The 57550-nt window shown below is 58.9% G+C and carries 54 protein-coding genes, 2 tRNA genes and 2 pseudogenes (2 of these 58 cut by a window edge); 35 read left to right on the plus strand and 23 right to left on the minus strand.

Annotation, left to right across the window (positions count from 1 at the left end):
* A protein-coding gene (locus BLU11_RS02305) for an IS256 family transposase (protein ID WP_090271862.1) crosses the window boundary here: on the minus strand, positions 1-98 show its 5' end (the start). It extends 1162 nt beyond the left edge of the window; only the first 98 of its 1260 coding nucleotides appear in the window; its start codon is at positions 96-98; its stop codon lies off the left edge, out of view.
* Between the two features lie 84 nt (positions 99-182).
* Here BLU11_RS02305 and BLU11_RS02310 point away from each other — a divergent pair, with 84 nt between their 5' ends.
* Positions 183-719, plus strand: coding sequence for a hypothetical protein (locus tag BLU11_RS02310; RefSeq protein WP_231702256.1), 537 nt, complete (start codon positions 183-185; stop codon positions 717-719).
* 44 nt (positions 720-763) lie between these two features.
* Here BLU11_RS02310 and dapD read toward each other — a convergent pair whose 3' ends face one another.
* The 5 genes from dapD to map are packed head-to-tail and all read right to left on the minus strand — an operon-like array spanning position 764 to position 6900.
* Positions 764-1798, minus strand: coding sequence for a 2,3,4,5-tetrahydropyridine-2,6-dicarboxylate N-succinyltransferase (dapD, locus tag BLU11_RS02315; protein WP_090271864.1), 1035 nt, complete (start codon positions 1796-1798; stop codon positions 764-766).
* Positions 1799-1821: 23 nt separating this feature from the next.
* Positions 1822-2163: an ArsC family reductase gene (locus BLU11_RS02320; RefSeq protein ID WP_090271865.1), complete on the minus strand. Its 342-nt coding sequence runs from the start codon at positions 2161-2163 to the stop codon at positions 1822-1824.
* Positions 2164-2165: 2 nt separating this feature from the next.
* Positions 2166-3362: a succinyldiaminopimelate transaminase gene (gene dapC / locus BLU11_RS02325; protein WP_090271866.1), complete on the minus strand. Its 1197-nt coding sequence runs from the start codon at positions 3360-3362 to the stop codon at positions 2166-2168.
* 13 nt (positions 3363-3375) lie between these two features.
* Complete coding sequence (locus tag BLU11_RS02330) at positions 3376-6069, minus strand: [protein-PII] uridylyltransferase (RefSeq protein ID WP_231702257.1); 2694 nt, start codon at positions 6067-6069, stop codon at positions 3376-3378.
* Between the two features lie 42 nt (positions 6070-6111).
* Positions 6112-6900, minus strand: a complete 789-nt coding sequence (map, locus tag BLU11_RS02335; RefSeq protein WP_090271868.1) for a type I methionyl aminopeptidase — start codon at positions 6898-6900, stop codon at positions 6112-6114.
* A 307-nt stretch (positions 6901-7207) separates the two neighbouring features.
* On the opposite strand from map, the gene rpsB reads away from it, so the two are divergent.
* From rpsB to rnhB, 15 genes are all read left to right on the plus strand, one after another.
* Positions 7208-7948 carry a 30S ribosomal protein S2 gene (gene rpsB / locus BLU11_RS02340; RefSeq protein ID WP_090271869.1) on the plus strand — a complete coding sequence of 247 codons (741 nt, stop codon included), beginning with the start codon at positions 7208-7210 and terminating at the stop codon, positions 7946-7948.
* A gap of 149 nt (positions 7949-8097) precedes the next feature.
* A complete protein-coding gene (tsf, locus tag BLU11_RS02345; RefSeq protein ID WP_090271870.1) occupies positions 8098-8967 on the plus strand; it encodes a translation elongation factor Ts in 870 nt (289 codons plus the stop codon).
* Positions 8968-9147: 180 nt separating this feature from the next.
* A complete protein-coding gene (pyrH, locus tag BLU11_RS02350; protein WP_090271871.1) occupies positions 9148-9882 on the plus strand; it encodes a UMP kinase in 735 nt (244 codons plus the stop codon).
* A gap of 3 nt (positions 9883-9885) precedes the next feature.
* A complete protein-coding gene (frr, locus tag BLU11_RS02355) occupies positions 9886-10443 on the plus strand; it encodes a ribosome recycling factor (RefSeq protein WP_090271872.1) in 558 nt (185 codons plus the stop codon).
* A 55-nt stretch (positions 10444-10498) separates the two neighbouring features.
* Positions 10499-11242, plus strand: a complete 744-nt coding sequence (uppS, locus tag BLU11_RS02360) for a polyprenyl diphosphate synthase (protein ID WP_090271873.1) — start codon at positions 10499-10501, stop codon at positions 11240-11242.
* Positions 11242-12057 carry a phosphatidate cytidylyltransferase gene (locus BLU11_RS02365; protein WP_090271874.1) on the plus strand — a complete coding sequence of 272 codons (816 nt, stop codon included), beginning with the start codon at positions 11242-11244 and terminating at the stop codon, positions 12055-12057. The genes uppS and BLU11_RS02365 overlap by 1 nt, the downstream gene beginning before the upstream one ends.
* On the plus strand, positions 12054-13238 hold the full coding sequence (gene ispC / locus BLU11_RS02370) for a 1-deoxy-D-xylulose-5-phosphate reductoisomerase (RefSeq protein ID WP_090271875.1): 1185 nt from the start codon (positions 12054-12056) through the stop codon (positions 13236-13238). Before BLU11_RS02365 ends, ispC begins: the two co-directional genes overlap by 4 nt.
* Positions 13239-13269: 31 nt before the next feature.
* A complete protein-coding gene (gene rseP, locus BLU11_RS02375; RefSeq protein ID WP_090271876.1) occupies positions 13270-14631 on the plus strand; it encodes a sigma E protease regulator RseP in 1362 nt (453 codons plus the stop codon).
* A gap of 107 nt (positions 14632-14738) precedes the next feature.
* Complete coding sequence (bamA, locus tag BLU11_RS02380) at positions 14739-17060, plus strand: outer membrane protein assembly factor BamA (RefSeq protein WP_090271877.1); 2322 nt, start codon at positions 14739-14741, stop codon at positions 17058-17060.
* 38 nt (positions 17061-17098) lie between these two features.
* Complete coding sequence (locus tag BLU11_RS02385; protein ID WP_090271878.1) at positions 17099-17605, plus strand: OmpH family outer membrane protein; 507 nt, start codon at positions 17099-17101, stop codon at positions 17603-17605.
* Positions 17606-17610: 5 nt separating this feature from the next.
* Complete coding sequence (gene lpxD / locus BLU11_RS02390) at positions 17611-18672, plus strand: UDP-3-O-(3-hydroxymyristoyl)glucosamine N-acyltransferase (RefSeq protein ID WP_090271879.1); 1062 nt, start codon at positions 17611-17613, stop codon at positions 18670-18672.
* 56 nt (positions 18673-18728) lie between these two features.
* Positions 18729-19169: a 3-hydroxyacyl-ACP dehydratase FabZ gene (gene fabZ / locus BLU11_RS02395; RefSeq protein ID WP_090271880.1), complete on the plus strand. Its 441-nt coding sequence runs from the start codon at positions 18729-18731 to the stop codon at positions 19167-19169.
* Positions 19166-19942, plus strand: a complete 777-nt coding sequence (gene lpxA / locus BLU11_RS02400) for an acyl-ACP--UDP-N-acetylglucosamine O-acyltransferase (RefSeq protein ID WP_090271881.1) — start codon at positions 19166-19168, stop codon at positions 19940-19942. Before fabZ ends, lpxA begins: the two co-directional genes overlap by 4 nt.
* 3 nt (positions 19943-19945) lie before the next feature.
* Positions 19946-21127 carry a lipid-A-disaccharide synthase gene (gene lpxB, locus BLU11_RS02405; protein ID WP_090271882.1) on the plus strand — a complete coding sequence of 394 codons (1182 nt, stop codon included), beginning with the start codon at positions 19946-19948 and terminating at the stop codon, positions 21125-21127.
* Positions 21128-21132: 5 nt separating this feature from the next.
* The gene (gene rnhB / locus BLU11_RS02410) at positions 21133-21783 is read left to right on the plus strand and encodes a ribonuclease HII (RefSeq protein WP_407920243.1); all 651 of its coding nucleotides are present in this window, start codon (positions 21133-21135) and stop codon (positions 21781-21783) included.
* Positions 21784-21791: 8 nt separating this feature from the next.
* Here the strand turns inward: rnhB and BLU11_RS02415 are convergent, their stop codons facing one another.
* The 12 genes from BLU11_RS02415 to BLU11_RS02470 form a co-directional block, all read right to left on the minus strand.
* Positions 21792-22754, minus strand: a complete 963-nt coding sequence (locus tag BLU11_RS02415) for a Nudix family hydrolase (protein WP_090271884.1) — start codon at positions 22752-22754, stop codon at positions 21792-21794.
* Between the two features lie 18 nt (positions 22755-22772).
* Positions 22773-22961 (minus strand): DNA gyrase inhibitor YacG, encoded by a 189-nt coding sequence (yacG, locus tag BLU11_RS02420; RefSeq protein WP_090271885.1) that lies wholly within the window; start codon positions 22959-22961, stop codon positions 22773-22775.
* Positions 22958-23581, minus strand: coding sequence for a dephospho-CoA kinase (gene coaE, locus BLU11_RS02425; protein ID WP_090271886.1), 624 nt, complete (start codon positions 23579-23581; stop codon positions 22958-22960). The genes yacG and coaE overlap by 4 nt, the downstream gene beginning before the upstream one ends.
* A 52-nt stretch (positions 23582-23633) precedes the next feature.
* Entirely contained in the window at positions 23634-24506 is an 873-nt protein-coding gene (locus tag BLU11_RS02430) for a prepilin peptidase (RefSeq protein ID WP_090271887.1), read from the minus strand.
* A gap of 3 nt (positions 24507-24509) precedes the next feature.
* A complete protein-coding gene (locus tag BLU11_RS02435) occupies positions 24510-25775 on the minus strand; it encodes a type II secretion system F family protein (RefSeq protein ID WP_090271888.1) in 1266 nt (421 codons plus the stop codon).
* A gap of 3 nt (positions 25776-25778) precedes the next feature.
* The gene (pilB, locus tag BLU11_RS02440; RefSeq protein ID WP_090271889.1) at positions 25779-27485 is read right to left on the minus strand and encodes a type IV-A pilus assembly ATPase PilB; all 1707 of its coding nucleotides are present in this window, start codon (positions 27483-27485) and stop codon (positions 25779-25781) included.
* Between the two features lie 243 nt (positions 27486-27728).
* The gene (locus BLU11_RS02445) at positions 27729-28508 is read right to left on the minus strand and encodes a DUF4394 domain-containing protein (RefSeq protein ID WP_090271890.1); all 780 of its coding nucleotides are present in this window, start codon (positions 28506-28508) and stop codon (positions 27729-27731) included.
* A gap of 121 nt (positions 28509-28629) precedes the next feature.
* The gene (locus BLU11_RS02450) at positions 28630-29364 is read right to left on the minus strand and encodes an anti-sigma factor (protein ID WP_090271891.1); all 735 of its coding nucleotides are present in this window, start codon (positions 29362-29364) and stop codon (positions 28630-28632) included.
* The gene (locus BLU11_RS02455) at positions 29361-29921 is read right to left on the minus strand and encodes a sigma-70 family RNA polymerase sigma factor (RefSeq protein ID WP_090271892.1); all 561 of its coding nucleotides are present in this window, start codon (positions 29919-29921) and stop codon (positions 29361-29363) included. The genes BLU11_RS02450 and BLU11_RS02455 overlap by 4 nt, the downstream gene beginning before the upstream one ends.
* A gap of 118 nt (positions 29922-30039) precedes the next feature.
* A complete protein-coding gene (locus BLU11_RS02460) occupies positions 30040-31065 on the minus strand; it encodes an alpha/beta fold hydrolase (protein ID WP_090271893.1) in 1026 nt (341 codons plus the stop codon).
* Between the two features lie 114 nt (positions 31066-31179).
* Positions 31180-32514 (minus strand): substrate-binding domain-containing protein, encoded by a 1335-nt coding sequence (locus BLU11_RS02465; RefSeq protein WP_090271894.1) that lies wholly within the window; start codon positions 32512-32514, stop codon positions 31180-31182.
* A 135-nt stretch (positions 32515-32649) separates the two neighbouring features.
* Positions 32650-33165, minus strand: a complete 516-nt coding sequence (locus BLU11_RS02470; protein ID WP_090271895.1) for an RNA methyltransferase — start codon at positions 33163-33165, stop codon at positions 32650-32652.
* Positions 33166-33255: 90 nt separating this feature from the next.
* On the opposite strand from BLU11_RS02470, the gene BLU11_RS02475 reads away from it, so the two are divergent.
* Positions 33256-33504 carry an RNA recognition motif domain-containing protein gene (locus tag BLU11_RS02475; protein ID WP_090271896.1) on the plus strand — a complete coding sequence of 83 codons (249 nt, stop codon included), beginning with the start codon at positions 33256-33258 and terminating at the stop codon, positions 33502-33504.
* Between the two features lie 99 nt (positions 33505-33603).
* A complete protein-coding gene (locus tag BLU11_RS02480) occupies positions 33604-34044 on the plus strand; it encodes a YtoQ family protein (protein WP_090271897.1) in 441 nt (146 codons plus the stop codon).
* Positions 34045-34880: 836 nt separating this feature from the next.
* Here the strand turns inward: BLU11_RS02480 and fdxA are convergent.
* Both fdxA and mutS read right to left on the minus strand, forming a co-directional pair.
* Positions 34881-35204 carry a ferredoxin FdxA gene (gene fdxA / locus BLU11_RS02485; RefSeq protein ID WP_090271898.1) on the minus strand — a complete coding sequence of 108 codons (324 nt, stop codon included), beginning with the start codon at positions 35202-35204 and terminating at the stop codon, positions 34881-34883.
* A 145-nt stretch (positions 35205-35349) separates the two neighbouring features.
* On the minus strand, positions 35350-37926 hold the full coding sequence (mutS, locus tag BLU11_RS02490; protein WP_231702258.1) for a DNA mismatch repair protein MutS: 2577 nt from the start codon (positions 37924-37926) through the stop codon (positions 35350-35352).
* A 110-nt stretch (positions 37927-38036) separates the two neighbouring features.
* Here mutS and BLU11_RS02495 point away from each other — a divergent pair, with 110 nt between their 5' ends.
* The 9 genes and pseudogenes from BLU11_RS02495 (at position 38037) to BLU11_RS02535 (ending at position 47473) form a co-directional block, all read left to right on the plus strand.
* Positions 38037-38555, plus strand: a complete 519-nt coding sequence (locus tag BLU11_RS02495; protein WP_090271899.1) for a CinA family protein — start codon at positions 38037-38039, stop codon at positions 38553-38555.
* 147 nt (positions 38556-38702) lie between these two features.
* On the plus strand, positions 38703-39740 hold the full coding sequence (recA, locus tag BLU11_RS02500) for a recombinase RecA (protein WP_090271900.1): 1038 nt from the start codon (positions 38703-38705) through the stop codon (positions 39738-39740).
* Between the two features lie 16 nt (positions 39741-39756).
* A complete protein-coding gene (locus tag BLU11_RS02505) occupies positions 39757-40203 on the plus strand; it encodes a regulatory protein RecX (protein ID WP_231702259.1) in 447 nt (148 codons plus the stop codon).
* Positions 40204-40350: 147 nt separating this feature from the next.
* Positions 40351-41395, plus strand: a pseudogene (locus tag BLU11_RS02510) (AraC family transcriptional regulator).
* A 133-nt stretch (positions 41396-41528) separates the two neighbouring features.
* Positions 41529-42296 (plus strand): 3-hydroxyacyl-CoA dehydrogenase, encoded by a 768-nt coding sequence (locus BLU11_RS02515; RefSeq protein ID WP_090271901.1) that lies wholly within the window; start codon positions 41529-41531, stop codon positions 42294-42296.
* A gap of 10 nt (positions 42297-42306) precedes the next feature.
* On the plus strand, positions 42307-43494 hold the full coding sequence (locus BLU11_RS02520) for an acetyl-CoA C-acyltransferase (RefSeq protein ID WP_090271902.1): 1188 nt from the start codon (positions 42307-42309) through the stop codon (positions 43492-43494).
* Between the two features lie 10 nt (positions 43495-43504).
* Complete coding sequence (locus BLU11_RS02525; RefSeq protein ID WP_090271903.1) at positions 43505-44641, plus strand: acyl-CoA dehydrogenase; 1137 nt, start codon at positions 43505-43507, stop codon at positions 44639-44641.
* A 105-nt stretch (positions 44642-44746) separates the two neighbouring features.
* Positions 44747-46370, plus strand: a pseudogene (locus BLU11_RS02530) (long-chain fatty acid--CoA ligase).
* 17 nt (positions 46371-46387) lie between these two features.
* Positions 46388-47473, plus strand: coding sequence for a CaiB/BaiF CoA transferase family protein (locus BLU11_RS02535; protein ID WP_090271904.1), 1086 nt, complete (start codon positions 46388-46390; stop codon positions 47471-47473).
* 2 nt (positions 47474-47475) lie between these two features.
* Here the strand turns inward: BLU11_RS02535 and BLU11_RS02540 are convergent, their stop codons facing one another.
* The 3 genes from BLU11_RS02540 to BLU11_RS02550 form a co-directional block, all read right to left on the minus strand.
* Positions 47476-49245, minus strand: coding sequence for an SLC13 family permease (locus tag BLU11_RS02540; protein ID WP_090271905.1), 1770 nt, complete (start codon positions 49243-49245; stop codon positions 47476-47478).
* 162 nt (positions 49246-49407) lie between these two features.
* Positions 49408-49494: transfer RNA gene (locus BLU11_RS02545), tRNA-Leu, on the minus strand.
* A gap of 108 nt (positions 49495-49602) precedes the next feature.
* Positions 49603-49689: transfer RNA gene (locus BLU11_RS02550), tRNA-Leu, on the minus strand.
* A gap of 177 nt (positions 49690-49866) precedes the next feature.
* Here BLU11_RS02550 and rnr point away from each other — a divergent pair.
* The 8 genes from rnr to BLU11_RS02590 form a co-directional block, all read left to right on the plus strand.
* Positions 49867-52422, plus strand: coding sequence for a ribonuclease R (gene rnr, locus BLU11_RS02555; RefSeq protein WP_090271906.1), 2556 nt, complete (start codon positions 49867-49869; stop codon positions 52420-52422).
* A gap of 9 nt (positions 52423-52431) precedes the next feature.
* A complete protein-coding gene (gene rlmB, locus BLU11_RS02560; RefSeq protein ID WP_090271907.1) occupies positions 52432-53190 on the plus strand; it encodes a 23S rRNA (guanosine(2251)-2'-O)-methyltransferase RlmB in 759 nt (252 codons plus the stop codon).
* A gap of 149 nt (positions 53191-53339) precedes the next feature.
* The gene (rpsF, locus tag BLU11_RS02565) at positions 53340-53768 is read left to right on the plus strand and encodes a 30S ribosomal protein S6 (RefSeq protein ID WP_090271908.1); all 429 of its coding nucleotides are present in this window, start codon (positions 53340-53342) and stop codon (positions 53766-53768) included.
* Positions 53769-53808: 40 nt separating this feature from the next.
* Positions 53809-54039 (plus strand): 30S ribosomal protein S18, encoded by a 231-nt coding sequence (rpsR, locus tag BLU11_RS02570; RefSeq protein ID WP_090271909.1) that lies wholly within the window; start codon positions 53809-53811, stop codon positions 54037-54039.
* A 40-nt stretch (positions 54040-54079) separates the two neighbouring features.
* Positions 54080-54991, plus strand: coding sequence for a YybS family protein (locus BLU11_RS02575; protein WP_090271910.1), 912 nt, complete (start codon positions 54080-54082; stop codon positions 54989-54991).
* 19 nt (positions 54992-55010) lie between these two features.
* Positions 55011-55457 carry a 50S ribosomal protein L9 gene (gene rplI, locus BLU11_RS02580; RefSeq protein ID WP_090276172.1) on the plus strand — a complete coding sequence of 149 codons (447 nt, stop codon included), beginning with the start codon at positions 55011-55013 and terminating at the stop codon, positions 55455-55457.
* 171 nt (positions 55458-55628) lie between these two features.
* Positions 55629-57032 (plus strand): replicative DNA helicase, encoded by a 1404-nt coding sequence (dnaB, locus tag BLU11_RS02585; RefSeq protein ID WP_090276174.1) that lies wholly within the window; start codon positions 55629-55631, stop codon positions 57030-57032.
* Positions 57033-57047: 15 nt separating this feature from the next.
* Positions 57048-57550, plus strand: the 5' end (the start) of a protein-coding gene (locus BLU11_RS02590; protein ID WP_090276176.1) for a YgiQ family radical SAM protein. 1705 nt of this gene lie beyond the right edge of the window; only the first 503 of its 2208 coding nucleotides appear in the window; it begins with the start codon at positions 57048-57050; its stop codon lies off the right edge, out of view.

The raw sequence follows: 57550 nt of genomic DNA on the forward strand, positions 1-57550 counted from the left end.
GCGCTCATCGGACCATTGACGAACTGATCAATCAGCTCTTTGGGAATTGCTGGTAGGTCTCGCGGGGTTTCACGCCCCGGCTTCTTCTTGGTCGGCATACATGCATCCTCTGCTGCAACATGTTATGCCCAAACACAAAATTTATGACACCCCCCTGCGGACTGGCTTGGGCGGTAGCTTCATTGATCATCCACAAATTCCCCCGCCTCTGGGTTAAACCCGGCAAAGGCCCCAAGTGGGAACTCAATCGCCGCACCGGCATGATCACACTATTTGAGTACCGCCGGAAAAAGGTCACCGAAAAGCGCGCTCCCTTCCAAGAGTTCGATGCCTATATCAACACCACCCCCGACCGCCAGGGACTACCAATGAACGGGCTGAGCCTGGAGCACCGTTATGAGGATATCCGCATCTTCTTCGGTGACATCCAGCCGCCGGACCGCAACACCCAACAACTTTGTGCCCTCTGGGACTTTATCCAGAACTACATGGATACCAGCCGTCCGTTGCCGGATGCCCCTTTGTTTGAAGAGCATCGCCGGAACGATCCGACTACGGCTGAACATGACCAAGCCACCGGCCGCAATCCGCGCTATTGGATCGATATGGATGAGGACACGTTCAAGAAAGAGCAGATGCTGATGCGGAGTCGGGTAAACGTGATCAATACCTTCAGCCGCACCAACCTGATGGCGCAATACGTGGAATATCGCGTGTAATCTGATTACTCACAAAAAGCCCGGCTCACCGGGCTTTCTGTTACTCAGTTATGCGCATGCAATATCCCATTCAACTGAATGGCGCTCTTATTGGTTTTGCACTCGATCGAGCCGGTCTGTGAGTTGCGGCGGAACAGCAGATCGGGTTGGTTGGCGAGGCTGCGGGCCTTGATGATTTCCACCAGGTTGTCGGCGTCGTCCAGCAGCGCGACCTTGAGGCCGGCGGTGATGTACAGGCCGGCTTCCACGGTGCAGCGGTCACCCAAGGGGATGCCGATGCCGGCGTTGGCACCGATCAGACAGCCTTCACCCACTGAGATGACGATATTGCCGCCGCCGGAGAGGGTGCCCATGGTTGAGCAACCTCCACCCAGGTCCGAGCCCTTTCCAACAAAGACGCCGGCGGAGATCCGGCCTTCGACCATGCTGGTGCCTGCGGTGCCGGCATTGAAGTTGATAAAACCTTCATGCATGACGGTGGTGCCCTCACCAACATAGGCGCCCAGACGTACGCGAGCGGTATCGGCGATACGGACGCCGCTGGGTACGACGTAGTTGGTCATGAGCGGAAACTTGTCGATGCTGTTCACCTGCAGGTCGCGCCCCTGCAATCTGGCAGCCAGCTGGCGCTGGGGCAGCTCAAGCAGATCTATTGCGCCTTCATCGGTCCAGGCTACGTTTGGCAGCAGCGGGAACAGGCCGGCCAGCACCACTTCATGGGGCTTGACCAGACGGTGGGACAGCAGATGCAGCTTGAGGTAGGCGCCGGGTGTGGTGATCGGTGCGTCATCGGTTTCAAGGATGGTCGCCACCAGCGGGCGGGTGCTGCTTTCAAGCTGAATGGCCAATGCGCCGAGCTCGGCAAAGCCTGCATCGCAGAGAGCTTTGCCCAGTACGGCGCACTGGCTGGCGTTCAGGCTGATAGCCTTGTTGCCGCCGGTGTAGCCGAGCTGCTCGGCGAACACGGCTATCATCCGCGGCTCGGGATTCAGGATGGGTTGAGGGTAATACACCTCCAACCAATCGCCGGCGCTATTCTGGGTGCCGATACCCAGGGCCAGACTGAAGCTGTCACTCATTCGGTGTTCCTTTGTGCATGGAGTCAGAAGGCAGCGGCATACAGGTCGGGCTTGAAACCGACCAGACGCTGTGAGCCGATATCCAGTACCGGTCTTTTTATCATGGAAGGATTGGCTTGCATCAGGGCGACGGCCTTGTCTTGATCGATGTCCTGTTTGTCGGCATCGTTGAGCTTGCGGAAGGTCGTGCCCTGGCGGTTGAGGATTTTCTGCCAGCCGTGCTCGGTGCACCAGGCATGCAGACGGGCGGCATCGATACCTTCCTTCTTGTAGTCATGGAAGTGATATTCGACGCCATGCTCATCCAGCCAGGTACGGGCTTTTTTCATGGTGTCGCAAGCTTTGATGCCATACAGGGTAATCATGCTCAGAGGCTCCTGATAAAAGTCCGAATACGTTGGGCGGCTTCGATGCAGTCGGCCAGCGGCGCGACCAGCGCCAGGCGTACACGGCCCGCGCCGGGGTTGTGGCCGTCGACTTCGCGGGACAGGTAGCGCCCCGGTACGACAGCCACGTTCTGCTCGGCCAGCAGGCGGCGGGTGAAGGTTTCGTCATCGATGGGCGTGGCCGGCCACAGATAGAAGCCGGCGTCCGGGCGCTGGATGTCCAGTACGTCGCCAAGAATATCCAGCACCGCGTCGAACTTGGCCTGGTACAGGGCGCGGTTGGCCGCTACGTGCTCTTCATCCTGCCACGCTGTGAGGCTGGCCAATTGGACGTGAATCGGCATGGCACAGCCGTGATAGGTTCGATAGGTAAGGTAGGGGCCAAGCAGGCTGGCGTCACCGGCGACAAACCCCGAGCGCAGGCCGGGCAGGTTGGAGCGCTTGGACAGGCTGTGAAACACCACGCAGCGGGAAAAATCTGTGCGTCCCAGGCTGGCGCAGGCCTGCAGCAGCCCGACCGGGGCTGGTTGGTCCGGTGCGTAGATTTCGCTGTAACATTCATCCGAGGCGATAACGAAATCATGTTCGTCCGCCAGTCCGATCAGTTTCTGCAGTGTTGCCAGCGGGATGACCGCGCCGGTGGGGTTGCCGGGCGAGCAGATGAACAGCAGTTGGCAGCGGCGCCAGATGTCTGCCGGGACCTTGTCGAAATCAGGGACAAAACCATCGGCTGGATTGCAGGCCAGATAGTGAGGCTGCACACCAGCGAGGAACGCGGCGCCTTCATAGATCTGATAGAAGGGGTTGGGGCTGACCACCAGTCCCTCTGGGTCACGCTGCACCACGGCCTGGGTGAATGAAAACAACGCCTCGCGGGTGCCGGTGACGGGCAATACATGCCGATCAGCATCGAGCATGCCAGCAGGTAACTGGAAGCGTTGACTTAGCCAGTCGACAATACCCTGGCGCAGCTGCGGCAGGCCGGCGGTGGAAGGATAGGTGGCCGCTTTGTCCAGATTGGCGGCAAGGGCTTCCAGTACCAGCGCCGGGGAGTCATGTTTCGGTTCGCCGATGGACAGAGCGATCGGTGCCAGCTCCGGGTTGGGCGTGATATCGGCGAGCAGCGCCCGCAGCTTTTCAAAGGGGTAGGGCTGCAGGCGTTGCAGGTCAAGATTCATCCAGTTCGGGTCCTTAAATATCCATTGATTGCGGCATATTGTTTTCTCTGGTGCCATAGCTCAGTGTGCGGATGATGGTGTTCTGCAGCCGTTCGCACAATAGCGGGTCAGACAAGGGTTGATTGTCCGCATCAGTGATCACAAAAACGTCATCCACGCGCTCACCCAGGGTGACGATCCGGGCATTTTGCACGCTGATGTCGAAATCCAGAAATATTTTCCCCATTTTTGCCAGCAGACCGGGGCGGTCGGGTGCACTCAGTTCGAGAATAGTGTGCTGTGCGCTGTGGTCGGTGAAGATGGTGACTTCAGGGTCGAAGGCAAAATGCTTGAGCTGACGCGGCACCCGGCGCTGGATGATCGCCGGGTAGGCGTCCGGATCGGACAGCGCCTCCAGCAGGCCGCGCTTGATTTCGCGAATGCGTTCGGGATTGTCGCCGATCGGGCCGCCATCGGCGTCCAATACTATATAGGTGTCGAGGCTGAATCGATTGCTGGTGGTGATGATGCGGGCATCCTGAATACTCAGGTTGAGTTGGTCCATGGCCGCAGCGGTTACTGCGAACTGATCATGCTGTTCAGGCGTATAGAGAAATATCTGCGTGGCGCCTTCGAATTCACGCTGGGCGGTTTCCTTGATCAACACCAGAGGGCCGCGATGTTCAGGGTGCTGAGCGATGGCTTCGGTATGCCAGGCAATGTCGCTGGCGGTGTGACGTAGAAAGTAATCCTCGCCCAGCTGTGTCCACAGGGCCTCGACATCCTCTTCATCAATGCCGCTGCGCACCAGAATATCCATGGCGGCGTGCTGGGTGTCGGCAATCTGTTGCGCACGGTTGGGCGGGTTGTCGAGGCCGCGGCGCAGAGCGCGTTTGGTTTCGGTGTACAGCTGGCGCAGCAGCGAGGCGCGCCAGGAATTCCATAGCGTCGGATTGGTCGCGTTGATGTCTGCAATGGTCAGCACGTACAGGTAATCCAGGCGCACCTGGTTACCCAGCTGCACGGCAAAGTCATGGATCACCTCTGGATCGGAAATGTCCTTGCGCTGGGCGGTGGTGGACATGATCAGATGGTGCTCCACCAGCCAGCTGACTAGGTGGGTATCCCAGGCGGGCAGTTTGTGACGCTGGCAGAACAGGGTTGCATCCAGTGCGCCAAGCTCGGAATGATCGCCACCGCGGCCCTTGGCAATGTCGTGATACAGCCCGGCCATGTACAGAAGGTCAGGCTTGGGCAGACGGCAGAAGATCTTCCAGGCCAGCGGGTACTTTTCCTGATAATCGGGGCGACCCAGTTTGCGCAGATGCTTGATCAGGTTCAGGGTGTGCGCATCCACGGTATAAATGTGGAACAGGTCATGTTGCATCTGACCGACGATGCGCCCGAACTCCGGCAGATAGCGCCCGAGAATGCCATAGCGGTTCATGCGTCTCAGGTTGCGGTGCACGCCCTCGCGGCAGCGCAGCAGTTCGACGAACAGGCTGGTATTGCGGATGTCGCTGCGAAAGTCGTCATCGATCAGGTGACGATGATCGCGCAGCAGCCGGATGCTGTCTGCGCGAACGCCGCGGATTTCCTGATGCTGAGCCATCAGCACGAAGATCTCCAGCAGGGCGAAAGGGGTGCGCTTGAATACCTGCGGGTGCGTTACCTCGATATAGTGGTTGCGCACCTGAAAGCGGCTGTTGAGCGGTTGGATGTCCGCCGACTCGGCATCGCGCAGCAGGATTTCTTCAAAATGTTGCATCAGCAGGTCGTTCAGCTCCGACAGTGACATGACGATGCGGTAGTACTTCTGCATGAAGCGCTCGACTGCCAGCTTGGCATCGTTGTCCTCGAAGCCGAACAGGCGCGCCAGGGCGCGCTGGTGATCGAACAGCAGGCGATCCTCGGCGCGGCCGGCGAGGGTATGCAGGGCAAAGCGTACTTGCCAGAGGAATGCCCGGCCACCGGCCAGAATGTTGTATTCGGGCTCATTTAGAAAGCCCTGGCCGACCAGCTCACGCAGGTTGCTGGTACCGAAATGGCGCAGCGCGACCCAGCCGATGGTCTGGATATCGCGCAGTCCGCCGGGGGAGCTTTTGACGTTGGGCTCGAGGTTGTATTCGGTATCGTTGAACTTGGCATGCCGATCGTGTTGCTCGGCGCGCTTGGCGCGGAAGAACTCCGCGCTGGTCCACATGTGCTGCGGTCCGACGGCTTCGAGCATGGCTTGGCGCAGGGACTCATCACCGACCAGCAGCCGCGACTCCATGAGATTGGTTATCACGGTGACGTCGGCGCGTGCTTCCTGCTGACATTCGCTGACCGTCCTGACGCTCTGACCGACCTCCAGACCGATATCCCAGAGCAGAGTGAGAAACTGGCTGATGGCCTCGTTGTAGCGATCGCCGCTGCCATCGCGTAGCAGGATGAGCAGGTCGATGTCAGAATGCGGATGCAACTCGCCACGCCCATAACCTCCGCCCGCCAATAGTGCGATATCGGGATCGTCGGGGCAGGCGAGGGCGCTCCAGGCCTGACGCAGAATCTGGTCGGTGAACCAGGCTCGATCGTGGATCAGTTTGTGAATGTCACGGCCGCCCTCGAAACGGGCCTGCAATACTTCACTGGCATGCCGCAGGGCTTTCTTGAAGGCAGGAATCGGGCTTCGCTTGAGAGCCAGATCAGCCTTGAACTGGCTTGGGTCAAACAGTTCGTGATCCACAATGATTCCTCGCGACGTTCGCTTGCTGCGTTTCTCAGAGGCTCAACGGAAGCTTTCTTCCTTGCGCAATGTCAGTACTTCATAACCATCTGCAGTGACCAGGATGGTGTGCTCCCACTGCGCCGACAGTTTGCGGTCCTTGGTGATCGCGGTCCACCCATCACCCAGCAGGCGGGTTTCTGCGCGGCCCTGGTTGAGCATGGGTTCGATGGTGAAGATCATGCCTTCCTTCAATTCAAGGCCGGTGCCGGCCTTGCCGTAATGCAGTACCTGCGGCTCTTCGTGGAACACTTTGCCGATGCCGTGACCACAATAATCGCGTACCACGCTGAAACGGTTGGCATGGGCGTGATCCTGGATGATCTGACCAATATCTCCCAGCCGCGCGCCGGGACGGACCACGGATATGCCTTTATACAGGCATTCCTGAGTAACCCGCGACAGGCGTGCAACCCACTCCGGCGTCTCGCCAACATGGAACATCTTGCTGGTATCGCCGTGGTAGCCGTCCTTGATGACGGTGATGTCGATGTTCATCGCATCGCCGTTTTTCAGCGGCTTGTCGTTGGGGATGCCGTGGCAGACCACATGGTTGAGCGAGGTGCAGATGGATTTGGGGAATGGGATGCGGCCGTGGCCGCCGCCGTAGTTCAGCGGCGCGGGAATGGCCTTCTGTTCATTGACGATAAAGTCATGGCAACGCTGGTTCAGCTCATCGGTGGTAACACCCGGCTTGACGTACTCCCCGATCATCTCCAGCACTTCAGCAGCCAGGCGGCCGGCGACGCGCATGCCGGCGATATCTTCGGGGGTCTTGATGGATACGCTCATGAGGGGGAATTCTCTCGTCTTGCCACGCCGACTGGCGTGCGAAATGGATGAAACGTCAACAGACCCCGGAGTTTATCAGATAGAACAGAGAGCTGGGGATGCTGAGCCAGAGCTGCCATTCGGCACGACGCTCTTTATCTGAGCGGGCAGTCTGTGGTATAAAGCGCCGCGCCTGAACAAACAGCGGATCTTTCTGCATCAGGCATTACTTAATCCGCACACGTATCGACACGTTGTCCTGGGTGCCCTTCGGGGTTGGATGGCGGGATATGTGGAGGCTCAACCCGATATAATTTATGGAGTTATCATGACCCAAGTTTCCATGCGTGACATGTTGAAGGCCGGTGCGCACTTCGGCCACCAGACCCGTTACTGGAACCCGAAAATGGGCAAGTTCATTTTCGGCGCTCGCAACAAGATTCACATCATCAACCTGGAAAAGACCATGCCGATGCTCCACGAAGCCCTGAGCTTTGTGGAAAAACTGGCCAGCGGCAAGAACAAGCTGCTGTTCGTTGGTACCAAGCGCGCTGCCAGCAAGATCATTGCTGATGAAGCCACTCGTGCCGGCATGCCCTACGTTGACCACCGCTGGCTCGGCGGCATGCTGACCAACTACAAGACCATCCGTCAGTCCATCAAGCGACTGCGTGACCTGGAAGTCCAGGCTCAGGACGGCACCTTCACCAAGCTGACCAAGAAAGAAGCACTGATGCGCAGCCGTGATCTGGAAAAACTGGATCGTGGCCTGGGCGGTATCAAGGACATGGGCGGCCTGCCTGACGCCCTCTTCGTCATCGACGTTGAGCACGAGCGTATTGCCATCACCGAAGCCAACAAGCTGGGCATCCCGGTCATCGGCATCGTTGACACCAACAGCAGCCCTGACGGCATCGACTATGTCATTCCGGGTAACGATGACGCCATTCGCGCCATCAAGCTGTACGCCGGCGCAATGGCTGATGCCGTACTGCGTGGCAAGAACAATGGCGGCGTCGACGAGTTCGTCGAGGAAGCTGCTCCTGCGTCCGAGGCCTCCGAAGGCTGAGCAGGAATCGGCGCAGGTTGATGCCGTATTCAAAAAGGGGGCCATGCCCCCTTTTTGCACTATGTTGAATGCAACATCTTGAAAGCAACATGATGAGGCTGCCCAGGTGATCGGGTAGCTGCCAATCAAGCAAGTCAGAGGAAAAATTCATGTCACAGATTACTGCAGCCATGGTCAAGGAACTGCGTGAGCGTACCGGCCAGGGCATGATGGATTGCAAGAAGGCGCTTGCCGCAGCGGATGGCGACATCGAGAAAGCCATCGACGACATGCGTGCCGCCGGCTCGATCAAAGCTGCCAAAAAGGCTGGCAACATCGCCGCTGAAGGCTCCATTGCCGTTAAAGTGGCTGACGACAACAAGTCGGCCATCATCATCGAAGTCAACTCCCAGACCGACTTTCTGGCGCTGCAGGACGACTTCAAAGGCTTCGTCAGCGAGAGCCTGGATAAAGGCTTTGCAGCCGGTTATACCGATGCAGCGCCGTTGATCGCCGATCAGGAAACAGCCCGTGAAGCGCTGGTTGCCAAATGTGGTGAGAACGTCAACATCCGTCGTCTGACCCGCGTTGAAAGCGACGTGGTCGGCGCTTACCTGCACGGCCACCGCATCGGTGTTCTGGTTGCGCTGAAGGGCGGCGACGCCGAGCTGGCGCGTGATATCGCCATGCACATTGCTGCCAGCAACCCGCAGTTTGTCGATCCTTCCCAGGTTTCCCCTGAGGTAGTCGAGAAAGAGAAAGAAATCTTCCTGGCACTGAACGCCGAGAAGATCGCTGGCAAGCCGGAAAATATCGTTGAAAACATGGTCAAAGGCCGTATCAACAAGTTCCTCGCTGAAGCCAGCCTGGTCGAGCAGGCTTTCGTCAAGGATCCGGACGTCAAGGTCGGCGAACTGGCCAAGAAAGCCGGTGCTGAAATCGTATCTTTCGTCCGCTTTGAAGTGGGTGAAGGCATCGAGCGTGCCGAGGTCGACTTCGCTGCTGAAGTAGCGGCCCAGATTGCTGCCTCCAAGCAGTAATCGCGCAGCGTGATCAGCGCTCTGCAGGCTCCCTGCGCGGAGTCTGCAATCAGGCAATACCGGAAGGCTTCCCGCGCAGGCGTGAAGCCTTCTTTTTGAGAAATACTGAACAAGTTACCATCCATGTTGTCAGGGTGTGACTCGTTGAGTGTTTCACCAGCCACAGCAGGAGAGTGATGAATGGCCCAGGTACCTAGCAGCCGTCAGCCCAAGTACAAGCGAATTCTTCTCAAACTCAGCGGAGAAGCCCTGATGGGTACCGAAGATTTCGGTATCGATCCCAAGGTGCTCGACCGCATGGCGCTGGAAATCGGCCAACTGATCGGCATCGGTGTACAAGTGGGGCTGGTCATCGGTGGCGGTAATCTGTTTCGCGGCGCTGCGCTCAGTGCTGCCGGCATGGACCGGGTCACCGGCGACCACATGGGTATGCTTGCCACCGTGATGAACGGCCTGGCCATGCGCGACTCTCTGGAGCGTTCCAACATCCAGACCCGCGTCATGTCGGCGATTACCATGGAAGGCGTCACCGAGCACTACGATCGACGCAAGGCCATGCGCTATCTGGCTGGTGGCGACGTGGTTATATTTTCTGCTGGTACCGGCAACCCTTTCTTCACCACCGACACCGCTGCCTGTCTGCGCGGTATCGAAGTGGATGCAGACGTCGTATTGAAGGCCACCAAGGTTGATGGCGTATACGACCGCGATCCGATGAAGGATCCGAATGCCGAACGTTTTGACAAGCTCAGCTACGATCAGGTTCTGGATCTCAAGCTGGGCGTGATGGATCTGACAGCCATCTGTCTGATTCGCGATCATCATATGCCCTTGCGGGTATTCAACATGAACAAACCTGGCGCGCTGCTCAATGCAGTGGTAGGAAGCGCCGAGGGAACATTGATCGAGGGCTGAGTCATGATCAACGAAATCAAGCAAGAAGCGCAGGAACGCATGAAAAAGTCCACGGAATCACTGGGCGGCGCCTTCGCCAAGATCCGTACCGGCCGGGCTCACCCGAGCATCCTGGACAGCGTCATGGTGTCCTACTACGGTTCCGATACTCCGCTGCGTCAAGTTGCCAACGTTACCGTTGAAGACTCGCGCACCCTGGCACTCAGTGTATTCGACAAGAGCATGATCCAGGCTGTCGAGAAAGCCATCATGACCTCCGACCTGGGTCTGAACCCGGCGACTGCGGGCACCACCATCCGCGTACCGATGCCGGCACTGACCGAAGAGACGCGCAAAGGCTATACCAAACAGGCGCGCTCCGAAGCTGAAAATGCTCGGGTGGCCGTACGTAATATCCGTCGTGATGCTTTGGGCCAACTGAAGGATCTGCAGAAGGAAAAGGAGATCAGTGAAGACGACGAGCGTCGTGCTGCTGATGAAGTGCAGAAGCTGACCGACAAGTATATTGCTGAAATCGACAAGGCACTGGAAGCCAAGGAAACAGACCTGATGGCGGTCTGATGCCGGAGCAAGGCAAGGAGAAACATTTGTTCAGCACATCAGTAGACCTCGAATCATGAATGCCAAGGCCGCAACCCGGTCCGTCCCACGCCATGTTGCCATCATCATGGATGGCAACAACCGTTGGGCCCGCAAACGCTTCCTGCCGGGAGTGGCGGGGCACAAGGCGGGTGTGGAGGCGGTTCGAGCGGTCATCGAAGTGTGCGCCCGCGAGGGTGTTGAAGTGCTTACTCTGTTCGCCTTCTCCAGCGAAAACTGGGCGCGACCGGAGGCCGAGGTCGGCGCGCTGATGGAGCTGTTTCTGTTTGCCCTGCACCGGGAGGTGCGCAAGCTGCGGGACAACGACATTCGTCTGAATATCATCGGTGACCGCAATCGTTTTGCACCTAAGTTGCAACAGGCAATGCTTGACGCCGAGGCGATGACTGCCGAGTGCGGTGGCCTGCAATTGCTGGTCGCTGCCAACTACGGCGGGCAATGGGATGTCACCCAGGCAGCCCGTGCACTGGCGCAGGATGCCGCTGCTGGCCTGATCGACGCGGATAATATCAACGCTGACGATATCACCGCACGGCTTTCCACTGCTGGCCTGCCCTTGCCTGATCTATGCATACGTACCGGCGGCGAGCGGCGCATCAGCAACTTCCTGCTTTGGCAGTTGGCCTATGCTGAACTGTATTTTTCCGACCTTTTCTGGCCTGATTTCAAACACGATGCCATGCGCGAGGCGCTCGCCGATTTTGCCTGCCGCCAGCGGCGCTTCGGCAAAACCAGTGAACAAGTGACAGCGGAGTCCTGATGCTCAAACAACGCGTTCTTACCGGTGTCATTCTGGCGCCTCTGGTCATTGCCGGCTTCGTGCTGCTGGACCATCTGTGGTTCGCCGTCATGATCGGCTTCATCGTCACGCTCGGCGCCTGGGAGTGGGCGCGGCTGGCCGGTGAAGCCACCCAGAAGGGCAGGGTGGTCTACGCGCTGGCTGTGGCGCTGTTGATGGTGGGCTTGTACCGCGACGTCTGGCCACCGCACTTCGTGCTGGCACCGGCGTTGGGCTGGTGGCTGCTGGCGACCAGCATGATCATTCGTTACCCCAGCGGTCGCGGCCTGTGGAGCGGTTCGCTGATTGCTCAGCTGTTCGGCCTGCTGGTGCTGCTGCCGGCCTGGTATGGTCTGGTATGGCTGCGGGCTCTGGACGGTGGTCTGTGGCTGATCGTGGCGGTGGTGGTAATGGTCTGGGCGGCAGATATCGGCGCTTACTTTGCCGGTAAGACCTTCGGTCGCAACAAGTTGCTGCCGGCTGTCAGTCCCGGCAAGACCATCGAAGGCTTGCTCGGCGGTGTCGTGTTTACCCAGGTGCTCGTGATTGCGGCGATGCTGTATCTGGGCTGGTCGCTGCAATCAATACTGATCGGTATGCTCGGTACCTTGGTAGTAGTGCTGTTCTCTGTGGTCGGTGACCTGACCGAAAGCCTGTTCAAGCGTGAACAGGGGCTCAAGGACAGCAGCAATCTGTTGCCCGGCCACGGCGGCGTGATGGATCGCATTGATAGCCTGACGGCCGCAGTACCGGTGTTCGCGCTGGGCTGGTATCTGTTCGGGAGTCTGTTGGGTTGAATCACGAGTGGATAACAGTACTGGGCGCGACCGGATCGATTGGCGTCAGTACGCTGGATGTGATTGCCCGCCACACTGATAGATACGCAGTGTTTGCCCTGACCGGGCATAGCCGCATGGCGGTGCTGGAGGCCCAGTGCCTGCAACACAGACCGGTATTTGCTGTGGTCGCTGACGCCGAGCAGGCATCCCGACTGCAGCAGCGGCTGGATACTGCCGGATTGTCCACCCGTGTATCGCACGGGCCAGAGGCATTGGCGGAGGTGGCTGCCGACGAGCGTACCAATGTAGTCATGGCCGCCATCGTGGGCGCGGCTGGATTGCCCCCGACCCTGGCCGCAGTGCGTGCGGGCAAGCGCGTGCTGTTGGCCAACAAGGAAGCGCTGGTCATGTCCGGCGCCTTGTTCATGCAGGCCGTCAGTCATTCCGGTGCGCAGCTGTTGCCGATCGACAGTGAGCACAACGCGATATTTCAATGCATGCCGCAGAACTATGCCACCGGCCTCGGCAAGGTGGGCGTGCGGCGTATTCTGCTGACCGCCTCCGGTGGTCCCTTCCGCGATTTTGCTCTGGAAGATCTGGCGGGTGTCACACCGGCGCAGGCCTGTGCCCACCCGAACTGGTCGATGGGCCAGAAGATTTCCGTGGACTCGGCCAGCATGATGAACAAGGGACTTGAGCTGATCGAGGCCTGCTGGCTGTTTGATGCTCGCCCCGAGCAGGTCGAGGTGGTGGTGCATCCACAGAGTGTGGTGCATTCGCTGGTGGACTATGTTGATGGGTCGGTGCTTGCGCAGCTGGGCAATCCGGACATGCGGACGCCGATAGCCCACGCCCTGGCCTGGCCGGAACGTATCGACTCCGGCGTCAGCGCGTTGGATCTGCTGCTGACCGCGCGGTTGGACTTTCAGGCGCCTGATCCGCTGCGCTTTCCCTGTCTACGGTTGGCTCGCCAAGCCTTCGACGCCGGTGGTACCGCTTGTGCGACACTCAATGCAGCCAATGAAGTGGCGGTGCAGGCCTTTCTCGATGAGCGCATTGGTTTCACTGATATCCCTGTTATTATCGAGCACACATTGAACCGTCTGCCACCCGAGCCGGTCGAAGAGCTGGCTCAAGTCATGCTGGCTGATCATCACGCACGTGAACAGGCGCAAAAATGGCTGGATAACCGGGTCTGAGCATCGAGCATAGACCCCAGTGAGGCGCTGAATGGATCTTTTGTTTACTCTGCTGGCCACCATAGTGGCGTTGGGACTGCTGGTCACCATTCACGAATATGGCCACTTCTGGGTAGCACGGCGTTGCGGCGTCAAGGTGCTGCGCTTTTCCATAGGCTTCGGGCCTGCGTTGTACAGTTGGCATGACCGCCGTGGTACCGAATATGTCATCGCCGGCATTCCGTTGGGCGGCTACGTCAAAATGCTCGACGAGCGCGAGAGCCCGGTTCCGGAAGAGGAACTGGATCAGGCGTTCAACCGCAAGGACGTGAAACAGCGCATCGCTATCGTTGCCGCCGGCCCCCTGGCGAACTTCCTGCTGGCCATTGTGGCATTCTGGATTGTTGCCCTGCTCGGCGTGACTACCGTCGCCCCGGTGATCGGTCCGGTCGAGTCCGGCAGTATCGCCGAACGTGCCGGTCTGAGCGAAGGGCTGGAAATTCTCGAAATCGATGGCAGCGTCACGCCCACCTGGCACGAAGTCAGTCTGCAGCTGATCCGCCGTCTCGGTGAAACCGGCCAATTGCAGATGGTGGCGCGTGAAGGACAGGACGGCGCCCCGCAGAGCTTTACACTGCAGTTGCAGGACTGGTTGCGCGGCGCTGATCAGCCAGACCCGGTCGGTGCGCTGGGTCTGACCAGCTGGAAGCCCGAGGTTCCACCATTGATAGGCCAGGTCAGCCCAGATGGTGCGGCAGCAGCCGCTGGCCTGCGTCCGGGTGACCTGATTGTGGCGATTGACGGTCAACCGGTCAGCGACTGGCTGGTTGATGTGGTGCCGGCCATTCAGACGAGCGCCGGCCAGCCACTGGAGCTGAGCGTCGAGCGTGCAGGGCGCATACAGACACTGAACATGACCCCGGCATCCCGTGAACAGGACGGCAAATTGATTGGCTTCATCGGTGCCGGAATCGAGGCTTTCGAGTGGCCCGAGCACATGATGCGCAGTATCAGTCACAATCCGTTATCGGCGATCCCGGTGGCAGTGATGAAGACCTGGGACATGACTGCGCTGACCCTCGACTCACTGAAAAAGATGATCACCGGACTGGTCTCGGCAAAAAACTTGAGTGGCCCGATAACCATTGCTAAAGTGGCGGGCGCCTCGGCCAAGTCCGGTGTGGAAAGCTTTCTCGGTTTCATTGCGTATCTGAGTATCAGTCTGGGTGTGTTGAACCTGCTACCCATTCCGGTCCTCGATGGCGGTCATCTGGTTTACTACGTGACCGAATGGATCAGAGGCAAGCCCCTGTCTGAGCGTATTCAGGGCTGGGGTTTGCAGATAGGATTGACCCTGATTGTCGGGGTAATGCTGTTCGCCATTTACAACGATATAAGCCGGTTGGGCAGCTGAACGGCAGAGAAAGACGGGAGGCGGGGCGCATAGTTGTCGCCGTATCCCATTACCCGAACTGCCGCATGCGGCAGATAAGAATCAACCAGTCAGCCAGAACGGATTTCATGAAACGTTACCTATTGCCTGCGCTATTGCTGATACTCCTGGCGCCGGGAGTTTATGCCGACGCCTTCCAGATCACCGACATTCGCGTCAATGGACTGCAACGTGTTTCCGCTGGCAGTGTGTTCAGTGCGTTGCCGCTCAACATCGGCGACGATGTGGATGAGCAGTCACTGGTCGATGCCACTCGTTCACTGTTTCGCACCGGCTTCTTCCAGGACATTCAATTGGCACGGGAAGGCAATGTACTGATCATCAATGTGGTCGAGCGGCCATCCATTTCTTCCATCGAGCTTGACGGCAACAAGGCAATCAAGAGCGAGGACCTGCTCGACGGTCTGCGTATGGCCGGGCTGGCCGAAGGCGAGATCTTTGAGCAGGCGACGTTGGAAGGCGTCCGTAACGAGCTGCTGCGGCAATACGTTGCCCAGGGACGTTATTCCGCCGATATCGATGCCCAGGTCATTGCCGAGCCGCGTAACCGGGTAGCACTGAAGATCATCGTTGATGAAGGCTCGGTGGCCTCCATCAAGCATGTCAACGTGGTTGGCAACTCGGTGTTTTCCGATGAGGACCTGCTGCCATTGTTCGAGCTGAAGACGACCGGCTGGTTGTCCTTCATCCGCAACGATGACAAATACTCCCGGGAGAAGCTCTCCGGCGATCTGGAACGTCTGCGTTCATGGTATCTGGACCGTGGCTATATCAACATGGATATCGCCTCTACCCAGGTATCCATCACGCCGGACAAGAAGCACGTCTATGTTACCGTGAACATCAACGAAGGTGAGTTGTACACCGTCAATGATGTGAAGCTGTCGGGCAACCTGGTGGTGCCGGAGCAGGATGTGCGTCGTCTGCTGCTGGTCGAGCCGGGCCAGGTGTTCTCACGCCAGGTGATGACTGCCAGCTCCGATCTGATCGGTCGCCGTCTGGGTAACGAGGGCTACACCTTCGCCAACGTCAACGGCATGCCCCAGATCAACGAAGAAGACCGCACCGTAGATGTGACCTTTGTCGTCGATCCCGGTCAGCGCGCTTACGTCAATCGCATCAACTTCCGTGGCAACACCAAGACTGACGACGAAGTACTGCGTCGGGAAATGCGCCAGATGGAAGGGGGGTGGGCATCGACCTACCTGATCGACCAGTCCAAGGTACGCCTCGAGCGTCTGGGCTACTTCAAGGAAGTGGACGTCGAGACCGTACCTGTGCCGGGCGCCGATGATCTGATCGATGTCAACTACACGGTAGAAGAGCAACCATCCGGCTCGGTCACCGCCAGCCTCGGTTTTGCCCAGGGCACCGGTTTGATTCTCGGTGGCTCGATCAGCCAGAACAACTTCTTCGGCACCGGTAACCGTGTCAGTTTCAGTGCCAACCGGTCTTCCTATCAGACGTCGCTGTCCTTCGGCTTCCTCGATCCCTATTTTACTGCCGACGGCGTTAGTCTGGGCTACAACGCTTTCTATCGGACCACCGATTACGAAGAGCTAGACGTGGATATCGCGCGCTACTCAGTCGACTCCTACGGTGCCGGCTTCAATATCGGTTATCCAATCTCCGATACTTCGCGTCTGTCCTTCGGCATGTCTTTGCAACAGGACGATATCAAGGAAGGCCGGTACCCGGCGGTAGAGATCAGCGAGTTCCTCGACGCCGAGGGCGACAGCTTCATGAACTTCAAGGCCAACGTCGGCTGGTCGCAGTCCACACTCAACCGCGGCATGTTCCCCGACCGTGGCCATTCGCAGAGCCTGAGTCTGGAAACCACTGTTCCGGGTAGTGACCTGTACTTCTACAAGATAGGCTACCGTGGTCAGAAGTTCTTCCCGATCACCCAGGACTGGACCCTGCGTATGCACGCCGATACCGGGTTTGCCCGTCGCTTCGGCTCGACCAAGCAGGTGCCTTTCTATGAGCATTATTTTGCCGGCGGTATCGGCTCGGTGCGCGGCTTCGAGGACAGCACCCTGGGTCCGAAGAGTCGTCCGCATCCCGATGACGACTGGGATCCAGAAGAACTGCCCTTTGGCGGTAACGTCAAGATCACTGGTGGTGCAGAGCTGATTTTCCCTGCGCCCTTCGTCAAGGACCAGCGGTCACTGCGCACTGTGCTGTTCCTGGATGCGGGTAACGTCTTCAACACCTATTGCAGCGATTGCCCTGATGTGACCGCCAGTGAAATCCGTTACAGTGTCGGCGTTGGCCTTTCGTGGTTGACGGCGCTGGGTCCGCTGGGCTTCAGCCTCGGTATGCCGCTGAACGATGAGCCTGACGATGATACGCAGGTGTTCCAGTTCACCCTGGGTCAGACGTTCTGAAGCCGCTAACCTTATTTCTTCACCAGGAGTGTCAAAGAGTGCGCAAGATTATTTCTGTTGCAATATTGTCCGTGTTTGCGCTGGCCAGTTACCCGGCTGCGGCGCAAATGAAAATCGCCGTGCTGGATTATCAGATGGCGTTGCTTGAATCAGATGCTGCCAAGCGGTACTCCGTGGATGCAGAAAAGAAGTTCGGCAGTCAGCTGCAGCGTCTGAAGAACCTCGAATCAGAGGCCAAGCGCCTGCAGGATCGCATGCAGCGTGACGGTGAGAAGCTTGGCCAGACCGAGGTGGAAAAAATCGAGCTGGAATTCCGCCAGAAAGCCCGCGAGTTTCAGGTCCAGTCCAAGGAGCTGAACGACGCGAAGGCCGTGTCCGACCGTGAGATGCTTGAGCAGCTCAAGCCGAAGTTGGACAAGGCCGTCGAGGGTGTACTGCAGGCTGGTGCCTATGATCTGGTCATCGATCGCAGTGCCGTGGTCGAAGTAAAGCCGGAATTCGATATCACTCGCCAGGTCATTGAGCGCCTGAACAGCGCGCGTTGATCAGTATGAGTGACTCGATCAGTTTCACCCTCGCACAATTGGCGGAGGTGCTGGATGCGCGGCTGTCCGGTGATGACAGCAAGGTGGTCCGTGGTTTGTCCACCTTGCAGGATGCCGAAGCGGATCAGCTGAGTTTTCTGGCCAATAGGCAGTACCGCAAGCTGCTGGCGACCACGGGCGCCGGCGCATTGCTGTTGACCGAAGCGGACGCAGCTGACTATGCCGGCGATGCGTTGATTGTTGACGATCCCTACCTGGCCTACGCCCGGCTGTCACATCACTTTGACCCCAAACCACGTCCCCAGCCCGGTATCCATCCCACAGCGGTGATTGCGGACTCGGCCAAGGTGGATGCGACAGCAGCCATAGGCGCGGGTGTGGTGATTGAAGCGGGCGTGGAAATTGGCGCGAACGTGACGCTGGGCGCGCAGTGTTTCGTGGGTGCACGTTGCCGTATCGGTGCCGGCAGTTGGTTGGCACCGCGCGTCACCCTGTATCACGACGTGCGCATGGGCGAGCGCGTGGTCATCCAATCCGGTGCTGTGGTGGGCGGTGAGGGCTTCGGCTTTGCCAATGATCGCGGCAGCTGGCAGAAGATTGCCCAGATCGGCGGCGTGCTGATCGGCGACGATGTGGAAATCGGCGCCAACACCACTATCGACCGCGGTGCCATCAACGACACCATCATCGGCAACGGCGTCAAGCTGGACAACCAGATTCAGATCGCCCACAACGTGCAGATCGGTGAACACACGGCCATGGCCGCTTGTGTGGGTATATCCGGCAGTACACGTATCGGTCGGCACTGCACCATCGCCGGCGGTGTCGGCATGGTCGGACACATCGATATCTGCGACAACGTATTCGTCAGCGGCATGACCATGGTCACGCGCTCCATTACCGAACCGGGCGCCTATTCCTCCGGTACGGCAATGCAACCAGCTGCTGACTGGAAGAAAAGTGCAGCACGTATCCGCCAGCTCGATACGCTGGCCAAACGTGTGCAACAACTGGAGAAGCAGTTGCCCGCAGTGACTCAGGCGACGCAGGGCTCATCTGAGTCCTGAGCTGTGCGCTTTGCGCATCCAACCTTTTACTGCAAGTCACTGCAAGGCCTCAAGACATAATGGATATCAACGAAATCAAAGAATACCTGCCCCACCGCTATCCTTTTCTGCTGGTGGACCGGGTGGTTGAGCTGGACCTTGAGGGCAAGCGTATTCGCGCCTACAAGAACGTATCAGTTAATGAACCCTTCTTTGAAGGGCATTTCCCTGGACACCCCATCATGCCAGGCGTACTGATCATCGAGGCCATGGCCCAGGCAGCAGGTCTGCTGGGTTTCAAGATGATGAACACCAAGGCGGAAGACGGTACGCTGTATTATTTCGTCGGCTCCGACAAGCTGCGCTTTCGCCAGCCGGTAGTGCCGGGTGATCAGCTGCAGCTGGAGGCTACCTACCTGAGCAACAAGCGTGGCATCTGGAAGTTCGCCTGCCGCGCACTGGTGGACGGCAAAGAAGCCTGTTCCGGTGAAATCATCTGTGCGGAACATAGAGTATGAGTCGGATTCACCCTCAGGCGATCGTCGATCCAGCCGCGCGGCTGGCTGATGACGTCGAGGTTGGCCCCTGGTCTCTGATCGGACCGGATGTCGAGATCGGTGCCGGAACCGTGATTGGACCCCACGTGGTTGTGCGAGGGCCGACCACCATCGGCAAGGGCAACCGGATTTTCCAGTTCGCCTCTGTCGGTGAAGATTGTCAGGACAAGAAATACCAGGGTGAGCCGACCCGGCTGGTGATCGGCGACAACAATGTCATCCGTGAAGGCTGCACCCTGCACCGCGGGACTGTGCAGGACCGGGGTGTCACCACCATCGGCAGCAACAACCTGCTCATGGCCTATGTGCACATTGCCCATGACTGCGTTGTCGGTGACAACATCATCATGGCCAACAATGCGACCATCGCCGGGCACGTGCATGTCGGCGATGGCGTCATTCTTGGTGGCTACACCACGGTGCATCAGTTCTGTCACATCGGCGCCTGGTCCATGAGTGCCGCCAACAGTGCGGTATTCAAGGATATCCCGGCCTTCGTCATGGTCGGCGGAAACCCGGCTAACGCCCATGGCATGAATTTCGAAGGCATGCGGCGTCGTGGCTATAGCCCGGAGCTCATCACTGCGCTGCGTCGCGCCTACAAAGTCGTCTACCGTCAGGGCAAGACGCTGCAGGAAGCGCTGCAGTTGTTGGATGACGAGGCGACGCAGCATCCCGAAGTTGCGCTGTATCGTGATTCCATCCTGGCATCGACCCGCGGCATTACGCGCTGAATCATGAGCGCCGTCACTGCGACCCCCTATCGTCCTCTGTGTATCGCCCTGGTTGCCGGTGAGGCATCCGGCGATACTTTGGGCGCAGGGCTGATCCGGGCACTCAAGGAAGTGCACCCCGACACCGAGTTTATCGGCATAGGCGGGCCGCGCATGCAGGCCGAAGGGCTGGTCAGCCAGGTGCCGATGGAGCGGCTGTCGGTGATGGGGTTGGTCGAGGTGCTCGGACGTCTGCGCGAATTGCTGCGTATCCGCCGCGATCTGGTGGCCTATCTCAAGCAGCGGCAGCCGGATGTGGTCATCGGCATCGACGCCCCGGACTTCACCCTTGGCGTTGAGCAGCGACTGCGCGAGGCCGGTATCCCCACGGTGCATTATGTCAGCCCATCGGTCTGGGCTTGGCGGGAAAAGCGCGTGTTGGGTATTTGCCAGTCCACCGATCTGATGCTGACCCTGTTTCCCTTCGAGGAAGAGGTCTATCGCAAGCACGGCGTGGCGGTGCGTTGTGTCGGCCATACATTGGCCGACGACATTCCGCTGGTACCCGACCGCAGCGCGGCACGAGAAACCCTGGGCCTGGCAGATGACGCGTCGGTGATTGCCCTTATGCCCGGCAGTCGCAACGGCGAGCTGCGCAAGCTGGGTTTACTGTTTTTGCAAACCGCAGCCTGGTGCCTGCAGCAACGCCCCGAGCTGCAGTTCATTTTGCCCTGCGCCAATCCCGAGCGCCGTCAGCAGATGGAAGCGATTCTTGCTGATAGCGGCCTGAATCTACCAGTGACCTTGCTCGATGGTCAGGGCCACGAGGCGCTGGCGGCCTGCGATGCGGTATTGATTGCGTCAGGTACGGCGACTCTGGAAGCGATGCTGTTCAAGCGGCCCATGGTGGTCGCCTATCGCATGGCTTCGCTGACCTTCAAGATCCTCAAGCGTCTGGTCAAGGTCGGGCATGTAGCTTTGCCGAACCTGCTGGCCGGGCGCGAGGTTGCGCCCGAGTTCCTGCAGGACGATGCTACGCCCGAGGCCATGGGCCAAGCGCTGCTTGCGCGGCTTGGTGCCACGCCGGAACGAGAACAGACCGAAGCGGTATTCATGGAGCTGCACCAGATGCTGCGCCGCGATGCAGATCGCTCTGCAGCAGCGGCCGTGCTGGAATTGCTGCAGCGCAAGGGACGGCCCGTATGACGCAGATGCTGATGGACTGGACGCTGCCCGAAGGCAACGAGTTGATCGCCGGTGTCGACGAAGTGGGGCGTGGTCCGCTCTGCGGCGCCGTGGTTACCGCAGCGGTGATTCTCGACCCGCTGCGGCCCATTGAAGGTCTGAATGATTCGAAGAAGCTGACCGAAGCGCATCGTGAAGCGTTGTTTCCATTGATTCAGGAACGGGCACTGGCCTGGGCTATCGGACGGGCTGAGGTCGATGAAATTGATCAGCTGAACATCCTGCATGCCACCATGCTGGCGATGCAGCGTGCAGTGCATGGGCTGGCCATTCGTCCAGATCGCGTATTGGTCGATGGCAACCGTTGCCCAGTCCTGCCTATGCCTAGCGAACCGGTCATCAAGGGCGATTCCAGGGTACCAGCTATAGCCGCCGCTTCGATTTTGGCAAAAGTTACCCGAGACCGGGAAATGCACGAAATGGATCTGCTGTACCCCGGGTACGGCATGGCCAAACACAAAGGCTACCCCACCCGCGAGCACATGAGCGCACTGCAACTGCTCGGCGCCACCCCCATTCACCGCCGCTCTTTTGCCCCAGTGCGCGAAGCGCTGGCTGTGAGCCCGGTTGAAGCGGTAATGGATGAGATGGACAGTGTCGTCGCCGGGGTAGTTTAACTACCTGATCAACCCCAAAAACGCCGAATCCCCGCCACGCCTTGGGCACCGACTGCAAACGCCCGGGCCCGCGTTTCTGGCCCCACGCCCCCCAGTACATACACAGGCATACTCACCGTCCTGATCAGCTCCTGAGCAAGCTCCCAGCCCAGCGGAACGGCATCAGGGTGCGTCGCCGTTGGCATGACCGGAGACAAGGTGACAAAATCCACCGCAACCTCTGCCGCCATGGCCAGTTCTTCGGCATCATGGCAGGACGCGGCCAGCAAGCGCCCTTTGGGCCGCGCTTCGCCGGTCTGGCCGGACGCGTCTGGCCCGAAATCCTGCAGCCACATCTGCCGCAGCTGCCGGCTGGTCAGATGCCAACCCGCCCCAGGCAGAACAGGTTGCTCATCACCTTTCAGCAACCATTGAAAATCATCACCAAACCGAGCGAGAACCCGCTGCGCCAGATCCCTGTAGGTCTCGGCAGAAAGCCTCGACTGTCGCAACTGAACCAGCCTCACACCCATCCCCCGGGCTCGCTCGAGTCCAGAAAACAGCTCCGCCTCGTCGGTCACATCCGGGGTGATGAGATACACCTCTGGCAACTGCGCGGCTCGCACTATGGGCGCGTTGGCAGCCGGAAAGTCATAATCATCCAGCTCAGCCGCTGACACCCAGCGCACCGGCTGCCCCTCGGCACCATGCGCCTGGCCTTCAAAGCCGGTGACCAGCCATACGTCCAATCGCACCGACTTGTCCGGGTAGTCGTGACGTATATCCAGCAGTGGACGCGCCTGGGTCACTCTGATCCCCAGCTCTTCCTGCAACTCCCGGCGCAAGCCATCAGCGCGCTCCTCGCCATCTTCCAGCTTGCCACCGGGAAACTCCCACAACCCACCCTGATGAGCATCCTCCGGGCGCTTGGCAATCAGAATACGGTTCTGTGCATCGCGGATGACGGCAGCCATAACATGAATGTAGCGCATGGGTTTCCCTTATCTGTCTTATCGTCCGGGCCCATCTTCGGAAAACACATCCTGCTCCAGCTCATCACCGGGGATAACATGTTCTTCCGAGGCCCAGGCACCGAGATCAATCAGGCGGCAGCGAGGCGAGCAGAAGGGGCGATCCGGGAAGCTTTCATCCCAGGTTACCGGCGCCTTGCAGGTCGGGCATTCTACGGTGGTGGTCATTGCTTTGCTCCTGTGCTCAGGGTCAGGTAAAACTGATGCAATTGATCGACCTGATGATGCAGCGCAGCCAGGTCGCGGTCGTTGGTGATGACATCATCGGCGTGGCGCAATCGCTCTTCGCGCCTGGCCTGAGCCTGTAGAATGGCTCTGACCTGTTCTTCAGGCACCTTATCGCGCAGGGTTGTACGGGCAATCTGCAGCGCTTCGGGCACATCCACTACCAGCACCCGTCGGGTCATCTGATACTGGCCCGACTCGACCAGCAAAGGCGAGACCAGCAATGCGTAGGGTGATTCGGCAGAGGCCAGGTCATTGACGGTTTCTTCTCGAATCAGCGGATGCAGTAGCTGCTCAAGCCAGCGGCGCTCATTCGGATACTGAAACACATGCTCGCGCAGCACGGCACGGTTGAGCGAGCCATCCTCCTGCAGCACGGCATCACCAAAGCGGTCGGCGATCTGATGCAATGCCGGCCGCCCCGGCTCAACCACGACCCGCGACTTGATATCGGCATCCACTACATGGATCCCATGCGCCTCGGCAAAGCGCGCAGCAGCAGCACTCTTGCCGCTGCCGATACCGCCAGTCAGGCCGATGATGAAGATGTTGGAAGAGGTCATTGCAGTTCAGTGCCTTGGGTCTTTGACGAAGGCAGCCAGTATACGGAGCCCCCTAAAACCCGGCAAACCGCAAATAGGTCCCGGTAATCCACTCACCCCAGATAATCGCAATCCATCCTGCAATCGCCAGATAAGGCCCGAAGGGCAGGGGGGTGGAGTTTGCGTCGCCGCGGGTCTTGAGGATGATGATGCCGAGTATGGCTCCCACCAGTGAGGACAGCAGAATGGTCAAGGGCAACACCTGCCAGCCGCCCCAGGCGCCGAGCATGGCCAACAGCTTGAAGTCGCCATAACCCATGCCTTCCTTGCCGGTGATCAGCTTGAACAGCCAATATACCGACCACAGACTCAGATAGCCGAATACGGCGCCCCACAGCGCTGCGTGTATATCGGTTAACAGACCAAAGCTATTGGCGATCAACCCCAGCCACAGCATCGGCAGTACTATGGCATCGGGAAGCAGTTGGGTATCGGCGTCGATCAAACTCAGGCTGATCAGGGCCCAGGTCAACAGGAGCATCCCGGCTGCCGGCCAGCCGAAGCCATATTGCCAGGCGACCACCATGCTCAATACCGCAGTCAACAGCTCCACCAGCGGATAACGCGGGCTGATGCGCTCCCGGCAGTTGCCGCAGCGGCCGCGCAGCAATGTGTAACTGATCAGTGGCAGATTCTGCCAGGGTTTGATCTCGGTCTGACAATGCGGGCAATGGGAGTGGGGGAGTACCAGGTTGTATACCGGCTGCTCAGGCTGAGGCGCGTCCGGCTCCAGCATCTCGCGGGCCTGATGCAGCCAGTCGCGTTCCATCATCTTCGGCAGACGATGAATAACCACATTGAGAAAGCTGCCGACCACCAATCCCAGCAGCCCGGCAACTACAACAAAGGCCAGCAAATGGCTGGCCATATAATCGAGTAGGGTCATATATCAGACAACGGCGCCCAGCTGGAAAATCGGCAGGTACATGGCGATGATCAGGCCGCCGATCAGTACACCCAATACCGACATGATCATCGGCTCCAGCAGCGTGGTCAGGTTGTCCACCTTGTTATCCACCTCGGCCTCGTAGAAGTCAGCGACCTTCTCCAGCATGCCGTCGAGGTTTCCTGACTCTTCACCGATCCCTGCCATCTGAATGGCCAGCGACGGAAACACATTGGTGGTACGCATGGCGAAGTTCAGCTGAGTACCGGCTGATACATCCTGTTTGATGCCCATGACCGCGTTGTAGAACACCACGTTGCCCGCCGCGCCGGCGACGGAATCCAGCGCCTGCACCAATGGCACACCTGCAGCGAAGGTGGTGGAGAGCGTACGCGCATAGCGAGCAACCGCCGCCTCGTAGATGATTTGTCCGACAATCGGCGCCTTGAGTAGTGTCCGATCCTGGGCATCACGGAAGGGCTTGGAGCGTCGGTTGATCTGGGTATAGCCCCAGCCGATGACAATAAGCCCGATCAGAATGATGAACCACCACGCCTGCAACCATTCCGACAAGCCGATCACCATCAAAGTAAAACCGGGCAGATCGGCGCCGAAGTTGGCGAACACATCCTTGAACTGCGGTACCACCTTGAGTAGCAGAATGGCCGTCACGATCACCGCCACCACGACGACCGCAATGGGGTAGGTCATGGCTTTCTTTATCTTGGCTTTCAGCGCCTCGGTCTTTTCCTTATATGTGGCGATCCGATCCAACAGGGATTCCAGTCGACCGGACTGCTCGCCGGACTCCACCAGATTGCAGAACAGGTCATCAAAATACTGCGGATGCTTGGCCAGCGACGCAGCCAGGGTGTTACCCGAGGCCACGTCGGTCTTGATCTCATTGATCAGCTTGGCAAAGTTGGGGTTGGCTGTGCCTTCGGCAATGATCTCGAACGCCTGCACAATAGGCACACCCGCGGCCATCATGGTCGCCAGCTGCCGGGTGAAGAAAGCGATATCCAGCGGCTTGATCTTTTTCGATCGAGCGCTGAACAGAGTGGATTTCTTGTTAATCTTGGTGACCAGAATACCCTGCTTGCGCAGCTGGGCCTTGATCAGCGCCTGATTGGTGCCCTGGATCTCACCGGAAATCTTGGTGCCCTTGCGGTCCTTGCCTTCCCACTTGAACGGGTAGATCTTTTCGACCTTTTTCTTCGCGGGTTTCGCGGCGGAGCTGGTCCTTTTTACTGCTGTTTGCTGGGCCATGACTTAATCCTTGGTCACTCGGTTCACTTCCGCCAGGCTGGTGACACCCTGTTCCGCCTTCATCAGCGCGGATTGGCGCAAGCTTCTGAATCCTTCATTCTGGGCAACGTCGGAAATCTGCATGGAGTTGCCGTCTTCCATGATGATTCGCTGGATGGCGGGGGTGATCCGAACAACTTCATAGATTCCGACACGCCCTTTATAACCATCCTGACAGTTTTCGCAACCCACCGGTCCGTAAATCGTTAACCCGCTAGCAATTTTTTCTTCGCTGAAGCCTTCTTCCTGCAATGTTTCGCGGGGAATATCCATGGGCTTCCGACAATGCGAGCACAACCGGCGCGCCAGGCGCTGGGCGATGATCAGATTGACAGAGGTGGCGATGTTGAATGACGCCACGCCCATATTACGCAAGCGAGTCAGCGTTTCCGCCGCGCTGTTGGTGTGCAATGTCGACAATACCATGTGACCGGTCTGGGACGCCTTGATGGCAATCTCGGCCGTTTCAAGGTCGCGGATCTCACCCACCATGATGATATCCGGGTCCTGACGCAGAAAGGCACGCAGCGCCTGGGCAAAGTCCAGTCCCTGCTTGGGGTTCACGTTGACCTGGTTGATGCCCTCCAGGTTGATCTCAACCGGGTCTTCGGCGGTTGAAATATTGCGTTCCATGGTATTGAGGATATTCAGGCCAGTATACAGGGATACCGTCTTACCAGAGCCGGTCGGGCCGGTGACCAGAATCATGCCCTGGGGCTTGGCCAGCGCATCCATGTACATCTGCTTCTGGTCATCCTCATAACCCAGCGCATCAATACCCATCTTGGCGCTCTCGGAGTCCAGAATACGCAGCACCACCTTCTCGCCCCACAGGGTCGGCAGGGTGTTGACCCGGAAGTCGATGGCCTTGTTCTTGGATATCTTCAGCTTGATGCGGCCATCCTGCGGTTTACGTCGCTCGGCCAGATCCATCGAGGACATTACCTTCAGACGCGCAGCAATCTTCACCCCCAGCTGCACCGGCGGCTTGGATACCTCATGCAGAATACCGTCGGTACGGAAGCGGACCCGGTAGGTCTTCTCATAGGGCTCGAAGTGCAAGTCGGAAGAGCCTTTCTTTACCGCATCCAGCAGCATCTTGTTGACGAAGCGCACCACCGGCGCATCCTCGGTATCCTTGGTGGGTTCCCCGCGTTTGTCATCGTTGGTAACGGCTTCGACTTCCAGTCCGTCTAGATCGGCATCAGCCATATCATCAAGACCGCCGGTCGCGCTCTCAAGATATTTGTCGATCGCCTTGCGCAGCTTGTCATCCTCGACAATCACCGCGTCGGTCATCAGTCCGGTATTGAACTGGATATCGCTCAGCGCCTGCTGATTGGTCGGGTCCGACAGAGCCAGATACAGCCGTGAGCCGCGCTTGTGCAGCGGCATCACACAATGCTGGCGGATCAGCTTTTCGCTGACCAGGCTGACTTCGGGCTGACTTTCGCGATCCAACGCCGCCAGGTCGAAATAGGGATAGCCGAATTCTTCGGCGCAGACCATGGCCAGATCACGCGCCTTGGCCAGTTTGTTCTGCACCAGATAGGTGATGAAGGGAATCTTGTCCCGGCTGGCCTGCTGGCTGGCTTTACCGGCCGCCTGTGCATCCAACAGTTCTTCCTGAACGATCCGCCGGGCCAAGCCGGAGAGAGCGGGGGTATCCATAGAGTCTTCCCGGTACGTAATGAGACAGAGGCAACTATAGTACAGCACCGTGGCGATACACCAAAAGCGCAGCGACCAAACAACTGTGCACCGAGCGGTCCAGCCTGACCAGCAACCTCACTTCCCGGCGAATTGAGGGGCACCACCGACCTGCTCCCAGTTGTTGACCTGTCCAGAAGCAAGCCGGGTCAGAAGAAGCAGCCCCTGCCTGTAGGCAGGAGTTGCTTCCCATACAAGGATCAACTACATGGCAGGCAATACGGCTATATCAATGAGGTCGTCCGGGAGGTCAGCGATGTCGCCCAGCGTGGTAGGCGCACCTGTCTCCAGGTTGACGGTATGCAGGGTGGTGCCGGTCAGCACATAAGCGGTGTTGCTGCCCTTGCCGTCACTGGCTATGTCCATAGCTGCACCATCCAGGCCCTTGGCCAATTCACCGACAGTTTTCTGCACGCCATCATTCGGCGGATCCTGCAGCATCAGGTTACCGGTAGCGAGGTCCACGTTGTACAGAGAGGTTTTCTCGGTGCCAACGTAGGAGTTGGTGTAGGCGCCAGCAATGATCTTCGCAGTATCACCGGCGTAATCCCCGTCTTTGGCATAGGCTACCTCGCCGTCATTGACCACTTCACCGGTGTCTACATTGACGCGGAAGTTGGTGCCGTCGTCCGCCAGCAGCCGCAGGCGGTCAGCAACGGGATTGAAATCCACTACCGCCTGGCCGCTGCCGGGCAGTTCCATATTCAATTTGGCTCCCGCAGTCGCGACGCCGGAGGACAGGTCAACGGTGTACAGCTGATCGCCTCCACCTAACGCATAGAGGTTGCCATTCGCTGGGCGTACGTCGATACCACGCAGGTTATCAGCGCCTTCGACTTCCATGCTGGCCGTTACAGCCAGTGCATCACTGTCGATTTTATACAGCTTGCCATCTTCACCCAGCGCCAGCAGGCTTGCTGCGCTGGCGGTACCGGCAATCAGGGTCAAAGACGTAGCCAGGATCATTTTATTGAAAGTATGCATCAGTGATTCCTCGTAAGCAGTTAGCGATGGGCTTTGCCATCCAGACAGGTGCTGTTTGCACGTCACCTGTCTATCAATACCCGCGAGGATCACCTTTGGATGTCGTGGACCGAAAATATTTCTAATTACCGGCTATCAGCACCGCACGGCCAATGTACAAGACCTCGCCCGTGGGCCTGTCCAGTGGCGAACCGCCGGCCGGTTCCAGCGTCAGCTCGAACAGCTGCCCCGCCTGCACAGCACCGATCTGCTCGGCACTGAGCGTCATCTGTGTACCTGGTTCGATCAGACCCAGGGAGCGTGGGCCGTCGGCAGGGTCGTTCAGTGTCCAGAACTGCACCGAGCGGTCCTCTGGAACCTGATCCTCAACCAGCGATTGCAGGCTCAACGTACCCTCGGAGTCGATATTCACTACCCAACCGGGGCTGGCAGCCTCACCCGGAGCTTGCAGCACAGCAGTATAAGTGGCCGCACCGGGAGCCTGATCGCGTAGCACGCCAGGCAGCCAGCTGAGCAGCACCAGCAGCGCGAGTGCACCCGTGGTAAGGCGCCATAATCCGAGACTGTTCCACCAGCGTGCCGCTGAAGACTCAGACCTGCGTGTATCAGTGACACTGCCGACGGGCACCCAGCCGAGACTTTGCTGTATCCTCTCCCAGGTCTTGGGTGCCGGTGTTTGCGGTGGGAGTTCATCGGTCAGTTCAAGCAAGTGAGCCTCCCAATCCAGTGCTATGTGCGCCGCGTCCCTGTCAGCCGCGATCAGCTCTCGGACTTCGGATGCCTCCGGCTCGCCAAGCAGGCCCAGAACGTATTCGCCGATCAGTGCCCGGCGATCTGCGAGAGATGTTGGAATCATGCTTGCAAGCACTCCTGCAAGCACTCCTGCAATGCGCGTAATCCAGCACGGATACGGCCTTTGATGGTACCCAGCGGGGTGGTCAGCCGGTCAGCAATCTGGTCATGGGTCAAACCCCGATAGAATGCCAACAGGATCGGATGGCGCCGCGGCCGCTCAAGCTGTTGCAGACAGTGTTTCAGTTGCTTGCCCTGCCATTGTTGCGCGGTGTGGTCTTCAGCCTGCGGGCTGTCGTCCGCCATCTGCTCGATAAAGTCATCATCCGTCGCCACCAGACGACCGCGACTGCGCAGCTGATTCAATGCGCGATAGCGCAGAATGCTGTAGATCCACGCGCGACCCTGGCCCAGCGCGCGATCGAACCGATCCGCGTTACTCCAGATCTTGATGAAGGCGTCATGCAGGCAATCCTCCGCATGATCACGACGCCCGAGCAGCGTGATCGCCAGTCCCAGCATCTGCCCCGACTCCTGCTGATACAGATGCTCGAATGCAGCCTTGTCTCTGCGAGCACAGGCCTCCAGTGTGCTTTCGTAGTCGAATCGGTCTTCCGGCATGCGCTGTTCCTGTGCTTAGCGTTTCACTTATCCATCCTTCATGGCTATACCCGCGACCATGACCTCTGGATGTCCGTTGCATGAAAATAGTATCTTGCGTGCTGCCCGCCGTGCGGGTTTATCGGCGCTCCAGGCCTTCAAGTAATGCCTTGTGAAAACGTTCTTGCTGCTGGATCTGAGGTGAGTGGCCCAGATCGGTAAACTCCACCAGCGTGGCCTGCGGAATCGCCTCGGCGGCCTGTTTGCCAAGCACGTCGTAACGTCCCAGGGTCTTTTGAATGTCTTTGGGGGCCAGCGCCTTGCCGATGGCGGTGTTGTCCTTCTCGCCGATCAGTAACAGAGTCGGCATCTGCAACTGGCCGAACTCGTGAACCACGGGCTGGGTGAACACCATGTCCGAGGTCAGTGCCTGATTCCAGGCCACCCGTTCCTTATCCTTCCCGGCGTACATTCCCGCCGACATCTCGACCCAGCGATCGTACTCAGGCTCCCAAGTGTTCACATAATAGGTGGACTGCTGATAAGCACGGATGCTCTCGGCGGTCTTGCGCAGCTCGGCCTGGTAGCCGTCGTCAATGCTCTGATAGGGGACCCCGAGGGCTTTCCAGTCTTCCAGACCAATCGGGTTGACCATGACCAATTGCTCGGTGTACTCGGGGTACATCAGCGCAAAACGAGTAGCGAGCATACCGCCCATGGAGTGGCCCATGACGGTGACGTTGTCGACCTCCAACTCTTCCAGCAACGCCCGGCTATTGGCCGCCAGTTGGTGGAAGCTGAATTGATAGTGCTCGGGCTTGGATGATTTGCAGAAGCCCACTTGATCCGGCGCGATGACGCGATAGCCAGCCGAGTGCAGCTCGGCAATGGTGTCTTCCCAAGTGCCAGCGCAGAAATTCTTGCCATGCATCAGCACCACGGTTCTGCCGTTTGCGCTATCGGTTTCAGGCTGAATATCCAGGTAGGCCATCTGCAGCTTGCGGCCCTGGGAACTAAAGGTAAAGCGTTCGACCGGGTAGGCGTACTCGAAACCGGACAATTCGCCATCATATTCGGGCGCGTCAGCAGCCACAACGCTGCCGGCATAAACGCCGGCCGCAACAATGCAACCGGCTAATAGTGCGAGGGTAAAAGGACGTGCCATTGCTTCTCTCCTGTATTCAATAGACTACGTGGTCATGAACAGGATGGCAGCATTTACCGCGCAGGATTCCAATAACAAACATTCTGAAACATCTGCTGGCAGAATCCCGAGCGTTCAATACACCCAGATCTCAACCCGGCGGTTTTTCACGCGCCCATCATCATGGGTGTTGGCAGCCACCGGTAGGTCGGCACCGATGCCAAAAGCGTCTTTAACGGTTACACCTTGGTTGGCCAGAGCCCGCCGCACCTTCATGGCGCGCAACTTTGATATCAGCTCGGCGCCGCCATGTCTCGGGTCGCCAAAACCCACCAACACCACTTTGTTCTCGGTTTTGCCTTGCGCACGTAAATAATCCAATACGCGGTCAATATCCTTCCTTGCCTTGTTATCCAGCTGCGAGCTGCCTTCCGTGAAGCGAAAGTTGACCGAGAGGCGTTGTGCTTGCTCTGCCAGTTGCTGGTAAGGCGCCGGCATGTCGGCTTGAGGCGCTATCTGCATGGCCTTGATGTTCTGCCCGACAAAACCTACCTGTTCGACGATTTCCTGTCCTGCCTGGCTTTGGGTGAAAGCAATCAATGCCTGCGCCCGGGGATTGTTTTCGTCTGGGCTGATGTACAGATACAGCCGGCGGGACAGGGGATAGTCTTCAGTGGCGACTTGGGCTTTGCTGGGTAGCATGGCGCGCGAGTCGCCGGCCGAAACAGCAAGGGCTTTAGCCTGCTCGACACTGGCAAGGCCGACAAAGCCTATGGCATTTCTGTCGCTGCTCACGGCTTGAGAGAGATCAGAATTGGACTCAAAGCGGCGCGCGTCCGCATGCAGTTTCAGTTGCTTGGGTGTCAGAACCAGATCACGGAAGGTTTCCCAGGTGCCGGAATTGCTGTCCCGAGCATGCAGACGAATGCTGCCTTGCTCACTGCCGACTTGATTCCAGTGAGTGATCTTGCCGGAGAATATCTGCGCAATCTGTTCAATATCCAGAGCGTTGATTGGGTTGTCGGGATGGACGATGAGTGCCAGTCCATCCAGTCCGATGACGTACTCTGCGTTCATGCCGCGCATGTCACCGCGGCTTTTCAATGCTTCGGCTTCGCTGTCCTTGATGGGTCTGGACGCTGCGGCTATCTGGCCCGACTGCTCAATCAGCGCGGTAAAACCAGTAGTGGAGCCACGGGCGTTAAGACTGATTTCAATGGGTTCGGCTTTGGCGCTGATGGCGGTGATCAGGCTTTCTCTGGTCTCGGAATTGAGCTGCAATTGTATATTCTGCGCGCCCGCCTCTTCGAGCATGCCTTCGACCAGGAGAGGCGCCAGCCTGGCACCTATGGTGTTGGAACCATTGATCTGTAACTGCAGCGCAGCGGCCTGCGCCTGGAAGGCAAGGCAGACGGTCCCGGTAAAGAGAATTTTCTGTATGCGGACTGGCCGCCATGATGCGATGTTCATGTTACTCCCTGTAATGACAGAACGCCCCCGAATCGCTGGGGGTAAAAAGAGGGGTGTTTTTGAGCGCGCTATTGTAGCGCGATGAATAAGTCGGTTTAGAGTAAGCAAGTGAGGTTCTGGCCGGCTTATCGATGATCAACCGGGTTGATTGACGGTCACTCTATTATTGGTATCCCGGCTTTGTCGGATCAGGCTGTCGCAGCCATTGGCCGCGCTGGATTTGGCCAGTCGGTCATACAGGACAACATTGACTGTGGCGGCCAGGTTCATGCAGCCGATGGTGGGGATGTAAACCACGGCGTCGGCGCGATCCACCAGTGCCTGGCTGAGGCTACCGTCCTCGGGACCGAAGACATACAAGGCATGGGGCGGGTGCTGGAAAGCCGGCAGGGCGGTGGCGCCTTCGACCAGTTCGACGCAGACAATCTGAATCTTGGCGGGCAAGTCGTCCAGTAGATTATCGATATGGGTGAGCGGAATATTCAGGCTGATATTCTTGGTGTCAGTATGAAAGCGCGCTGCACGGTCGTAGCGGCTGCCGGTATAACGCACGGCACTCGCCTGATAGCAGCCCGCCGCACGCATGACGGCGCCGACATTGGATGGGCTTTTGGGGTCGATGAGCCCGATGCATACGCTGGATTCTGCCATGATTTCCGGTTCGCTGATTGCAGCCGTCTCTGATGAGGGTGCGGGTAAAAGGGGTATAGTGCGAGGGTCAAATATTAACACGGTAAACCGATGAAACTTTTAATTCGCAACCTTGCTCGTACCACCACCGAAGCTGAACTACGCAATCTGTTTGAAGCGCACGGGGTAGTCCAGTCCTGCACGCTGGTGATGGATCGGGAGACCGGCAAATCGAAAGGCTTCGGCTTTGTTGAAATGCCCAAGCATGCCGATGCCAGAGCGGCGATCAAGACGTTGAATAACCAGGAGGTCGCCGGCAGTCGAATCCGGGTGAAAATGGACGAATCGAAAGAGGCGTAAGCAGCTGATTGGTATTTCCGGTCCGGTGCTGAACAGGGTAGTCGGCTTGCCTTTAGTTGGACCTCTGTTATGGTCTGACCTTTTGAAATTGGAGGCCTCATGTCCTTTTACGTTTATCTTTCCGGCGAAATACACACTGAGTGGCGCGACGAGATCAAGCGTGGCGCCCAGGCCAGAGGTCTGGATGTCGTCTTTACCTCCGCAGTGACTGATCATGCCGCCAGTGATGCCGCCGGCGACCATCTGGGCGCGGAAGACAATGCGTTCTGGCGCGACCACAAATCGGCCAAGGTCAACGCCATTCGCACCAAGACCCTGATTGAACAGAGCGACCTGGTGGTGGTTCGGTTTGGCGACAAATACAAACAGTGGAACGCTGCTTTCGATGCCGGTTATTGCGCTGCAGTGGGCAAACCTTATGTCACCCTGCATGCGGAAGATGTTGTCCACCCGCTCAAGGAAGTCGATGCCGCAGCCATGGCATGGGCAACCACAACGGAACAGGTAGTGGACATACTGGCATATGTAGCGAAAAGGTAACGCTACCTCCGCTCCGTGTAAGACATCGGCTATGTTCGCTGTAAGCATTTTCAGCTTCCAGTTGTGAGCCGAATAGGATTGTTGAGCGGCGTAAAACAGTAACCAGTTGAAAGTAATATGTATTTTTTTGCATAACCCAAACGGGTGAGACATTTTCAGTTATTGATCAGGGATCGTTTCACGGTATTATGTGTCCATGCACGAGGGAATGTGCTGCTCGGCAGGGAGCTTGAGCAAATGGAGCATCAGGACGGTGACAGTCGGGACGACTGGGTCAGGGACGGCAGTAGGGATAGAAAAAAGTGGGGCGGATTATTCCGCCCCTTTTTTTCGTCTGTAGAAAAGTCGTGATCGACTTGGAAAAACTGACTGGAGCGATATGCTGAGATAGCTATCAGGAAAGAAAATAGAATTGCTTCTCGTGTAAGACATTGGTCATGTCAGACGTAAGCTCTTTCTGCTTTGCGTCGTGAGCTGAATAGGATTATTGTCATACGAAAAATGGTAAATAATTGAAAATAAAAGGAAAATTACAGATTAACCAGAACGGGTGAGACGTTTTTGTTGATTGGTTATGGGCCGTTTCCGGGTACTATGTGTCCATGCGCGACGGAATGTGCTGTTTGGCAGGAAGCTTGAGCAAAGGAGCATCAGGATGGTGGCAGTCAGGATGACTGGGTCAGGGACGGCATTAGGGATAGAAAAAAGTGAGGCGGATTATTCCGCCCTTTTTTTCGTCTGCAGAAAAGCCGCTCACGGTTGATTCTGGCTGCATAATGCAGAAAGGCTGACCCTTTCGGATCAGCCTTTCTGTTTTTGCCGCGAAGCGACCTGACTCAGCGCTCCAGGTGTTCCAGCTTGTCTGGCACACCATCCCACTCTTCTGCGTCGGGCAAGGAGTCCTTCTTCTCGGTGATATTCGGCCATACGTCGGCGAGCTCAGCGTTCAGCTCCAGGAAGTTCTGCTGATTTTCCGGCAGCTCATCTTCGGCGAAAATGGCAGTGGCTGGGCACTCAGGCTCGCACAGGGCGCAGTCAATGCACTCATCTGGATGAATCACCAGGAAGTTCGGACCTTCGTAGAAACAATCGACAGGGCAGACCTCAACGCAATCGGTGTACTTGCATTTGATGCAGTTGTCAGTCACAACAAAGGTCATGGCAGGTCTCCCAAAAAGGCATGGCAAAAGATGGCGCGTATTCTACCAGCAATTTCCCCGGCGCGGCAGCTCGACCGAGGAAATTTGGTGGGTTGAGGTTACTTGCCTGCTTTTTTAATGATAATAAGTATCATTTGTCGGCATTTCAGCTCAGTTCCGCCTTCCATTGGTACAGCATATCCAGCGCCTGGCGAGGGGTGAGCTCGTCCGGTTTGAGCTGCTGGAGGGCGTCCACGACGGGGTGCGGGGCGGCGGCGAACAGATCATTCTGCATTGGCTGACTGTCGCGTAACGAGCCGGCTGCGGCCTGTTTGAGGCTCTGTTGCTCCAGGTCAGCCAGATGCTTGCGCGCGCGTTCGATTACCGGGCGCGGTACGCCGGCGAGCTGGGCCACCTGCAGGCCATAACTCTGGCTTGCCGGACCGGGGAGTACGGTGTGCAGAAATACGATGCGTTCATTATGCTCAGTGGCATTCAGGTGCACGTTGGCGACGATAGGGTCACTGTCCGCCAGTGCTGTCAGTTCGAAGTAATGCGTAGCAAACAGAGTGAAGGCCCGTATCTGCGCCAGGTATTCGGCCGCGGACCAGGCCAGGGACAGACCGTCAAAGGTACTGGTGCCGCGGCCCACTTCATCCATCAGGACCAAGCTGGCGTCGGTGGCGTTATGCAGGATGTTAGCCGTTTCGCTCATCTCCACCATGAAGGTCGAGCGGCCACCAGCCAGATCGTCACTGGAGCCGATACGGGTGAAGATACGGTCGACCGGGGACAGTTCGACCTTCGCCGCCGGCACATAGGCGCCGATATGCGCCAGTAACACGATCAATGCGGTCTGACGCATATAGGTGGACTTACCGCCCATGTTCGGACCGGTAATGACCAGCATGCGGGTATCGGGCGTGAGGTCGAGGTCATTGGCGACGAAGGGCGTGTCGAGTACCTTTTCCACGACCGGGTGACGGCCTTGCTCAATGCACAGCTGGCCGCTGCCGGCTATGAAGTGCGGGCGACAGTAATCCAGGCTTGCCGCCCGTTCTGCCAGACAGGTCAGCACGTCGAGTTCGGCCAGACTGGCGGCGCTGTCCTGCAGGCGCGCCAGATCTTCGTTCAGACGGTCGAGCAGTTCGTCGTACAGTTGTTTCTCGCGGGCCAGGGCGCGGCTGCGGGCAGACAGCGCCTTGTCCTCGAATTCCTTCAGCTCGGGCGTGATGAAGCGTTCCGCCCCTTTGAGCGTCTGGCGCCGAATGTAATCGACCGGGGCCTGGCCAGACTGGCCGCGTGACAGCTCGATGAAGTAGCCATGCACACGGTTGTAGCCGACCTTGAGGGTGGACAGACCGGTGCGCTCGCGTTCGCGGGTTTCCAGATCGATCAGGTACTGCCCGGCGTTCTCGCTGATATTCTGCAGTTCATCCAGCTCGCTGTCATACCCGGCCTTGATCACGCCGCCGTCGCGGATCACCGCCGGCGGATTCTCGATGATGGCCCGCTGCATCAGCTCGGCCAGTTCCGGATAGCTGGCGACCTTCTGCGCCAGTTCGGCTATGTGCGCCGTGGTGATAGGCTCAAGTGTGGCCTGCAGTTCCGGGAGAGCTGTCAATGCATCCCGCAGCCGCGCCAGATCCCGCGGTCGCGCCGAACGCAGTGCTACCCGCGCAAGAATACGTTCGATATCGCCGATGCCCTTGAGCACCGGATGAATGGTCTCGTAGTGGTACTGCTCCAGCAGCCCGGCGATACTTTCCTGACGTGCCTGCAGCACCTGCATGTCGCGCAGCGGGCGATTCAGCCAGCGGCACAGCAGACGGCTGCCCATGCTGGTGGCGCTGTGATCCAGCACGTCGAGCAGGGTATTGTCCCGGCCGCCGCCCAGATTGCAGTCGATTTCCAGGTTGCGCCGACTGGCGCTGTCGATGACGACGCTGTCTTCAAAGCGCTCCTGAATAATACCGCGCAGGTGCGGCAGGGCAGTACGCTGGGTTTCCTTGGCGTAGCACAGCAGGGCACCCGCAGCGCCCAGGCCCAGCTTCAGGTCGGCGCAGCCGAAACCGACCAGATCCTTGGTGCCGAACTGCTGGGTCAGAGCTTTGTGTGCGCTGTCCTGATCGAAGTCCCAGGGCGCTCGGCGGCGTACCGAGCGGCGGCGTTCGATGGGTGTATTGGCTTCCCAGTCGTCGGGAATAAGCAGCTCGGCGGGTGCCAGGCGCTCCAACTCACCGAGCAAGGTTTCCCAGCCGGCAAGCTCCATGGCAGTGAAACGTCCACTGTTGATGTCCAGAGTGGCCAGGCCGAAGCCGCGCTCGCTGCCTACCAGCGCTGCCAACAGGTTGTCCCGGCGTTCATCCAATAGAGCTTCATCACTGACCGTGCCCGGCGTCAGGATGCGTACCACCTGACGTTCAACCGGGCCCTTGCTGGTAGCGGGATCGCCGATCTGTTCGCAGATGACCACCGACTCGCCCAGTTTGACCAGCTTGGCCAGATAACCTTCGGCGGCGTGAAACGGAATGCCGGCCATGGGAATGGGTTGCCCGGCAGAATTGCCGCGTGCGGTCAGGGTGATGTCCAGCAGGCGCGCGGCTTTTTTTGCGTCATCATGGAACAACTCATAGAAGTCGCCCATCCGATAGAACAGCAACTGATCGGGATGCTGCTGTTTGATGCCGAAATACTGCTGCATCATGGGCGTATGGGTAACGGTTTTTTCGGCGCGGCTCATGGGACTTCCTGATCGACAGTACTGGTTGGTGCAAGAAAGGGGCATAGTCTAACAAAGCGGTGCCGTCTTTTAAGTGCAAGTTTGAACGCAAGTTACTGAAGGAGATGCAGATGTCGCAATATGACCCATTGATTGATGCCGCCTCGGCCCGTCTTGGCAATGCCTTGCGCCAGCTGGGGTTGCGGGTGACTACTGCCGAGTCCTGCACCGGTGGCGGGATTGCCGAGGCGATAACCCGTGTCAGCGGCAGTTCCGGTTGGTTTGATACTGGCTTCGTCACTTACGCCAATCACAGCAAGGTCCGCTGGGTCGGGGTGACCGAGGAAGATCTGGTGGAGTTTGGCGCGGTCAGCGAGCCGGTGGTGCGAGCCATGGCCGAAGGTGCGCTGGAGGCGGCCGACGCGGATCTGGCTGTCGCTGTCAGTGGTATCGCCGGGCCCGACGGCGGAACGCCGGACAAGCCGGTCGGTACGGTCTGGTTTGCCTGGGCTGTTCGCGACCAGGGAACGACCAGTCAATGCCGGCGTATCCAGGGCAATCGACGCGATGTGCGTGCGCAGACGGTGCTGCATGGCGTGCAGGGATTGCTTGCCGAGCTGGAGAAGCTGGCAGCGAACCGCACGGTCTGAGGCAAATTCCAACGTTTGCAGATCAACGCACAGTCTGGCTTAAAAGGGGTAGGCGAGGCAGGACAACTGTGGAATAATCACTGACCATATATACAGTATTCGATTTCCCCGGGGCGTACGCGTACCCGCCATACCAGAGGATGCACAATGGACGACAACAAAAAGAAGGCGCTATCGGCGGCTTTGAGTCAGATTGAACGTCAGTTTGGCAAGGGCGCGGTGATGCGCATGGGCGATCATGAGCGCCAGGCCATACCGGCGATCTCCACCGGCTCTCTCGGTCTCGACATTGCCCTGGGTCTGGGCGGCTTGCCCAAGGGGCGTATCGTCGAGATCTACGGTCCTGAATCATCCGGTAAGACCACACTGACGTTGTCGGTCATTGCCCAGGCGCAGAAGAGTGGCGCCACATGCGCCTTCGTTGACGCTGAGCACGCACTGGATCCCGAATACGCCGGCAAGCTGGGTGTGAATGTGGATGATCTGCTGGTATCGCAGCCGGATACCGGTGAGCAGGCGCTGGAGATCACCGATATGCTGGTGCGTTCCAACGCGGTTGACGTGATCATCGTCGACTCCGTGGCGGCACTGGTGCCCAAGGCTGAAATCGAAGGCGACATGGGTGATCACCACGTCGGCGTGCAGGCGCGACTGATGTCCCAGGCGTTGCGCAAGATCACCGGTAATATCAAGAACGCCAACTGCCTGGTGATTTTCATCAACCAGATCCGCATGAAGATCGGCGTGATGTTCGGCAACCCCGAAACCACTACCGGTGGTAACGCATTGAAATTCTATTCCTCGGTCCGCCTGGACATTCGCCGCACCGGTGCGGTGAAAGAGGGCGATGAGGTGATTGGCAGCGAAACCCGTGTCAAGGTAGTGAAGAACAAGGTGGCGCCGCCGTTCCGTCAGGCCGAATTCCAGATCCTGTACGGTACCGGTATCTACCACAATGCCGAGATCATTGATCTGGGTGTGCAGATCGGCGAGATCGAAAAGTCCGGTGCCTGGTACAGCTACAAGGGCAACAAGGTTGGGCAGGGCAAGGCCAATGCAGCCAAGTTCCTGGCAGACAACCCGCAGATTGCCGAGGAGATTGAAAAGACCATCCGCGACAAACTGCTGCCCAAGCCCAGCAGCAAGACGGCCGCAGTCGAAGAGAATGCCGATCTCGACAGCTGATAGCGGCAACTGAATCTTGTTTGGCAAACAGAACCTGGAAACACCTGCAGCCATACGCCGGTCAGCGCTGGACCTGCTGGCCCGGCGTGAACACAGCTACACGGAGATGCTGCGCAAGCTGCGTCAGCGTGGGGCTGAGACCGAAATGGCGGAAGTCGAGCTGGACCGGCTGCAGGAAGATGGGTTGCTCAGCGATGAGCGCTTCTGTGAAGCTTATGTCTATTCACGCAGTCAGCGCGGCTATGGCCCTGTTCGGCTGCGCGAAGAGCTGCGCCAGCGCGGTGTAGCGGAGCGGCTGATCGATGATGTACTGCAGGATGCGGCCTGGGATTGGGCGGCATTGGCGCAGACGGCTTTTGCCAAACGCTTTCCCGAAGGTCAGGCCAGAGAACTGAAGGAGCGGGTGAAGCAACAGCGCTTCATGCAATACCGCGGCTTCGGTGGTTATTTCCAGGATAGTTGAACGGAAAGTCTCTCTTCCCCCGCAGCCCGGCGCGCGCCGTCAGGCGGCCAATAGCGGTCATCCATGCTCTAGGTTACACTCCGTGCTCACCTGATTCATTTGCTGAAACAGCTGATGGTGGTTTCGTAGAGCAGTGGAGTAGAAGCCATTATTACGGCAGGGCATAAAGACACCATTTCGGTTTGCCTGGTGCGGGAAGCCCTGTTGGGGTTCACCCGAACCGGGCCGGATGCCGGCTCGCTGTTGCATAGCCTGGGTCTGCCGAACTTGCCGCTGGATGACTCCGGTCAGCGCGTACCGGTTGAACTGTACAGCGAGCTCTGGCTGGGATTGGCCGCAGCCCATGATGATGAGTTCTTCGCCATGGCTGCACGCCCGCTGCGGTTGGGCAGCTTCAATTTCATCTGCCGCTCGGCGATCACCCAGCCGACGGTGGAGAAGGCACTGATCCATATCGTCAACTTTCTCGGGCTGATGCTCGGCAATTTCAGTGGCCGGGTGGTACGCAGCAGAAGTCTGGCGGAAATCGTTCTGCAAGAGGACCAGCAGGAACCGCAGCGGCCCTTCGCTTATTTTACCTATTGGATGATAGTGCACGGCCTGGCCTGCTGGCTGGCCGGTCGGCGCATTCCTCTGCTGGCGGTCGAGCTGCGTTGCGAGGAGCCGGATTATATTCGCGATTATCAGGTCATGTTCTCCGGCAACCTGCGTTTTTCCCGCCCCAGCACCCGTATCATCTTCGCTGCCGAGGCGCTGGACCTGCCGGTGCGCCGGACCCTGGCCGAGGTGCCCGGTTTTCTCGCCGAGGCGCCGGCCAATATTCTGGTGCGCTATCGCGATCCCGCCAGCCTGACCAGCCAGATCCGTCGGCATCTGCGGCAACTTGATCCGGCATCTGCGGCAACTTGATCCGGCGTCGTGGCCAACCAGTGAATCCTTGGCACACTCTCTGTGCATGTCCCCGTCCACCCTGCGCCGCCGATTGGTAGCGGAAGGGCTGCAATATCAGGCGATCAAGGACGGTATCCGTGAGGAGCAGGCCACCCGGTGGCTGGCGGATCCCTTGATCAGTTACGCCGATATCACCGAGTGGCTGGGCCTTGCCGATATCAGTGCCTTCTACAAGGCCTTCCGCAAATGGACCGGGACCAACCCCGGGCATTATCGTCAGTTGATTCTTGGCGACGGCTGAATACCTGCGGCAAAGTGTCCAAAACGGTCAGGCAGGTTGAAGCAATGGAACATTGCCCGCGCTGTCGACGGCGTACCAGAATGCTTGCATGACAACGAGAGCGGGCGATCCACCGCCCCAGCCAGGAGCTTGCATGCAGCTGAACAATAATATCTTCATGATTACCGGTGGTGCCTCGGGCCTGGGCGCAGCGACCGCAGCGTTGCTGGTCGAAGCGGGCGCTCGGGTGGCGTTGATTGATCTCAATGAAAGTGCCTTGCAGCAACGGGTAGCTGAGTTGGGCGAAAATGCCCGGGGCTATGCGGCCGATATCGCCGACGAGCAGCAGGCCGCTGAAGCAATAGCGGCGGCCAGGCGCGATTTCGGCCAGTTGCACGGCTTGATCAACTGCGCCGGTATTGCTCCTGGTGAAAAGATTCTCGGGCGTAACGGTCCGCATGGTCTGGCCAGTTTTGATCGGGCGTTGCGGGTCAATTTGCTGGGCACCTTCAATATGCTGCGATTGGCTGCCGAGGTGATGGCCGAGGGTGAGCCGGACGAGCAGGGCGAACGCGGGGTGATCATCAATACTGCGTCAGTGGCGGCCTATGATGGCCAGATCGGACAGGTTGCCTATGCAGCGTCCAAGGGCGGTGTGGTCAGCATGACCTTGCCGGCGGCGCGGGAACTGGCACGCCATGGCATTCGGGTGATGACCATAGCGCCGGGCATCTTTGAGACGCCCATGATGGCGGGTATGACGCAGCAGGTACGCGACTCACTGGCCAAGGATGTGCCTTTCCCGCCGCGCTTGGGTCTGCCGGAAGAATACGCGGCGCTGGTTCGCCACATCATCGAAAACCCCATGCTCAACGGCGAGGTGATCCGTCTCGACGGCGCGCTGCGCATGGCGGCACGCTGAGGAGGCATACATGCAACAGGATCCGATAGTCATAGTGGCCAGCGCCCGTACGCCCATGGGGGCGCTGCAGGGTGAGTTGGCTGGTGTCCCGTCCCCCGAACTGGGTGCGGCGGCGATCCGCGCGGTCGTTGAGCGCAGTGGTCTGCCGGCCGATGCGGTGGGGGAAGTGCTGATGGGCTGCGTACTGCCCGCCGGCCTGGGTCAAGCGCCGGCGAGGCAGGCGGCATTGGGCGCTGGCCTGGCCAAGTTCACGGTCTGCACCACGCTCAACAAGATGTGCGGTTCGGGCATGCAGGCAGCGATTATCGGGCATGATCGGCTGCTGGCCGGCAGTGTCGATGTGGTGGTGGCCGGTGGGATGGAGAGTATGTCCAACGCGCCTTATCTGCTCGACGGTGCTCGTCAGGGGCTACGCATGGGGCATGGTCGGATGCTCGACCATATGTTTCTCGACGGTCTGGAAGATGCCTATGACAAGGGCCGGTTAATGGGCACTTATGCTGAAGACTGTGCGCAACAACATGGTTTCAGTCGTGAAGAGCAGGATGCCTGGGCCTTGCAGTCGGTGCAGAGGGCACAAGTGGCCATAGAGCAGGGCTTGTTTGCCGAGGAGCTGGCTCCGGTGGTCGCACAGGTTGGTCGCCGCGCGGTGAATGTGCAGGCGGACGAAACCCCGCTCAAAGTTGATCCCAAGCGCATTCCTGGTCTGAAGCCGGCCTTCCGCGAGGGAGGTACGGTCACGGCTGCCAACTCCAGTTCGATTTCCGATGGTGCGGCGGCGCTGCTGCTGATGCGCCAGTCCGAAGCACAGCGCCGCGGACTCAAACCGTTGGCGGCAATTCGTGGGCACGCCGCTTTTGCCGATGAGCCGGGGCTGTTTCCGGTAGCGCCAATCGGGGCCATCCGCAAACTGCAGGAGCGCACTGGCTGGTCGCTGGACGAAGTGGATCTGTTCGAGATCAATGAGGCGTTTGCGGTGGTCAGCATGATCGCGGTGCGCGAGCTGGGGCTGGATCCGCAGCGGGTCAACGTGCACGGCGGCGCCTGCGCTCTGGGGCATCCCATAGGCGCTTCCGGCGCCCGCATTCTGGTCACCCTGCTCGGTGCGCTACGAGCCAGGCAGCTGCGCCGCGGCGTAGCTGCCATCTGTATCGGTGGTGGCGAAGCCACTGCCATGGCCATTGAACTGCTCGACTGAGGAGTTGGCCATGCTGATCAACGATGAGCAACGGGAAATCACCAATGTGGCGCGCCAGTTCGCCCAGGAGCGGTTGCTGCCCTTTGCCGCCGAGTGGGATCGAGAGCATCGCTTTCCCACTGAAGCTCTGGCAGAAATGGGCCAATTGGGCTTTCTCGGCATGCTGGTGCCGGAGCAGTGGGGTGGTTGTGATACCGGCTACCTGACCTATGCCCTTGCGCTGGAAGAGATTGCCGCCGGCGACGGTGCCTGCTCGACCATCATGAGCGTACACAACTCGGTGGGCTGCGCGCCGATTCTGCGTTTTGGCAGTGAGGAGCAGAAGGATCGCTTTCTACCGCCACTGGCTCGGGGCGAACAGATCGGCGGCTTCGCTCTGACCGAGCCGCATGCCGGCTCTGACGCAGGCTCGCTGCGCACCCGTGCCCGGCGCGATGGTGACAGTTATGTGCTGGACGGGGCCAAACAGTTCATTACCTCGGGTCGTGAAGCGGGTACGGTGATCGTGTTTGCGGTAACCGATCCGGACGCCGGCAAACGCGGCATTACGGCGTTTATCGTCCCGACCGACAGCCCCGGTTATGAGGTGGTGCGGGTCGAAGAAAAACTCGGCCAGCACGCATCGGATACCTGTCAGATCGCCTTCGATGGTTTGCGTCTTTCGGCAGCCAACCGTCTGGGCGGGGAAGGAGAGGGATATCGTATCGCCCTGGCGAACCTTGAAGGCGGGCGTATCGGTATCGCCGCCCAGGCAGTGGGTATGGCGCGGGCGGCTTTCGAAGTGGCGCGTGATTACGCGCGTGAGCGCCAGGCGTTCGGCAAGGCACTGACCGAGCATCAGGCGGTGGCATTCCGGCTGGCTGATATGGCTACCCAGATCGCCGTGGCCCGGCAGATGGTGCACCACGCCGCCGCGCTGCGTGATGCTGGCCAGCCGGCACTGGTCGAAGCCTCCATGGCCAAACTGTTCGCCTCGGAAATGGCCGAGAAGGCCTGCTCGGCGGCGATCCAGACCCTGGGCGGTTACGGCTACCTGAAAGACTTTCCTCTGGAGCGCATCTACCGCGACGTGCGAGTGTGCCAGATCTACGAGGGCACCAGTGATATCCAGCGGTTGGTGATCGCGCGCAATCTGGGAGAGCGATAGCTTCCAGTACAGATAATCAAGACGGCAATGGCAAACCGACTGCCGTCATGCGGTTCGATAACAAAAACAAGGAGTAGGACAATGCAGAATTTTCAAACGGGCAGCATGCAGCAGTTTCCTCTGATGATCAGCAGCATCCTGCAACATGCGGCCGTTGCCCACGGTGACCGGGAGATCGTGTCCCGGCAGGTGGATGGTCCACTGTGGCGCTATGACTATGCGGGCATGGCCGATCGGGCTGGTCGTGCGGCGAGCATGATCCAACGGCTGGGTATCAAACCGGGGGGATTTCGTTTCGACCCTGGCCTGGAATACCCATCGTCATTATGAGCTGTTCTTTGCCGTCCCCGGCACCGGTGCGGTCCTGCATACCGGTAATCCACGGCTGTCGGATGAACAGATCGCCTATACCCTCAACCATGCCGGCAGTACTGTGCTGCTGTTCGAACCTAATTTCGCCGATCTGGTGCAGCGTCTGCTGCCGTAACTGACCAACATCCGCCACTTCATCATGCTTACCGGTGGTGATCTGCCGGCGCTGTCTGGTATTGCAGTGCAGGGCTACGAACAGCTGTTGGCTCAGGCGCAACCACTGCAGGATTGGCCGAGTTTCGATGAGAATGCCGGCGCTATTCTCTGCTATACCTCGGGTACCACCGGCAATCCCAAGGGCGTGCTCTACAGCCATCGCTCCATTGTGCTGCACGCCCTGGCGGCCGGGCTGAGCAGCGCCTTCAATTTCTCGGCCTTCGATTGCATCATGCCTTGCTCCTCCCTATACCATGGTACGGCCTGGGGCGTGCCCTTTGCTGCTGCCATCAACGGCTGCAAATTCGTACTGCCTGGCGACAAGATGGATGGTGAGAGCCTGCAGGAGCTGATCCAGGACGAAGGTGTGACCTTCTCAGGAGGCGTGCCAACGATCTGGACCTTGTATCTGGACCATCTGGAAAAGACCGGAGAGGACGCTGGCAGGCTGACCCATCTGGTCATCGGTGGTTCGGCAGTGCCGCGAGCCATGGCCGAGAAGTATCAGAACAAATACGGCGTGGCTGTGCGCCAGCTCTGGGGCATGACCGAAACCAGCCCGCTGGGTGTGGTGGCGACGCCAACACCCAAACTGGCGGAGCTTGGCGAGGATGCGGTCAACGACGTGATCTGGAGTCGCCAGGGCCGTCTGCAATACGGAATCGAACTGAAAGTGGTGGATGACCAGGGCACGCGTCTGCCTGCTGATGGCAATAGCGCTGGCACTTTGATGGTGCGTGGCCCCTGGACGGTGGAGCGGTATTTTCGCAGCGAGACCAGCGCGCTGGATGCCGATGGCTGGTTCGATACCGGGGATATCGCCACCCTGGATGAGAACGGCTTCATGCGTATCACTGATCGCACCAAGGATGTGATCAAGTCCGGCGGCGAATGGGTCAGCTCGATCGATATTGAGAACGCGGCGGTGGCTTGTCCTGGTGTGCGTCTGGCGGCGGTGGTCGGGGTATATCACCCGAAATGGGAAGAGCGGCCACTGCTCGTCATCGAACCGCATGAAGGGGCCGAAGGGACAACCGAGGCCATGCTGCAACACCTGGATGGCAAGATCGTTAAATGGTGGATGCCGGATCAGATGATCATCGATGTGATTCCGCTGACGGCCACCGGCAAGATCGACAAGAAGACCCTGCGTGATCGCTACTACAACTATCTGATTGAACAGGATCGGGTGCTGGCATGAGCCGGACGGAGGTCCCCATGGATGCAACCGAACACAATGGCGGACCTTTGGCCGGTCTGCGGGTGCTGGAGTTTGCCGGTATCGGCCCAGGGCCCCACTGCGCCATGCAGTTGGCGGACATGGGCGCCGATGTGCTGCGCATCGAGCGCCCCGGCGGCAATGGCTGGCCCAATCCGGTGGTCGACCGCGGGCGCACCTGTATAACCCTGGATATCCGTACTGAGGAGGGCCGTCAGCGCTGCCTCGAGCTGGCGCAGCGTGCCGATGTGTTGATCGAGGGCTATCGCCCCGGTGTGATGGAGCGCCTGGGGTTGGGGCCGGACGTCCTGGCCGAACTCAATCCCCGGCTGATCTACGGACGCATGACCGGATGGGGACAGAGTGGCCCGCTGGCCCAGAGCGCCGGGCATGACATCAACTATATAGCGCTGACCGGCGCTCTGGCGGCCATCGGCCCGGCACAGGGGACGGCGGTGCCGCCACTGAACCTGGTGGGCGATTTCGGTGGTGGTTCGATGTTTCTCACTGTGGGCTTTCTGGCTGCGCTGCTGGAGCGCGAGCGATCCGGTCTGGGTCAAACGGTGGATGCCGCGATAGTGGATGGCACTGCCTCGCTGATGTCCTTTTTCAGCGGCTTGTTGCCCAGCGGGCGGATCGACATGCGCCAGGGGCAGAACCTGCTGGGCGGTGCTACGCCCTGGTATCGTTGCTATCGCTGCGCCGACGGACGGCAGATTGCGGTGGGCGCGCTGGAGCCGGCGTTCTATCGGGAATTGGTGCAGCGCAGTGGCGCAGGGGAGATATTGCAACAACAGGCGTCAGACAGTGAAGCTCAGGCCGTCCAGACGGAACAGTGGGTGCAATTATTTGCCCGGCGCAGTCGGGATGAGTGGTGCGCTCTACTGGAAGGCAGTGATGCCTGCTTTGCGCCGGTACTGGAGCTGGAGGAGGCTCGACATCATCCGCATATGGCCGCGCGCGATATCTACCAGGACATCGACGGTGCACTGCACAGCGCGCCAGCGCCGCGCTTTTCCCGGAGTGCATCGGCCATCCGCCCATCAGTAAGCGTCGATCCCGCAGCAGATATCTGGCCTGCCTGAGGTCAGAACGGCCAGAACACTGGGATGAAGATTATCCCCAATACCCAGAAGATCAGGTTCAGCGGCAGCCCTACCTTGATGAAATCGGTGAACTTGTAGCCACCGGCGCTATAAACCATGGTATTGGTCTGGTAACCCACCGGTGTGGCGAAACTGGTGGAGGCGGCGAAGGTTACTGCGATCAGGAAGGGCGTCGCGTCCACGCCGAGCAGATTGGCTGTCGACATCGCGACCGGAGTCAGAATCACCGCTGTTGCCGCATTGCTCATAAGCTCGGTCAGCAACAATGCCATCAGATAGAGCGTCGCCAGCACCACCAGCGGGCCAAAGGAACTGACCAGCCCCAGGGTATTGGCAACGATGAATTCCGCCGCGCCGCTCTGACTCATGGCTACACCCAGTGGCAGCAAGCCGGCCAGCAGGATGATGATGCGCCAGTCGATGGCGTCATAGACTTCGTCCGCCTCAAGACAGCCCGCCAAGGTCATGGCTACTGCGCCGACCAGCGAGGTAATGGCGATTGGCGCCCAGCCGATGGCGGAAATACCGATCACCAGCGCCATGGTGATCAGCGCGAAAGGTGCGCGCCAGCCCATGGGTTTATCCGCATCCCGCTGGCTCAGCACGATGACGCTCTTGTCCTTGCGCAGCGCTTGCATCTCGGTTTCCGGGGTGAGCATCAGCAATACATCACCTACGTTCAGACGCACTTCCTTCAACTGCTTGCGCAGTATCTCGCCGCGCCGGTGAACGGCCAATACGGTAGCGCTGTGCTGCCAGCGTCGATCGAGCATGGCCAGGGAGCTGCCGATCACCCGCGAGCGGGGAGCTATCATCACTTCGGTCAGTACCTGCTGAGTGCCTTCCTCGAGGGTGCGCGCCTTGAGTTTGAACTCGGAGTTGATTTCCAGACCGGTCTGGTTTTTCAGTTCGTCCAGCTTTGACCAGTCGCCACGGGCAATCAGCACGTCACCTTCTTCCAGCGTCTGTGAGCGTGGCGACCAGACTTTTTCCTCGCCGCGCAGCAGTTCCAGGACATACACGCCGAACTCCTCGCCCAGCTTGGCTTCGCCGACCGACGTGCCGATCAACGAGGAGTCGGGCATGACCCGCAGTTCAGTGATGTATTTGCCCAGCTCATACTGCTCGACCAATTCGTTGGTGCGGGTGTCCGGCAGCAGCCAGCGTCCCAGGGTCAGCAGATAGAGGCAGCTGACTCCCAGACAGATCAGGCCCAGCGGGGTGAACTCGAACATGCTGAAGCCCGGGTGGCCCAGATCCTTGGCCATGGCATTGACCAGCAGGTTGGTCGAGGTGCCCACCAGTGTGCATACGCCGGCCACCTGCGACACATAGGACAGCGGGATGAGAGCTTTGGATGCGGACATGCCGATGCTGGCGGCGGCGGTCATGACCAGGGGTATGAATACGGCAACCACGGCGGTGTTATTGACGAAAGGGGCGACGACGGCCAATACGCCAAACAGGATGAGCAGAAACACCATGGGTGACCTGGCCTGCCCCAGCAGGCGCCCGATACCCGACAGCGCGCCGCTGTTCTGCAGCCCGGCCGCAAGAATGAACATCGCTGCCACTGTGATCGTGGCCTGATTGCTGAAGCCGCCCAGTGCCTCGTCGGGGTTGACCAGGCCGAGAATGGCCAGCGCTGACAGTACCAGCAGGGCCACGGCATCGATCCGCAGACGTTCGGTGGCGAACAGGATTATGGCTACGAGTGCGATGCCCAGCACCAGCGCAATTTCTATTGTCATGCCCTATTTTTCCCGGCCCGGATTGTGGATTGTTATGCAGCCGCCAATTCTCGCACGAGTTGGGCAGAGCCAACAAAATATCCGCAGCGGGAACTGTGTCTTGGAATAGGAACAGTAGGCCGGAAACGAAAAAACCGAGCAAATGCTCGGTTTTTCTTGAATTGGTGCCCAGGAGAAGACTCGAACTTCCACGGCCGTGAAGCCACTAGCACCTGAAGCTAGCGTGTCTACCAATTTCACCACCTGGGCGTGTCATTCGATCTTCCGTTGCCGTTACTGCATGGCGCTGGTTGATCATGCCGACAAGGCATCACTGCTTTAACTGAAAAAACCGGACCTGAGTCCGGTTTTCAGAATTGGTGCCCAGGAGAAGACTCGAACTTCCACGGCCGTGAAGCCACTAGCACCTGAAGCTAGCGTGTCTACCAATTTCACCACCTGGGCATGTCATTTGACTTCTCTGCTATGCTGAACCTGTCTAGCCAGCAGTGCAACCGATGTCGTGTTGACGGCGCGAATGATACGCAGCAGGTAAAACCTTGTAAACCCCTGTTTGCCAAAAAAAATATCCAACTTGAAATAAGGTGCAAGAAATCGCGTTTCGCGGTTCAATAGGCGTCTATGACGAAAAAGACCAAACCTCAAGCCTCGGTGCCTGCATCGAGCAAAGTTGCTGACTCTCACTCTGCTGGTTCGGCCAGCTGGACCGAACTGGATCCGGCGGCAAAGCGCGAAGCGGAGAAATACGAAAACCCCATTCCCAGTCGAGAACTGATCCTCAAGTTGTTGGCCGAGCGCGGTGCGCCGGCAACACGGGCACAGTTGCAGCAGGAATTCGGCCTGCACGATGAAGACGGTATAGAAGCACTGCGCCGCCGCCTGCGTGCAATGGAGCGTGATGGCCAGCTTATCTACACTCGCCGAGGTGCCTATGCGCCGGTGGACAAGCTCGACCTGATCAGTGGTCGGGTTCAGGGCCACCGTGACGGCTTCGGCTTCCTGGTGCCTGATGATGGCGGCGAAGACCTGTTTCTCGGGCCGTCGCAAATGCGTATTGCCTTCGATGGCGACCGCGCACTGGGCCGAGTCACCGGCGTTGACCGCCGTGGCCGCAGGGAAGGCGCGATTGTCGAGGTCATCGAGCGTGCCCATGAACTGTTGGTGGGTCGCTATTATGAAGAAGGCGGCATCTGCTACGTGGCTGCCGACAACGCCAAGATCAATCATGAAGTGCTGATCGCGCCTGGCTGCTCCGGCGGCGCTGTGCATGGCCAGTATGTCGAAGTGAAGATCACCCATTGGCCGACCATGAATCGTCAGGCCCAGGGTGAAGTGATAGAAGTGGTCGGCGATTACATGGCGCCCGGTGTGGAAATCGAAGTGGCTCTGCGCAGCTACGATATCCCCAGTGTCTGGCCGCAGGAAGTGCTGGACGAAGCCGCACGCCTGGCTGATCACGTGACCGAGAAGGACAAGCTCAAGCGGGTGGATCTGCGCCACTTGCCGCTGGTCACCATCGATGGCGAAGATGCCCGCGACTTCGACGATGCCGTGTACTGCGAGCCGCGCAAGGCCAGCGGCTGGAGATTGTTCTCCGGTGGCTGGAAATTGTACGTGGCGATTGCCGATGTATCCCATTACGTGCCGCTGGGCTCGGCGCTGGATGCCGAAGCCGAGCTGCGTGGCACCTCGGTGTATTTCCCCAGCGAAGTCATTCCGATGTTGCCGGAGGCCATCTCCAATGGTCTCTGCTCGCTGATGCCGAATGTGGATCGCCTGGCCATGGTTTGTGAAATGACCGTGTCCAAAAGCGGTGAGCTGACCGACTTCCAGTTCTACGAAGCGGTTATCCATTCCCATGCGCGGCTGACCTACAACAAGGTCTCCAGCATGCTGGAGAATCCGCGTAGCCGCGAAGGCAAGGCGTTGAGTGCGGAATACGCTGAGGTGTTGCCGCACCTGAAGAGCCTGTATGACCTGTATCAGGCGCTTGCCAAGGCCCGTCACGGCCGCGGTGCGATCGATTTTGAAACAACTGAGACGCGCATGCTGTTCGGCAAGGATCGCAAGGTTGCCGAAATTCTGCCGACTACGCGCAACGATGCGCACAAGATCATTGAAGAGTGCATGCTGTGCGCCAACGTCGCTACTGCGCGCTTCCTGCAGGAGCTGGACATCCCGGGCCTGTACCGGGTGCATGACGGACCCAAGCCGGAAAAGGTCGAACGGCTGCGTCAGTTTCTTGGTTCCATGGGGCTGTCGCTGACCCGCAAGAAGGGTGATCCGACACCGGAGGATTATGCTGCGGTGCTGGCCAAAGTGCAGGATCGCCCCGATGCACAGTTGATACAGACGGTAATGCTGCGTTCGTTGAGTCAGGCGGTGTATACGCCGCACAACGCCGGACACTTCGGTTTGAACTACGAGGCCTATACGCATTTCACCTCGCCGATCCGTCGTTATCCGGACCTGTTAACGCACAGGGCCATTCGCTCGGTCATCCGTTCACGCAAGAAGACAGATCTGGTGCAGCGTAGCGGTGCAGGGGTACTGCCGAAGGCATCGGTCTATCCCTACGATATGGCGGAACTGGAGCGTCTGGGTCAGCAGTGTTCTCAGAATGAGCGGCGCGCCGACGAGGCTACTCGTGACGTAGCCAGTTGGCTCAAATGCGAGTTCATGAAGGACCGTGTCGGCGAGAACTTCGATGGTCTGGTGACCGCCGTGACCGGTTTCGGTCTGTTCGTCGAGCTGACTGACATCTATGTCGAAGGCCTGGTGCACATCACTGCGCTGCCGGCCGACTACTACAACTTTGATGCGGTACATCATTCGTTGGTGGGCGAGCGGGCCGGGCGGACCTTCCGGCTCGGGGACTCGATCCGCGTGCAGGTGGTGCGGGTGGATCTGGATGAGCGCAAGATCGACTTTGAAATGGCCTCCGACCGGCCCGCAGCCCCGGATGCCAACAACAGTCGAGCAGTGCGTGAGAAACTGCTGAGTGATGCGCGCAAAGCTGGCGAGTCCGGTTCGCGAGCGGGCAAGCCCAAGTCCGGTAAGAGTCGAAGCGCGGGTTCTTCCGCGCCGTCGGCCCGCTCTGGTGCCAAGCGAGGGGCGAGCAGCGAGCGCAAGCCTTCGGACAAGCCGCGGGCGCCGCGCAAACGCAAGGTGGAATGAGCGCAGAACATGAGTGATCTGGAATATATATACGGCCTGCACGCGGTGCAGGCGATGTTGGAACGTGCTCCGCGCCGTGTAAGGAAGTTGAGTGTCCAGCGCGGGCGTCTGGATGCCCGCATGCAGGCGGTTCTGGAGTTGGCGGCCAGTGCTGCGATCGATACAGATCGGGTGCTGCCGGATGATCTTGATCGTCTGGCTGATGGAGGTGTGCATCAAGGTGTGGTTGCCACGGTAACGCCGAGCCAGCTGTGGTCGGAGGAAATGCTCGGGCATATGCTTGACAACCTGGACGGTGCGCCGCTGCTGCTGGTGCTCGACGGGGTCACTGATCCGCACAATCTGGGCGCCTGTCTGCGCAGCGCTGACGCGGCGGGAGCGCAAGCTGTGATCATTCCGCGTGATCGCTCGGCAAGCCTGTCGCCGACGGTGCGCAAGGTGGCCTGCGGCGCCGCCGAAACTGTCCCGCTGGTAGCGGTGACCAACCTGGCCCGTACACTCAAGCAGTTGCAGCAGCGAGGCTTGTGGGTGGTCGGTACCGCAGGTGAGGCGGATCAGCTGTTGTATCAGGTGGACCTGACCGTACCCACGGTGATTGTCATGGGCGCCGAAGGTGCCGGCATGCGCCGGTTGACCCGTGAACATTGCGACTATCTGGCCAAGCTGCCGATGGCCGGGGGCGTCAGCAGCCTGAATGTCTCGGTCGCTGCGGGGGTCTGTCTGTTCGAGGCGGTCCGTCAGCGCAGTATTGCTTCTCCAGGCAAATGAGCAGGGCGGCAGATCATCGATTTGCCACCTGAATCATGCTTTTCCTTGCCACTTCCAGGCCGCTTCCCTAGAATGGCCGCCCCAAACCTGAGTTCTACTCCTTGCCAGACCATTTTGGGTGGCTGGCTATAACCCGTAAGGAGCACAAAATGCGTCATTACGAAATCGTTTTTCTGGTTCACCCGGACCAAAGTGAGCAGGTTAACGCGATGGTTGAGCGTTACACCAAGCTGATCGAAGAAGACGGCGGCAAGATTCACCGCCTGGAAGATTGGGGCCGCCGTCAACTGGCTTACCCGATCGACAAGATCCACAAAGCTCACTACATCATGCTCAACGTCGAGTGCAGCGCCAAGGCACTGGAAGAGCTGAGCGAAAACTTCCGTTACAACGATGCGGTCATTCGTAACATGGTTATCCGCCGTGACGAAGCCGTCACCGAACAGTCCGACATGCTCAAGCCTGAAGACACTGGTCGTGGCGAGCGCCGTGAGCGCCGTGAGCGCAGTGACGACGATACTGATTCCGGTAAAGATGCTGATGACAGCGACGATACCGATTCCGGTAACGACGAGTAAGTTTTCCGGTTCCCATTCCAGTTAGAAAGGAGACGCTGCCATGGCACGTTTTTTCCGTCGCAGAAAGTTCTGCCGTTTTACCGCTGAAGGCGTTAAAGAGATCGATTACAAAGATCTCAACACTCTGAAGGCCTATGTCACCGAAACCGGCAAGATCGTACCCAGCCGTATCACCGGTACAAAAGCCAGATACCAGCGCCAGCTGGCAGTCGCTATCAAGCGCGCCCGCTACCTGGCTCTGCTGCCCTACACCGACAGTCACGGTCGCTGAGCAGCAGCTCAAACCCGTAATCAGGGGATACTGAATCGGTATGCGTGGTCTGGCTGAATACATCATGCGCGGCCGCAAGGAAGCTACTCTTGCAGTAGCGATTGCGGCAGCCATACCACTGCTTTTCTGGTTCAGTGCGGCAGCTCTGGCGCTGGTGATTCTGCGTCGCGGGCTGTCCGAGGCGTTACCGATACTTGTGTGGGGCATGTTGCCTGCATTGGCCTGGTCCTTTCTTGGTGACCTGACGCCTTTGCTGGTCATCCTCGGCAGTGCCGGTCTGGCGGTTGTGCTGCGTCAGCACAACGACTGGGTTCGTGTGGTGTTGCTGGCAGTGCCGCTTGGCGTGGTATACGCCTTGGCGCTGCTGGTGGTACTCGGCGAGCCACTACAGGCCATGGCTGGCGCGTTTCGTGAGATGTTGCCGGAGCTGTTGACCCAGATGGGTCTGCAGCTGGATGAGGCAGGCAAGGCGCAATTGCTCGCCCGTCTCGACGAATTGATGATACCCGTGCTCGGTGGAGTGATGGGAGCCATGCATATGCTGATGGCTCTGGTCAGTCTGATGATTGCACGATCCTGGCAGGCCCGGTTGTACAACCCGGGTGGTTTTCGTCAGGACTTTCATCGGTTGCGCCTGCCAGCGCTGGCCAGTATTGGCCTGTTGGTGCTGGTCATCATGGCGCCGCAATGGCCGCAGCTGGCGATGTTGTCGCCGATAGCGAGTGTGCCGCTGCTGCTGGCCGGGCTGGCGCTGATACACGGCATGGTTGGTATCAGGAAACTGGGTTCGGGGTGGCTGATCGGGACGTATGTATTGCTTGTCCTGTTTGTCCGCTTCGCCTACCCCCTGATTGTGTTTTTGGCATTTGTAGATAGCTTGTTCGACTTTCGCTCACGCATGAGGCCGCCCTCGGGGTCGCCCGGTGATGACGACCCGAACAGCCAAGGTTGAATTCAAAGAGGTCATCGCAATGGAAGTTATCCTGCTCGAAAAGATCGCGAATCTGGGTAACCTGGGCGACAAGGTCGCCGTTAAAGCTGGTTACGCTCGCAATTTCCTGTTGCCATTCGGTAAGGCAACTCCGGCTACCGCCACCAATGTAGAAGCCTTTGAAGCGCGTCGCGCTGAGCTGGAAAAGGTTGCTGCAGAACGCAAGGCTGAAGCCGAAGCCCGTGCAGCCAAGCTGGCTGAACTGACTGTTACTCTCGCCGCCAATGCTGGCGAAGAGGGCAAGCTGTTCGGTTCCATCGGTACTCGCGACATCGCTGATGCCGTGACTGCTGCTGGCGTTGAGCTGGAAAAAAGCGAAGTGCGCCTGCCTGAAGGCCCGCTGCGCACCGTCGGTGAGTTCGACGTGGCTGTGCACCTGCACACCGACGTTGAAGCTACCGTCAAGCTGGTAGTTGTTGCCGGCTGAGGGGAAACCCGCGGACTGCAGAGTCTCTAATCATCCACTCGCGACCTGTGGTCGGGAGCGGGTGATTTGCCCAGGCTCAGCAGTTAGACTTGCCAACACGGCGCTTGTCCTCCGACAGGCGCCGTGTTGTTTTATGTGAAGCCCGCCAATTCAGTATTCGAGTCTGTACCGATGAATGATCAGATCTACGCCGCCCGCCCGGAATTGGACCTGCAGACCACTGCACTGAAGATTCCCCCGCACTCCATCGAAGCCGAGCAGGCTGTACTCGGTGGTGTCATGCTGGAAAATACCGCCTGGGAGCGCGTTGCCGAGCTGGTCAGCGAAACGGATTTCTACCGCCACGATCACCGTCTGATTTTCCGCGCGCTGGTACGGTTGGCCGGGCGCAATCAGCCGTTTGACGTCGTTACTCTGGCCGAGGATCTGGACCGTGAAGGATTGATCGACCAGGTAGGTGGTCTGGCCTACCTGGGCCAATTGGCCAAGAATACGCCATCGGCAGCCAATATCAGTGCCTATGCGCAGATCATCCGCGAGCGCGCGACCATGCGCCAGCTGATCAGTGTCAGTACCGAGATTACCGATACCGCTTTCAACCCCAAGGGCATGCAGCCCAATGAAGTGCTGGACGATGCCGAGCGGAAGATTTTCGCGATTGCCGAGAGCCGCCCCAAGACCGGGGGGCCGGAGCCGGTCAATACGCTGCTGACCAAGGCCATCGACCGTATCGACACGCTGTTCAACAGCGAAGGTTCGATCACTGGCTTGTCCACCGGCTTTACTGATCTCGATGGTATGACCTCCGGTCTGCAACCGGCGGATCTGGTTATCGTCGCGGGTCGTCCGTCCATGGGCAAGACCACCTTCGCCATGAACCTGGTGGAAAATGCGGTGATGAACAGCGACAAGGCAGTGCTGGTGTTCTCGTTGGAGATGCCAGGTGAATCGCTGATCATGCGTATGCTGTCGTCGCTGGGTCGAATCGATCAGACCAAGGTCCGCTCCGGTCGCCTGGATGATGAAGATTGGCCGCGGCTGACCTCGGCGGTGAACCTGCTGAACGACCGTAAACTGTTCATTGATGATACTGCCGGTTTGTCCCCCATGGAGATGCGTGCACGGGCGCGGCGGGTGGTGCGTGAGCACGGCGATCTGGGCTTGATCATGATCGACTACCTGCAGCTGATGCGCATCGGTGGTGCCTCGTCGGAAAACCGGACCAACGAGATTTCCGAGATTTCCCGCTCGCTCAAGGCGCTGGCCAAGGAGTTCAACGTCCCGGTCGTCGCGCTGTCGCAGCTCAACCGCTCGCTGGAGCAACGCCCGAACAAGCGTCCGATCAACTCGGACCTGCGTGAATCGGGCGCCATTGAGCAGGATGCCGATGTCATCATGTTTGTCTACCGGGATGAGGTCTATCACCCCGACACCCAGGACAAGGGTATCGCCGAGCTGATCATCGGCAAGCAGCGTAACGGCCCGATCGGCACCTGCCGGATGGCCTTCATTGGTAAATACACCCGATTTGAAAACCTCGCACCCGGTTCATACCAGGGTTACGGGGAGGAGTAGGTAATGGCCCTCAGTATGCCGGCGGCAAGACCGCTGTTCGATCATCCCCGTTATTGGGCCGAGTGCTTCGGACCGGCACCTTTTCTGCCGATGAGCCGAGCGGAAATGGACCAGCTTGGCTGGGACAGCTGCGACATCATCATCGTCACCGGCGACTCCTATGTGGATCATCCATCCTTCGGCATGGCCATCATCGGCCGTCTGCTCGAGGCGCAGGGTTTCCGGGTCGGCATGATCAGCCAGCCGGACTGGCGCAGCAAGGATGACTTCATGCAGCTGGGCAAGCCGAACCTATTCTTCGGAGTCGCTGCCGGCAACATGGATTCGATGATCAACCGTTATACGGCTGATCGCAAGATCCGCTCCGACGATGCCTATACCGCGGGCGGCAAGGCCGGCAAACGTCCTGACCGAGCCAGTCTGTCCTATTGCCAGCGCTGCCGCGAGGCCTACAAGGATGTGCCGGTGGTTCTCGGGGGCATCGAGGCATCGCTGCGACGCATTGCCCATTACGACTA

This window comes from Halopseudomonas litoralis (assembly GCF_900105005.1).
Classification (GTDB): domain Bacteria; phylum Pseudomonadota; class Gammaproteobacteria; order Pseudomonadales; family Pseudomonadaceae; genus Halopseudomonas; species Halopseudomonas litoralis.

Excerpts from the sequence above, each read along its gene's own strand:
- BLU11_RS02540 (WP_090271905.1), bottom strand. The coding sequence starts at position 49,245 with ATGACAATAGAAATTGCGCTGGTGCTGGGCATCGCACTCGTAGCCATA.
- frr (WP_090271872.1), top strand. The coding sequence starts at position 9,886 with ATGATCAACGAAATCAAGCAAGAAGCGCAGGAACGCATGAAAAAGTCC.
- BLU11_RS02480 (WP_090271897.1), top strand. The coding sequence starts at position 33,604 with ATGTCCTTTTACGTTTATCTTTCCGGCGAAATACACACTGAGTGGCGC.
- rpsR (WP_090271909.1), top strand. The coding sequence starts at position 53,809 with ATGGCACGTTTTTTCCGTCGCAGAAAGTTCTGCCGTTTTACCGCTGAA.
- BLU11_RS02415 (WP_090271884.1), bottom strand. The coding sequence starts at position 22,754 with ATGCGCTACATTCATGTTATGGCTGCCGTCATCCGCGATGCACAGAAC.
- rnhB (WP_407920243.1), top strand. The coding sequence starts at position 21,133 with ATGCTGATGGACTGGACGCTGCCCGAAGGCAACGAGTTGATCGCCGGT.
- mutS (WP_231702258.1), bottom strand. The coding sequence starts at position 37,926 with ATGAGCCGCGCCGAAAAAACCGTTACCCATACGCCCATGATGCAGCAG.
- BLU11_RS02455 (WP_090271892.1), bottom strand. The coding sequence starts at position 29,921 with ATGCCGGAAGACCGATTCGACTACGAAAGCACACTGGAGGCCTGTGCT.
- BLU11_RS02495 (WP_090271899.1), top strand. The coding sequence starts at position 38,037 with ATGTCGCAATATGACCCATTGATTGATGCCGCCTCGGCCCGTCTTGGC.
- map (WP_090271868.1), bottom strand. The coding sequence starts at position 6,900 with ATGAGCGTATCCATCAAGACCCCCGAAGATATCGCCGGCATGCGCGTC.
- BLU11_RS02365 (WP_090271874.1), top strand. The coding sequence starts at position 11,242 with ATGCTCAAACAACGCGTTCTTACCGGTGTCATTCTGGCGCCTCTGGTC.
- rseP (WP_090271876.1), top strand. The coding sequence starts at position 13,270 with ATGGATCTTTTGTTTACTCTGCTGGCCACCATAGTGGCGTTGGGACTG.
- lpxB (WP_090271882.1), top strand. The coding sequence starts at position 19,946 with ATGAGCGCCGTCACTGCGACCCCCTATCGTCCTCTGTGTATCGCCCTG.
- lpxA (WP_090271881.1), top strand. The coding sequence starts at position 19,166 with ATGAGTCGGATTCACCCTCAGGCGATCGTCGATCCAGCCGCGCGGCTG.
- coaE (WP_090271886.1), bottom strand. The coding sequence starts at position 23,581 with ATGACCTCTTCCAACATCTTCATCATCGGCCTGACTGGCGGTATCGGC.
- pilB (WP_090271889.1), bottom strand. The coding sequence starts at position 27,485 with ATGGATACCCCCGCTCTCTCCGGCTTGGCCCGGCGGATCGTTCAGGAA.
- BLU11_RS02435 (WP_090271888.1), bottom strand. The coding sequence starts at position 25,775 with ATGGCCCAGCAAACAGCAGTAAAAAGGACCAGCTCCGCCGCGAAACCC.
- lpxD (WP_090271879.1), top strand. The coding sequence starts at position 17,611 with ATGAGTGACTCGATCAGTTTCACCCTCGCACAATTGGCGGAGGTGCTG.
- BLU11_RS02475 (WP_090271896.1), top strand. The coding sequence starts at position 33,256 with ATGAAACTTTTAATTCGCAACCTTGCTCGTACCACCACCGAAGCTGAA.
- BLU11_RS02515 (WP_090271901.1), top strand. The coding sequence starts at position 41,529 with ATGCAGCTGAACAATAATATCTTCATGATTACCGGTGGTGCCTCGGGC.
- dapD (WP_090271864.1), bottom strand. The coding sequence starts at position 1,798 with ATGAGTGACAGCTTCAGTCTGGCCCTGGGTATCGGCACCCAGAATAGC.
- BLU11_RS02445 (WP_090271890.1), bottom strand. The coding sequence starts at position 28,508 with ATGCATACTTTCAATAAAATGATCCTGGCTACGTCTTTGACCCTGATT.
- BLU11_RS02465 (WP_090271894.1), bottom strand. The coding sequence starts at position 32,514 with ATGAACATCGCATCATGGCGGCCAGTCCGCATACAGAAAATTCTCTTT.
- BLU11_RS02430 (WP_090271887.1), bottom strand. The coding sequence starts at position 24,506 with ATGACCCTACTCGATTATATGGCCAGCCATTTGCTGGCCTTTGTTGTA.
- yacG (WP_090271885.1), bottom strand. The coding sequence starts at position 22,961 with ATGACCACCACCGTAGAATGCCCGACCTGCAAGGCGCCGGTAACCTGG.
- rlmB (WP_090271907.1), top strand. The coding sequence starts at position 52,432 with ATGAGTGATCTGGAATATATATACGGCCTGCACGCGGTGCAGGCGATG.
- BLU11_RS02575 (WP_090271910.1), top strand. The coding sequence starts at position 54,080 with ATGCGTGGTCTGGCTGAATACATCATGCGCGGCCGCAAGGAAGCTACT.
- BLU11_RS02520 (WP_090271902.1), top strand. The coding sequence starts at position 42,307 with ATGCAACAGGATCCGATAGTCATAGTGGCCAGCGCCCGTACGCCCATG.
- BLU11_RS02320 (WP_090271865.1), bottom strand. The coding sequence starts at position 2,163 with ATGATTACCCTGTATGGCATCAAAGCTTGCGACACCATGAAAAAAGCC.
- rpsB (WP_090271869.1), top strand. The coding sequence starts at position 7,208 with ATGACCCAAGTTTCCATGCGTGACATGTTGAAGGCCGGTGCGCACTTC.
- recA (WP_090271900.1), top strand. The coding sequence starts at position 38,703 with ATGGACGACAACAAAAAGAAGGCGCTATCGGCGGCTTTGAGTCAGATT.
- BLU11_RS02470 (WP_090271895.1), bottom strand. The coding sequence starts at position 33,165 with ATGGCAGAATCCAGCGTATGCATCGGGCTCATCGACCCCAAAAGCCCA.
- dnaB (WP_090276174.1), top strand. The coding sequence starts at position 55,629 with ATGAATGATCAGATCTACGCCGCCCGCCCGGAATTGGACCTGCAGACC.
- uppS (WP_090271873.1), top strand. The coding sequence starts at position 10,499 with ATGAATGCCAAGGCCGCAACCCGGTCCGTCCCACGCCATGTTGCCATC.
- rnr (WP_090271906.1), top strand. The coding sequence starts at position 49,867 with ATGACGAAAAAGACCAAACCTCAAGCCTCGGTGCCTGCATCGAGCAAA.
- tsf (WP_090271870.1), top strand. The coding sequence starts at position 8,098 with ATGTCACAGATTACTGCAGCCATGGTCAAGGAACTGCGTGAGCGTACC.
- BLU11_RS02525 (WP_090271903.1), top strand. The coding sequence starts at position 43,505 with ATGCTGATCAACGATGAGCAACGGGAAATCACCAATGTGGCGCGCCAG.
- rplI (WP_090276172.1), top strand. The coding sequence starts at position 55,011 with ATGGAAGTTATCCTGCTCGAAAAGATCGCGAATCTGGGTAACCTGGGC.
- bamA (WP_090271877.1), top strand. The coding sequence starts at position 14,739 with ATGAAACGTTACCTATTGCCTGCGCTATTGCTGATACTCCTGGCGCCG.
- BLU11_RS02535 (WP_090271904.1), top strand. The coding sequence starts at position 46,388 with ATGGATGCAACCGAACACAATGGCGGACCTTTGGCCGGTCTGCGGGTG.
- rpsF (WP_090271908.1), top strand. The coding sequence starts at position 53,340 with ATGCGTCATTACGAAATCGTTTTTCTGGTTCACCCGGACCAAAGTGAG.
- dapC (WP_090271866.1), bottom strand. The coding sequence starts at position 3,362 with ATGAATCTTGACCTGCAACGCCTGCAGCCCTACCCCTTTGAAAAGCTG.
- pyrH (WP_090271871.1), top strand. The coding sequence starts at position 9,148 with ATGGCCCAGGTACCTAGCAGCCGTCAGCCCAAGTACAAGCGAATTCTT.
- BLU11_RS02460 (WP_090271893.1), bottom strand. The coding sequence starts at position 31,065 with ATGGCACGTCCTTTTACCCTCGCACTATTAGCCGGTTGCATTGTTGCG.
- fdxA (WP_090271898.1), bottom strand. The coding sequence starts at position 35,204 with ATGACCTTTGTTGTGACTGACAACTGCATCAAATGCAAGTACACCGAT.
- BLU11_RS02450 (WP_090271891.1), bottom strand. The coding sequence starts at position 29,364 with ATGATTCCAACATCTCTCGCAGATCGCCGGGCACTGATCGGCGAATAC.